Genomic DNA, 49,801 nt, shown 5'->3' with positions numbered 1-49,801 from the left:
GTCGCGAGCCCGAGCACCGCGGCGACCGTCGCCGGGCGGGCAGGCGGCTCGGCGGCGTCCGCGGCAAGCGCGGCGGCGTCGGTAGTCTCACCGTCGGCCGGCGCGGTCGATGCCGTTTCGGCCGACGCACGCGGCGCCGGCAGGCAGCGGGTGGCGGGCACCGCGCTCAGGTGCCGGTGGCCGGCCGCCGTGAACGCTTCGCAGATCGTGCGGAACCACGCGCGATCGACGACGGCCAGCACGCGGCGCCCGTCGGGCAGCGCGGCCGGATCGAGCGCGATGTGACAGCCGAGCGGATCCTGGATCAGCTGATCCTCGACGATGTTGGGCAGCGCCTGGCGCAGCTTCGGCCCCTTCAGCGGCGGCACGGTCGCGGCCAGCAGCAGCACGTCGCGCGCGGCGACGATCAACACCGTCGCATTCGCGCGCGGCAGCAGCGCGAGCGCGGCGCGGCCCGCGCGCTGCACCTGGCCGGCCTTGTCGACGAGCGTGAACGGCAGCTCGGGCCACTGCCATTCCTGCAACGGCACGGCAGGCTCGCGCGGCGGCAAAGAAACAATCAACGTGCTCACAAGAGCTCCTCTCCCGATTGGCGTCGTTATAGCTGGTCGCGGATACGCACGACCCGCGTCGAGTGCGTGGTCGGATCACGATACACGAGCGAGGTGCGGTCGACCTCCGCGCGATCGTGCTGGATCCGGCCGTGCACGATGAAATAGCTCGAATTGACATCGACGAGGCTCGAGTCGATCGTCACGTTCGGCGGCGCGCCGGCCCCGCGCAGCGCGAGCTGCACGTCGCCGACGTTCCGGAAAAACACGGTCTCGCGGCGCGACACGAGCGCCTGCGCGGACGACACGCTCATCCCCGGCACCAGCGCGGCGATCACTTCGGCCGGCGCGGTGTTCATGTTCACGGGCGTCGTGGTCGGCAGCACGGTGACGAACGGGCGCAGCCGCGCAACCATTTCGGGCGTCACGCCGTCGACGTCGAGCAGGCTGTCGACGCTCGTCATCATCAGCGGCGCGGGCCCGCGATCGCCACCGGAGAGCCCCGGATCGTCGGTGAAGCCGCTACCCTGCATGTCGCCGCTGGTCACCGGCGCGGTCGCGGCGTTCGCCGCGGTGCCGCCGCCGCCGGGCAGGTTCGGCATCTGGAAGCGCGTCGCCGAGTGCAGCAGGCCCGCGCGCACCTGCAGCGCAATGCGCTTCGCGAACGCACCGTCGTAGCCGAGCGTCGTCAGCAGGCGCTGGAACGCCTGGAGCTGCGTGACGTTCAGCTGCAGCACGCCGGGCGCCGGCGACGACACGAGGTTGCGCAGGTTGAACTTCGCCTGCGCGTCCTCGATCGAGCCGGAGATATAGGTGTCCTCGCCGCCGTTGTCGTTGGGTGCACCGATCCGGCCGAGGAAATCCGACAGCTTCGTCTTCGCGATCGGCACGCCCCAGATCCCGCCGAGATAGGTGATGCCGGGCGCCGTGTCGCCTTCGGAGCGCAGGATCATCCGCGTCCAGTCGAGCGCGCCGCGCGCGACCCACTGCGCCTGCGCGATCACGCGCTGGTTTTCGATGCGGCGGATCTGCACCTGCTGGCGCCACAGCATCCCCGACACGAGGATCGCCGACAGCGCGACGACGAGCAGCGCGGTGATGATCGCGGCGCCGCGCTGGCGGCCGCGTGCCCGCACGCGTGCGGCGGCGCGGCTGCGGGAGGATGGACGGGAAGGGCGCACGCGCATCGTCATTCCCCGACGAGGAAGATGCGCGTGACCGGCACGCGCAGCGACGTCGCGCCGATGCTGACCTGCAGCCCCGTCACCGCGCGCGTCGGCGGCGCGTTGCCGATCTGCGGCACCTTGAGCGCGTCGTTGTTCTGCGCGAGTGCTTCATCGGCCGTCTGCAGGTTGGTGGTCCAGCCCACGCGCGGCACGTACAGCTTCGCGTCGATCGCGCCGACGCCGCCCATCAACGCGACCCAGCTCCAGCCTTCGACGCTGCTGTCCTTCAGCACGGTCCGCAGCCGGTTCGCGTCGTCGATCGGCGGCGATGCGTAGCGCACGACACGCCCGCCGGCGATCCGGTAGCGGACCACCTGCAGCCGCGGCGCCGCGCCCGGCACCTCGAGCTCGCGCACGATCTGCAGCGTATTGCCGGCGACGCCGATCGCCGGCTGGCCGGCCTCGTCGTCGGTCGCGGCGAGCCGCGCGTCGATGCGCATCTGGTCGAACATCTGCGCGAACACGCGTTCGTCTTCCATCGCGGCCGCCACCTTGTCGCGGCCGCGCATGATCTGGTCGAGCCCGCGCCACGCGAGGATCGCGACCACCGCGAGGATCGCGATCGCGATCATCAGCTCGATCAGCGTGAAGCCACGGGCGGGGCGGGCGAACGGGCGTCGCATCGGCGCGTCAGAGCGGACGGCTGGTTTCATTCGCGACCACCGTCACCATTTGCGCGAGCACGCCGGAATGGCCGGGCATGCTCACCGAAATCCGGACGCGCCGGAACACCGGGTTCGGCGTGGTGCTCACGCGCTGCGTGCAGACGAGCTGCACGTTGCCTTGCGAGCAGTCGAAACTCTGTTCGCCGACCTCCGGCCATGCATGCGTGAGCCGCAACTGCGCAAGCGCGTTGTCGGCGCTCCAGCCCGCGAGCAGCCGGCGATGCAGGTCGGACGCGTTGGTCGCCATCGTGCCGACCGCACGGATCGACGCGGCGAGCGCGACCGCGATGATCGCGAGGGCGACCAGCACCTCGATCATCGTGAAGCCTCGGGATGAAGAAGCGGAACCGGGCAGGCGACGACGCATCGTCATTGCACCTCGTAGCGGCCGTTGCCGGTGCCGACGATCGTCGCGCTGCCGACAGCCGAATGCAACGTCACGCGCACCGGCGTGTCGATGCTTTCGGTGCCGAACACGACGCGATTCGCGTGCGTGTCGGACCCCGGATAGTCGATGTCGGCGCCCGTGACGCCGCCGTCCCAGTCGCGCGGGCGCAGCAGGTCGTCGCGCAGCGTGCGCCAGCCGTCGGGCGAGCTCACGTCGAACCGGAAACCGTGCTCGGTCGGCTGCCATGCGATCGGCCGCGCGCGCACCTGCGCTTCGTCGCCGGCCGTCTCGAACAGCAGCGCGACGCGCTGCGCTTCTTCACGCAGGTCGGTGCGCGGATTGCGCGTCAGCGACAGCGACGCGAGCGACACGAGCAGCCCCGCGATCACAAGCACGACCAGCATTTCGAGCAGCGTGAAGCCGCGTGCGCGGCGATGCCGCGCGCCGCGCTTCATCCGCCCGCCATCGGCACGCGCCGGTACGGACGACACCGCGCCGCGACGCACACGGCAATCGCGGCCGCAGCGGAAGGTCGTGCGAATGGCGAGCATGAAGAACGGGATTGAAACGTCGGGGCGATCAGTGCCGGCTTATTGCCACGAACCGATGTCGGTATCGTTGCCTTCGCCGCCTTCCTTGCCGTCGGCGCCGTAGCTGAACACGTCGATTTCGCCGTGCACGCCCGGGTTCAGGTACTTGTACCCGTTACCCCACGGGTCGTTCGGCAGGCGCTCGAGGTAGCCGCCGTCCTTCCAGTTGTTCGGGATCGGATCGGTGGTCGGCTTCTGGATCAGCGAATTCAGGCCCTGCTCCTGGGTCGGATAGCGGCCGTTGTCGAGACGGTACAGTTTGAGCGCCTGCATGATCGTGCCGATGTCCTGCTTCGCGGCGATGCGGCGTGCCTCGTCCGGGCGGCTCATGATCTTCGGCACGATCAGCGCCGCCAGGATCCCGAGGATCGCGACCACCACCATGATCTCGATCAGCGTGAAACCGCGCTGACGACGCACGGCCGCGTTGCGGCGAGTGATCCACGTTTGCATGAGTGACTACCTCTTTCCAAAAAATGTCGTCGATTGAGTGACGCACCCGGCGCACCGGACAATTGCCTGACAGCAAGCTTCCGAACCCGCGGGCGCGGAGCACGCATTGTAAGGCGCGCATCGCCGAGGGCTTTCACCCAACGCAAATTTCATATACATCCGTACAATAGCGCGCATGAACGCGCTCTCGATCCGGATCCTCTCCCTAGCCCTCTTCGCGGGTTTGTGCGCGACGGCCACCTACTGGGTCGTCACGCTGTCTGCCCGCGAAGCGCCGCTGCCCGCCGCCGCCGCGCGGCTGCCGATCCGCACCGAGGACGCCGCGGCGCTCTTCGGCGGTCAGCTCGACAAGAATCCCGTCCAGGACATCCACCTGTTCGGCATCCTGTCGCTCGACCGCGGCGCCGCCGCGATCGTCGGCGTCGGCGGCGAACCGCCCCGCGCCGTGTCGCTCGGCGCGGACGTCACGTCCGGCGCGAAACTCGCCGAAGTCCGCCCGCGCTCGATCGTGATCGACCGCAACGGCGCCCGCGCCGAAATCCAGCTCCCGGCGAACACGCCGTCCCCCGCGATCTACATGCGCTGAACGTCGGCGGGCCTGACACGCAGGCCGCCACGTCACTGCACCATGTTGTTCAGCTCGATGATCGGCAGCATCACCGCCAGCACGATCACGAGCACGATGCCGCCCATCGCCAGGATCAGCAGCGGCTCCAGCAGGCTCGTCAGGAACATCGTGCGGCGTTCGAGCTCGCGCGCTTCGCCTTCGGCCGCGCGATCCAGCATCGTCGTCACGTCGCCCGTCGCTTCGCCCGAACGGATCAGGTGCACGAGCACCGGCGGAAACGTCTTCACGTTGTTCAGCGCGCGCGACAGCGCGGAGCCTTCGCGCACGCGCACGATCGCATCGTCGATGTTCGCGCGCATCGCGCGGTTCGACAGCGTCTCGCCGGCCGCCTGCAATGCGCGCAGGATCGGCACGCCCGCCGCGGTGAGGATGCCGAGCGTGCTCGCGAAGCGCACCGTGTTGTAGCCGCGCACGAGCTTGCCCGCGAGCGGGGCGGTCAGCACCCAGCGGTCGAACGCGAGCCTGGGCCCGTCACGCGACAGCGTCGCCTTCACGAACCACACGACGAGCACGAACGCGATCAGGATCGCCCACCACCAGTGCCGCACGAATTCCGACAGCGCCATCATCACGACCGTGAGGATCGGCAGCTGCTGTTTCGTACTCGCGAACACGTTGACGACCTGCGGCACGACGTAGCTCAGCAGGAACGTGACGATGCCGAATGCGATCAGCGTGACGATGCCCGGATACGTGAATGCGAGCAGGATCTTCTGCTTCAGCGCGTTGCTTTGCTCGATGTAGTCGGCGAGGCGCGACAGCACGATGCCGAGCTTGCCGGTGTGTTCGCCCGCCGCGACGAGCGCGCGGTAGATTTCCGGAAAATCGCGCGGATGCTGGCCCAGCGCATTCGCGAGCGAATGGCCGCCGAGCACCTCGGCGCGGATCGCGGCCATCAGTTCGCGGATGTAGTCGCGCTCGGCCTGCTCGGTCAGCACGCCGAGCGCCTCGTCGAGCGGCAGCCCCGCGATCAGCAGGCTCGCGAGCTGGCGCGTGAGGATCGCCTGTTCGCGCTGCGACAGCTTGCGGCCGAACGCGAGCCGCTGCGAACGCGCCCCGCGCGTCGCGCTGGCGGCCGGCTCGACGACGAGCGGCGTGAGCCCCTGCGTACGCAGCTGGCCGCGCGCGGCACGCGCGCTGTCGGCATCGATGACGCCTTTCTGCGCGCGTCCCGCCGAATCGATTGCTTCGAAACGGAATGCCGGCATCGCGCTATGCGCCTCCCGTCACGCGCAGCACTTCCTCGAGCGACGTCGCGCCGGACGCGAGCCAGCGCTCGGCGTCGTCGCGCAACGTGCGCATCCCATCCGCACGGCCGGCGGCGAGAATCTCCGCGTCGGCTGCGTTGCGGTGGATCAGCGAGCGGATCGACTCGTCGACCAGCAGCAATTCGTACACCCCGCGCCGGCCCGCATAGCCCGAATGGCCGCACTTGTCGCAGCCGACCGGATGCCACACGGTGCGGCCGTCCTCGTGCCGCTCTTCCTTGCAGGCGGAGCAGAGCTGGCGCACGAGACGCTGCGCGAGCACGCCGAGCAGCGACGACGCGAGCAGGTACGGCTCGACGCCCATGTCGGTCAGACGCGTGACAGCGGAAGCCGCATCGTTCGTGTGCAGCGTCGCGAGCACGAGGTGCCCCGTCAGCGACGCCTGCACCGCGATCTGCGCGGTTTCGAGGTCGCGGATTTCGCCGATCATGATCACGTCCGGATCCTGGCGCAGGATCGAGCGCAGCGCACGGGCAAAGGTCATCCCGATCCGCTCGTTCACCTGCGTCTGGCCGATGCCGCCGAGGTCGTATTCGATCGGATCCTCGACGGTCATGATGTTGGTCGTCGCGGTTTCGAGCCGCGACATCGACGCATACAGCGTCGTCGTCTTGCCCGAACCGGTCGGGCCCGTGACGAGCACGATGCCGTGCGGACGCGCGATCAGCTTGTCGAACTGGACGAGCGTGTCGCGGCCCATCCCGAGCGCTTCGAGGTTCAGGCGCTGCGCATCCTTTTCCAGGAGACGCAGCACCGCGCGCTCGCCGTGCCCGGTCGGCAGCGTCGACACGCGCACGTCGACCGGCCGGCCGCCGACGCGCAGCGTGATGCGGCCGTCCTGTGGCAGGCGTTTCTCCGCGATGTCGAGCTGCGCCATGATCTTGATCCGCGAGATCAGCGCGCCGTGCAACGCCTTCTTCGGCCGCACGACGTCGCGCAGCGTGCCGTCGACGCGAAAGCGCACGACCGATGCATTCTCGAACGGCTCGATGTGAATGTCCGACGCCTGTTCGCGCGCCGCTTGCGTGAGCAGCGCGTTGATCATCCGGATGATCGGCGCGTCGTCTTCCGACTCGAGCAGATCCTCGACTTCGGGGATGTCCTGCATCAGCCGCGACAGGTCGACTTCGCCTTCGACCTCGCCGACCACCTGCGCGGCGCTGCCGTCCTGGCGCGCGTAGGCCTGGTTGATCGCCTGCGCGAGCTCGTCGGCCGGCACGCGATGCACGGCGATCGAACCGAAGTTGCGGGCGATTTCCGCGAGTGCAGCATCGCTCGTGCGTTCGCTGATCCACACCTCGAGCGTGTCGTCGAGCTGGTGCGCGATCAGCACCTGGCCGCTCTTCGCGAAGCCGTACGGCAACAGCCGCGCGGCGAGCGGCGACGGCGGCTGGCGTTCGCCCGGCGCGCCGTCGTGGGCGGAAGACGCGAGCACGTCGCTCACTGCGAGGCTCCCGGCGTGGCGGTCAGCGGCTGTTGCGGCACGGCCTGCTGCGGCACGCTTTGCGGCTGCGCGGGCGTCGCCTCCGGCAACGGCTGGGCCGGCACCGGCACTACCTGGCGCTGTACCTGCTGGCGACGCATCTTGTCGAGATCGAACAGGTTGCCGGCGGCCGTGCCGCCCTGGCTCGGGCCGATCGGCATCGGCGGGACGATCGGGTCGTCCTTGTCGCGCATCACGTTGTTGTCCGACTTGTACGCGCCCGTCACGCCCTGGATGTAGTCGTAACGGTTTGCCGTGACTTCCTGCGCGGTATTGCGGTCGGAGATGATCACCGGGCGCAGGAACACCATCAGATTGGTTTTCGCGCGCACCTTCGATTCCGAACGGAACAGCTGGCCGATCCACGGAATGTCGCCGAGCAGCGGCACCTTGCTGTTCGTTACCTGGTAGTTGTCCTGCATCAAGCCGCCGAGCACGATGATCTCGCCGTTGTCGGCCAGGATCGTCGACTGGATCGACCGTTTCGTGAAGGTCGGGCCGGTCTGCGCGCTGGTCGTGCCGGCGACGACCGCCGAATCCTCGGTATAGAGCTGCAGCTTCAGGATCCCGCCGTCGGTGATCTGCGGCTTCACGTGCAGCGTCAGGCCGACGTCGCGACGGTCGTAGGTATTGAATGCATTGCTCGTCGTGCCGCTCGTCAGGTTCGAATACGAGCCGGTCGCGATCGGCACGTTCTGGCCGACGACGATCTTCGCTTCCTCGTTGTCGAGCGTGATCAGGTTAGGCGTCGACAGCACGTTCGCGTCGCTCACGCCCGCGAAATACTGCAGCAGTGCGCCGAGCCCCTGCACGCCGAACATGTTGTGCAGCCAGCCGATGTTGAGCCCTTGGGACAACTGCCCGAGATTGGAGGCAAGCCCGCCGCCGGTGATCCCGCCGGCGGCGTTGGCCACACCGCCGGCCGTCAGGTTGATGATGCTGTTGCCCAGGCCGAGCCCGGGGTTCAGGTTCGTGCCGCCGAGAAACTGGCCGCTCGCCACCTGCCACTGGATGCCGAGGTTGCCCTGCGACGTCGAGTTCAGCTCGACGATCAGCGCTTCGATGTAGACCTGCGCACGCCGCGCATCGAGCTGGTCGATCACCGAGCGCAGGTTGCGGTAAACCGGATCGGACGCGGTGATGATCAGCGAGTTGGTCGCCGCGTCGGCCTGGATCATCCCGCCCGGCTGGTTGTCGTCGCCCTTGTCCTTGTCGCCGCCGAGCAGGCCGCCCGAACCGAGACCGCCGCCACTGGACGAGCCGCCGTACGACGATGAAGACGAAGACGAGCCGCCGAGGCCGCCCGACGGCAGCGGCGGGGTGCCGGACGAGCCGGTCGAGAAGTTGCCGCTCGACGACGAGCCGCCGTTCTGGTTGAAGCTGTTCGCATCGTTGGACGACGCCGACGAGCCGCTGTCGTTGCCGCCCTTGCCGAGCATCCCGCGCAGCGTCTTCGCGAGCTTCACCGCATCGGCATTGCGCAGCGGCACCACGTGCATGTTGCCGGGCACCGCGCTCGGCGCGTCGAGCTGCTGCGCGAGACGTTTCGCGGCCGCGAGGCGCGAACCGTTCGACGCGCGCAGCAGCAGCGAGTTGGTACGCGGGTCGGCCGTGACCGACACCTTCAGCGTCGCATCGCTGTTGCCGATCGCACCGGGGTCGAGCATCTTCTGCATCTGCGCGGCGAGGTCGATCGCGTTCGCGTTGCGCAGCGTCACGACCTGCACCTGCGAGCCCGCGGCACTGTCGACGCCCGAGATGATCTGCGCGATGCGGCGCACGTTGTCCGCATAGTCGGTCACGACGATCGTGTTGTTCGCCGGGTAGGCCGTCACCGTGTTGTTCGGCGAGATCAGCGGCCGCAGCACGGGCAGCAGGTTGTTCGCCGATTCATTGTGCAGCTCGAACACCTGCGTGATCACCTGGTCGCCGCGTGCCTGCGGCGCATTGCCGACATAGGTCGGCACGCCCTGCAGCTTCGCGTCGGCTTCCGGCACGACCTTCAGCACGCCGTGATCCTGCACGAGTGCGAAGCCCTGCATGCGCAGTGCCGACTGCAGCGTCTTCAACGCCTGGTCTTCCGGCACCGGCCGTTCGGCCACGAGATTGAGCTGCCCCTTCACGCGGGGGTCGACGATGATGGTCTTGCCAGTCGCGGCGCCGATCGCTTTCGCGACCTGGTCGATATCCGCATTCACGAAATTGAGCGTGACCTGAGCGTAGGCGGCCTGCGAAGCGATGATGCCGGCCACGAGCAGAGTCGTGGCAACGCGCCGCATAACGAAGCGATTTCTTGTCATGGATGAATGGGTCGATGCCGGCTCAGGCCACTTCCGGCGGTAGTGCTGGGATCCAAGTCCGAAAGAGGCGACATTAGCAGTTTTTCATGTCCGAAATATCACATTGATCCGAGGACTGTCTCACATACGACATGTGTCCGGTGAATCGTATGCAATATGTAAGGATCGGCGTGGCCCTCCGCATGCCGGCCATCGCCCCCGTTTCACGATGAACCGACACATCAATCCGGTATAACCGGGTTGCCGTATTCCTGCCTGTCGCAATCTGACGGTCTGCCGGTATGATACGGGCGACGCGTTTCTCGTCGCACTAATAACAGGCACGGGTTTTCCCGAGCTTCGCGAAATTCCTTTTCGTTTCCGCACGATGAACAGACGACGGTTCGCTTCGATCGCGTTGATCGCCGCTGGCGCGTGGTTCGCCAGCGCAAACGCTCGTGCGGATTGTTTCGACGAAGCGGCTAAATATCAGCAGGTCAATCCGCTGATCCTGCGCGCGATCGCCTGGCAGGAGTCGCGCAACCGGCCCGACGCGCTGAACAAGAATACGAACGGCTCGGTCGACTACGGCCTGATGCAGATCAATTCGATTCATCTGCCTGCACTGTCGCGCTTCGGGATCGGCCGCGACACGCTGATGGAGCCGTGCAAGAACGTGTACATCGCCGCGTGGCATCTGAAGCAGAAGATGAACCGCTACGGCAACACGTGGCAGGCCGTCGGCGCCTATCATTCGGAAACGCCGTCGCTGCGCGACAAGTACGCGCGGCAGATCGCCGGCATCCTGACGCAATGGAAGCTGCTGCCGCCCGTGCAATGACGTTGCGCCGCATCGCGGCCTGACGCCGTGCCGGCCGGCCGGCGCGCGTTTGATGCACAATGCGGATCTCACGCCGCAACTTCGCCCGTCCGCGGGCCGATCGCGCCCCGGAAGGGCGCCGCGGCCGCTTTTTCATCTTTACCGTTGGTGCATATCATCATGAATCCGGCAATGAACCAGCCGTTGCCCGTCACCGTGCTGTCGGGCTTCCTCGGCGCCGGCAAGACCACGCTGCTCAACCACGTCCTCGCGAACCGCGCGGGCCTGAAAGTCGCCGTGATCGTCAACGATCTCGCGGCGGTCAACATCGACGCGTCGCTCGTGCGCGATGCGCAGGCACTGTCGCACGTCGAGGAACGCCTCGTCGAAATGTCGAACGGCTGCATCTGCTGCACGCTGCGCGACGACCTGCTCGTCGAGATCCGCAACCTCGCATCCGAAGGCCGCTTCGACGCGATCATGATCGAATCGACCGGTATCGCGGAGCCGATGCCGATCGCCGAGACCTTCACGTTCGTCGACGACGACGGCACGTCGCTGTCGGCCGTCGCGCGGCTCGATACGCTCGTCACCGTGGTCGACGCGTACAACTTCCTGCGCGACTACGGCTCCGACGACGCGCTCGCGACGCGCGGCATCGCCGCGTCGGAAGAAGACGACCGCACGCTCGTCGAGCTGCTGATCGAGCAGATCGAATTCTGCGACGTGCTGGTGATCAACAAGGCCGACCTCGTCAGCGCCGACGATCTCGCGCGGCTGCAGCACATCCTCGCGCGGCTCAACCCGCGCGCGCACCAGGTCGTGTCGACGTTCGGCAACGTGCCGCTCGACGAAGTGCTGAACACCGGCCGCTTCGATTTCGACGAAGCCGCGAACGCACCCGGCTGGCTCGCGTCGCTCGATCACGATCACACGCATTGCGACGACCCCGATTGCCATGACGCACATCATGCGCACGTGCACGGCGAAGCCGACGAATTCGGCATCGGCAATTTTGTTTACCGCGCGCGCCGGCCGTTTCACCCGGCACGACTCTGGGCGCTGCTGCATCAGGAGTGGCCGGGCGTGCTGCGCAGCAAGGGCTTCTTCTGGCTCGCGACGCGCAACGATATCGCCGGTTCGCTGTCGCAGGCAGGCGGCGTATGCCGGCATGGCCCGGCGGGTCTGTGGTGGGCCGCGCAGGATCGTGCGGAATGGCCGGACGACGACGAGCTGCTCGACGAAATCCGCGCCGAATGGCTGGGCGATCTCGACGATCGCGCGGTGGGCGATCGCCGGCAGGAACTCGTGCTGATCGGCATCGCGCTCGACGCCGACGCGTGGCGTACGAAACTCGATGCGTGCCTGCTGACCGATGCGGAATTCGCACTCGGCGCGGCGGGATGGGCCGCGTTCGACGATCCGTTCCCGGCGTGGGATGTCGATTCGCACGACGACGACGATCACGGCGACACGCAGATCGTGCACGCGTGATCCCGTGGTAACGGCTTGTAAAAGTAACCGTTAACTTTTGCAAGAGCGGCGCGGACTGTGGCGAAAATGCCGCGCGCGCCCAACAAAAAACCCGCCGAGAGGCGGGTTTTTCTTGGAACAGGCGCTGGTTTAACGCTTGTTGACGGCGTCCTTGAACGCCTTGCCAGCCGTGAACTTGACCGTCTTGGCTGCCGGGATCTTGATGGTTTCGCCCGTCTTCGGGTTGCGGCCCGTACGTGCTGCGCGCTTGCCCGAACCGAAGCTGCCGAAGCCGATCAGCTGAACCGCATCACCCTTCGACACGGCCTTCTTGATGACTTCGAGCAGCGTGTCCAGCGTTTCGCCGGTTTGAGCCTTGCTGGCGCCCGTTTGGGCGGCGACGGCGTCGATCAGTTCCTGTTTGTTCATTAAGGTTCCTTTATCAGGTTAGGTTGACACGAACAGCGCGAACGCGCCGATTATACGTGCGCGAACCGTGCCGTCGAGAGTCAGACTCCGACGACACAGCGCCGAATCCTGGCCCGCGCGACGCGCCCTCCGGTTTGCCGGCGGCCACCCCGCGGTACGGCGTTGCTATGATAGCGCAGCGCAAACCCAATAACGACAAGGGTTTCAAAGATTTTCATCGGTATTTCGCCGAATGAATCGTCGATTGCCCATTTTTTGACCTGCGCCAACCGGACCGGATACACAGCGCGGTCCGCCCGTGCGCCGCGCCGTTGCCCATTTCCAACGGCCGCGCGGACGGCTCCGCGCAATCCCTTGCCAGGCTTGGCTGCCACGTTTTTTGTTTCGCATGCCCGACCGACTTGTTCCCGCCTCGCTCGCCCTTCGCGACGACGGCACGCTCGTCTCGCCCGAGTTCGGCGAGCTTCATCGCAGCGCGTCAGGCGCGCTCGCGCATCACGCGTTCGTCGCGGGAAACGGGCTGCCGGCGCGCTGGCAGCAGCGCCGCACGTTCACGGTCGTCGCGACGGCATTCGGCGCCGGCGCCGGCTTCCTCGCGACCTGGGCCGCTTGGCGCGACGACCCCGCGCGCTGCGAGCGGCTGCATTACGTCGCGGTCGAACCGCATCCGTTCTCGCGCGAAGACCTCCGCAGTGCGGTTGCCCATATGGTTGCTAACACAACCATTTCGGCGGATGCCGATGGATTGATCGACGCATGGCCGATGCTCGTGCCGGGCCTGCACCGGCTCGAATTCGACGAAGGGCGCGTGGTGCTCACGCTTGCGTTCGGCGATGCGCTCGACACGTTGAAGAAGCTTGTCGTGCGCGCCGATGCGTTCTATCTCGAAGGCGCCGCGGCATCGAACGACGCGGTCCGCGCACTCGCGAAGATGGCCGGTGACGATGCAACGTTTGCGGCGCATGCAAGTTCCGGCGACATGAAGCACGCCCTCGGCGAAACAGGTTTCACGTTCCGCGAAGTCGACGGTCGTCTCGTCGGCGACTATGCGCCGCGCTGGCGCGCGCGCCGGCACGAACCGCCGCGTGCGCTGCCCGTTGCGACGCGCCGCGCGATCGTGATCGGCGCGGGCCTCGCCGGTTGCGCCGTCGTCGAACGCCTGGCAGCGCGCGGCTGGGACGTGACATTGATCGAGCGGCACGAACGGATCGCGAGCGAGGCATCCGGCAATCCTGCCGGCGTATTCCATCCACTGATGACACGCGACGACAACGTCGCGAGCCGCCTCACACGCAGTGGCTTCCTGCACGCGCTCACGCGCTGGCGCACACTCGAACGCGCGGGTCATGCATTCGCACGCAGCACGCACGGGATGATTCATCTCGCCGAATCGGCCGACGACTTCGCGCGGATGCGCGATGCATTCGATGCGTTCGGCGCGCCGTCCGACTATGTGACGTTGCTCGATGCCGATGCCGCGCGTGCGCATCTGAATCTGCCGGTCGCGCATGGCGGCCTGCTGTTTCCGCACGGTGGCGCCGTCTGGCCGGCCGCGCTGTGTGCCGCGCAATGCGCGGCGGCCGGCGAGCGCGTACGCCTGCTTGCATCGACCGGCGTCGCGCGGCTCGAGCGGCGCGGCGATGGATGGCACGCGCTCGACGACACGGGTGCAACGCTCGCCGAAGCGCCCGTCGTCGTGCTCGCGAACGCGGGCGACGCTGCGCGTCTTGCCGGGTTGCAGCATGTCGCGCTGCAACCGGTACGCGGCCAGCTCACGCTGCTGCCGCCGGGCACCACGGCGACGCTGCCGTGCCCGACGATCGGCGACGGTTACGCGGTGCCGCTCGACGACGGCACGCTGCTGATCGGCGCCACGTTCGAACCCGACGACATCGATCCCGCGATGCGCGTGGCCGGCCACGTCGAAAACCTCGATCGTGTGCGGCACCTGCTGCCGGGCCTGATCGGCGACCTGCCGGAGCCTGCCACGCTGCGCGGCCGCGTCGCGTTCCGCTGGGTCGTCGGCGACCGCCTGCCGCTCTTCGGCCCGCTCGCCGACGAAGCGCAAGCCCTCGCGAACGCACGCGCGCTGGGTGGCGCGCAGGCGCGCGACTTGCCGCGCATGCCCGGCCTCTACGGCGCATTCGGCTTCGGCTCGCGCGGCCTCGTATGGGCCGCGCTCGGTGCCGAACTGATCGCGTCGCAACTCGAAGGCGAACCGTGGCCGCTCGAGCGCGAACTCGCCGACGCCGTCGACCCCGCACGCTTCCTGATCCGCGCCTTGCGCGCACGCCGCGTCGGTTCCGCCGGCTGACCGGCACGCAAATCGCTCACAGTCTCCCGATTTCTTCGCGCAAGGTTATCCACGCAACGCTGTGGATAACCGCGCGGAATCCGCGCGCACTTCGTGTGCAATCACAGTGGACGTAAACTGGGCAACTCGGCACAGCTGTGCGGCGGCCCGAAAGTTGCTCAACTCAAATGTCTGTGCACGAACAGCCTGTGCAACCGGTTATGGTTTCGCCAAGGCCTTGATCCATCAGCGTAAACCGAAGTTATCCACAGAACTGTGCGGCCTTTGTTAACTTCTACTATGTATATATACAAGTAAACCTTTGAAACCAAAGACCTGCGGTGCCGCACAGCGCCGCGAGTCGATTCAATCGGTTCCAGAGCGAAAAAGCTGTGGCACAATCGGTTTCCTTCGCGTTCGTTCGGCCAGGCGCCGGACATGCTTCAATGGAACGGTCGGCATGATTTCGAATCTGAATCTTCGAGACTGCGCTGTCCGTTCACACACCAGGCCGACAATCCAGATCGGCAACCTGAACGACGTTCCGCCCTGTGGCGGAACAGGCGGATCCCACGTACCGCCGTCGTCGACCACAACAATCACATTCGGGGCGATACCCAGCCGGCGCGCATCCATTTCTGACGCTTGACCCCGCGTCGCTGGCGGTTGCTTCCAAAGGAGAAGTCACCACGATGAAGTCGGCGTTCTCATTCCTGCCCAACTGGCCGCTCGCGCCGGATGCCGTGTTCTGGGCCGGGCTCGCGTTGTTCGCGGCCGGCCTGTGTGGCGAGCTGTGCTATCGCGCGTGGCGTCTGCCACGCATCACAGGCTATGCCGTGATCGGCCTGATCGCCGGTTCGTTCGGATTCGGCGTGATCGACGCCAGCACCGACGAAACGTCGCGGCTGCTGATGGACGTCGCGCTCGGTCTGCTGCTGTTCGAACTCGGCAGCCGCCTCGATTTGCGCTGGATCCGGCGCAATCCGTGGCTCGTCGCGTCGAGCCTCGCGGAAGCCACGCTGACGTTCGTACTCGTGCTGTTCGTGATGCTCGCGCTCGGCGTGTCGGGGATGGTCGCGCTCGTGCTGTCGGCGATCGCGATCGCGACGTCACCGTCGATGGTGATCCAGCTGAAGACCGAGCTGCGCGCGGAAGGGCAGGTGTCGCAACGCCTCATCACGCTCACCGCACTCAACAGCGTGTACGCGATCGTGCTGACCAAGCTCGTGACGAGCTGGCTTCACCAGGAAGCGTACGGCAACGTGTTCGCGACGGTCCTGCAGCCGCTCTACCTGATCGCCGGTTCGTTCATCGTCGCGTATCTCGTTGCGCGTTCGTGCAACTACCTGTTCCGCCACATGACCGCGACGATGCGCGACGAGCATTCGTTCGTCGCGCTGTTCGGGCTCGTGATGCTCGCGATCGCGGTCGCACAGGCATTGAAGCTGTCGACGCTGCTCACGCTGCTGCTCGCCGGCATCATCGTGAAGAACCTCGAAGCGCGGCCGCAGCTGTGGCCCGAGCATTTCGGCACGGCCGGCTGGCTGCTGACGGTGGTCCTGTTCGTGCTGACACTCACGTCGTTCACGTGGGGCGACATCGCGCTCGGCGGGCTGCTCGCGATCGTGCTGATCGTCACGCGGCTCGCCGCGAAGCTGGCCGGCGTCGTCGCGTTCGCGAAGCCGAGCGGCCTCGGGATGAAGCAGGGCATTGCGCTCGGCATCGCGCTGACACCGATGTCCGCGCTGTCGTACCTGCTCGTCGACGATACCTACCAGCTCTACCCGAATTTCGACCCGCACCTGCGCGCGATCGTGATGTGTTCGATCGTGATCCTGCAGCTCGTCAGCCCGTTCGTCGTCTACCGCTGCCTGTCGGCGGTCGGTGAACGCAGCGACAGCAACTGATTCCGGAACCTGCCATGGCACTCGAAACCTTCGTCAATTCCGAACCGTTCACGTTCGGCGTCGAACTGGAGATCCAGGTCGTCAACACGCACAACTACGACCTGACCAAAGCGGCATCCGACCTGATGCGCCTGATCCAGGGCGAGACTTTTCCGGGCAACATCACGCCGGAAATCACCGAGAGCATGATCGAGCTGTCGACCGGCATCTGCCATTCGCACGAGCAGGCCGTCAGCGAGCTGCATGCGATCCGCGACGTGCTCGTGAAGGCGGCCGACCAGCTCAACGTCGGGCTGGCCGGCGGCGGCACGCATGCGTTCCAGCAATGGAGCGACCGGCAGATCTACGATGCGCCGCGCTTCCAGTACATCTCCGAGCTGTACGGTTATCTCGCGAAGCAGTTCACCGTGTTCGGCCAGCACGTGCACATCGGCTGTCCCGATCCGGACAGCGCGCTGTTCCTGCTGCACTCGATGTCGCGCTTCATTCCGCACTTCATCGCGCTGTCCGCGTCGTCGCCGTTCGTGCAGAACGTCGACACGGGCTTCCATTCGGCACGCCTGAATTCGGTGTTCGCGTTCCCGCTGTCGGGCCGCGCGCCGTTCGTGCTGACCTGGGACAGCTTCGAGGAGTACTTCACGAAGATGGTGAACACGGGTGTCGTCAACTCGATGAAGGACTTCTACTGGGACATCCGCCCGAAGCCCGGCTACGGCACGATCGAGGTGCGCGTGATGGACACGCCGCTGTCGGTCGACCGCGCGGCGGCGATCGCCTGCTACATCCAGACGCTCGCGCGCTACCTGCTGACCGACCGGCCGCTGAAGCTGTCGGAGGACGACTACCTCGTCTACACGTTCAACCGTTTCGAAGCGTGCCGCTTCGGGCTCGAGGGCACCTGCGTGAATCCTCAGACGGGTGAACGCCGTACGATCGCGGAAGACATCCTCGACACGCTCGACCGGATCGCGCCGCATGCGGCCGCACTCGGTTCGCGCGCGGCGCTCGACGAGATCGGCGCGCTCGCGAAAGCACGCGTGAACGACGCATCGTGGTTGAGAACCGTTTTCAAACAGGAAAAATCGCTGAACGAGACGGTCCGGCAGCAGTGCTTACGTTGGCGCGAATGAAAAAATGTTTTGCAGATTGCAGGCTCGACCGCATCGCGATTCGCTGAACGGCGGTCGGCGCCATTTCGGGCCGAAATCGTTGCCAGTCGTCCTGAAAATCTGTGGATAACCCGATATTCCGCTGCAAAGTCAACGACCTGTGCACGGGATAACCCGGTGGATCAAATCCATCCGACCGATGGCCGATCCGAACAGGAAAATGCTGGCGCGCCCCGTTCCGCGGGCGCGCGGCATTGCAGGCACAACGAAAAATTTCAGTTATCCAGCGATTTTCCACAGAATGCAGGGGATAACTTAGCTGTGCGATTTTCCGCTCTCGCTTAGAATGTCGGCTTTGCGGACACCGGAACGACGCGTGTCTCTCCGGTCGCCGCGAACGCGACCGCCGCGTGTGCCTCGCGACGGCCGTGCTGACGCACTCGAGAGAGCGCGTCTGTTTTGAGATAGACATTCGATCTCCACACTACGGCCGCTCGGCAACCCGGGCGGCGGCAAAGCGAAAAGACTATGAGCGAAGGCGTTTACGGGAACCAGGCTTCGGGACGTGTGACCCACAGCCTGCTGCGGTTGAGTACGGCCATGCGAAGCCAGGCATGGGATTGGGCGGAAGGCGCTGGCCTCACGCCGACGCAGGGCGAGATTCTCGTGCTGCTGCTGCAGCGCAAGGGCCCGATGCGGCTCGGCGAGATCGCGCGCGAGACGCAGCTCACCGCGGCAACCACGAGCGATGCGGTCAGCACGCTCGAGACGAAGGGGCTCGTCGAGAAGCGCCGTGCGCTGGACGACGGCCGTGCACTGGCCGTGCGTCTGTCGGCGCGTGGCCGTACGGCCGCGAAGAAGGCGCTGCAATGGCCTGAATTCCTGACGAAAGCGGTCGGCAAGCTCGGCGCGGACGAGCAGGGCGCGCTGTACCGCGCGCTGCTGAAGACGCTGCGCGAGCTGCAGGTGGCCGGTGCGACGCCGCCGCAGCGCATGTGCGTGACGTGCGCCCACTTCCAGCCGGGCAAGTTGTCGAAGAAGACCGTGCATCACTGCGCGGCGCTCGACATCTCGATGTCGGACAGCGATCTGCGTCTCGACTGCTCGGTGCAGGAAGAAGCCGACGCGGCAACGCAGAAGAAGACCTGGAAGATTTTCGCAGGCTGACGTCCGTCGATCGACCGGGAGGCCGATGATGAACGCTGAAGTCGTGGCGATCCGCCATGTGCATTTCGAGGATCTCGGGAGCTTCGAGCAGGTGCTCGGCGAACGGGGGAGGCGGGTGCGCTACGTCGACGTCGGATCGTCGCGGGTCGAGGTGCTCGACGTGCTCGAGCCGTCGCTGTTCGTCGTACTCGGCGGGCCGATCAGCGTGTACGACGATGCGCAGTATCCGACGATCGCGCCGCTTCTTGCGCTCGTGCGCCAGCGTATCGACGCGGGGCTGCCGATCCTCGGCATCTGCCTTGGCTCGCAGTTCATCGCCCGTGCGCTCGGTGCGCGCGTCTATCCGGCTGCGCAGCACGAACTCGGCTGGGCGCCGCTGACGCTTACCGACGCCGGCCGTGCGTCGGCGCTGCGTCATCTCGATGGCGCGGCGACGTCGATGCTCCACTGGCACGGCGATACGTTCGACCTGCCGGGCGGGGCGATCCATCTCGCGTCGACGCCGGCCTGCCGCCACCAGGCATTCGCTTGGGGGCAGCACGTGCTGGCGCTGCAATGCCATCCGGAAATCCGCACCGACCGCTTCGAACCGTGGCTGATCGCGAACGCCGGCGAAATCGCGGCGACGCCCGGCATCGACGCCCGCCAGTTGCGCGCCGATACCGTGCAGCACGGCCCCGCACTCGAAACGGCCGCGCGGCGCATGTTCGCGGAGTGGCTCGACAGCGTCGGGTTGTAACTCAGCGGGCGGCCCCGCCCGCCGCGAAGATTTGGCCCGGCCTGCATCCGTTGCAGGCCGGCGCACTGCTGTACGCCACGCATTTTCCGCATGGCCGGCACGTTGCCGCCGGCCGCACCTGACCATCCGCTTACTGCCGGTTGCGCCGTCTGCACGCTTCAAGCCTGCGTGCTACGCTCGTCCGCTCTTTCCCTTTCCAGGCGAGCGGCCTCCATGACTGCGCTGTTTTCTCCGTTCACGCTGCGCGGCGTGACCCTTCCGAACCGGATCGTGATTTCCCCGATGTGCCAGTACTCGGCCGAACGCGGTGAGGCCACCGACTGGCACATGATTCACCTCGGCCATCTCGCGCTGTCGGGCGCGGGGCTGCTCTGCATCGAGGCGACGGCAGTGGAGCCCGACGGGCGCATCACGCACGGCGACCTCGGCCTCTGGGACGACGTGACCGAAGCAGCGCTGAAGCCCGTACTGGCCGCGATCCGCAAGCATTCGCCGGTTCGCATCGCGATGCAGCTGTCGCATGCGGGGCGCAAGGCATCGAGCGCCGCGCCGTGGGAGGGTGGTCAGCTGGTATCGGTTGCCGATGGCGGCTGGTTGCCGCACGGGCCGTCGGCCGTGCCGCACAAGGACGGCGAGACGCCGCCGCTCGCACTCGATGCCGCGGGCCTGAACCGGATCCGCGAAGCCTTTGCCGCGTCGGCGAAGCGTGCCGCGCGGCTCGGGATCGACGCGATCGAAGTGCATGCGGCGCACGGCTACCTGCTACACCAGTTCCTGTCGCCGCTCGCGAACCAGCGCACCGACGAATACGGCGGCTCGCTCGAAAACCGGATGCGTTTTCCGCTCGAGATCTTCGAGATCGTGCGCGCGGCGTTTCCGGCGGACCGGCCGGTCGGCGTGCGCGTGTCCGCGACCGACTGGGTCGAAGGCGGCTGGGAGCTCGACGATACGATCGCGTTCGCGCACGAACTGAAGCGGCGCGGCTGCGACTGGATCGACGTGTCGTCCGGCGGCGTGTCGCCGCTGCAGAAGATTCCGCTGTCGCCCGGTTACCAGGTGCCGTTCGCGCAGGCCGTGAAGCGTGCGGTCGGCATGCCGACGATGGCGGTCGGCCTGATCAACGAGCCCGAGCATGCGAACCGGCTGATCGAATCCGGCGATGCCGACTTCGTCGCGATGGCGCGCGCAATGCTGTACGACCCGCGCTGGCCGTGGCATGCGGCGGCCGCGCTCGGCGCGCAGGTGACGGCGCCGCCGCAATACTGGCGTTCGCAGCCGCGCGAGCACAAGGCGTTGTTCGGCGACATCGCATTCGGCCAGCGTTGAGCGTCCGGCGTGCAATATTGCGCGCGATGTTGAACGAAGCAATCGTGAACGTGTAGGATGCGGGTGATTCGCCGCATGCCCCGACGCGGCACCAACCGGTGCCGCGTTTTCGTTTGGTGCGACGCCGGGCCGCGATCGCGGCCGCTTCCATTCAAGTCGTCTTCACAAGGATTCGTTCGATGAGTTCACGCAGGATCGCGGTGCGCCGCTCGGGAGTACACGGCAAGGGCGTGTTCGCCGTGGCGCCGATCAAGGCCGGCGAGCGCGTAGTGGAATACAAGGGCGAGCGAATCTCGTGGAAGGAAGCGTTGCGCCGCCATCCGCACGACCCGAGCGAGCCGAACCATACGTTCTACTTCGCACTCGACGAAGGCGGCGTGATCGACGGCAAGATCGATGGCAACAGTGCGCGCTGGATCAATCATTCGTGCGCGCCGAACTGCGAAGCCGAGGAAGTCAAAGGCCGCGTGTTCATCCATGCGCTGCGCGACATCGGGCCGGAAGAGGAGCTGTTCTACGACTACGGCCTCGTGATCGACACGAAGCTGACGAAGACGCTCAAGCGCGAATACGCGTGCCATTGCGGCGCGCCGTCGTGCCGCGGCACGCTGCTCGCGACGCCGGATGAAGGCGGGAAGAAGAAAAAGAAGAAGGACAAGAAGGACGGCAAGTCCGAGCCCAGGTCGAAAGACAAGAAGAGCAAGAAGTAACGCAGACGGCGGCGCACCATGCGCCGCCGTTGTTGTTTTGGCGGACGGTTGCCGCGTCGCGATCGTCCTTCCTGCCTCCCGTATCCGGCGCGCGGCCCGCCCGGCGGACCGGCGGTTGCCCGCCGCGACTCGTTCAGCCCAAGCTCAGTGCGTCGACGCTGCGGCCGGCGTTTCGCTGGCCGGCTTTTCCGTATGAGCGGCGAGCGGCACCCGCACCACGAAGCGTGACCCTCCCTCCGACGCATCCTCGTACGACACGGTGCCGCCATGCATTGCGATGATGTCGTGCACGATCGCCAGGCCCAGCCCGGCACCCGTCTCGACGCCGTTGCCGCTTTGCGCGTCGCCGCGGAAGAAGCGCTTGAACAGGTCGGCCTGCTGGTTCGCGGGCACGCCTGGGCCGTTGTCCTCGACGACGATCTCGGCGGCCGGCTGGCCGTCTTCGAGCGCGCCGCGCGCAACGTTCACCGTGATCCGTGCGCCGTCCGGCCGTGCGAGCGGCACGTATTTCAACGCATTGTCGAGCAGGTTCGCGATCACCTCGCGCAGCAGCACGGGGTTGCCGCGCACGGTCAGCTTTTCGTCGTCGTCCGCGCCGTCGGTGCGCTGGAAGCCGAGGTCGACATGCGACGCGAGCGCGCGCGGCACCCATTCGGCACCGGTCTCGAACGCCATCGCCGCAAGGTCGACGTCGACGAAGCGTGCGGCCTGTTCGCCCGGCTCCGCACGGGCAAGCGACAGCAGCTGGTTCGACAGCCGCACCGCGCGGTCGGCGGCCGCGCGCAGCTCGCGCACCGCGGCGAAGGTCTGGTGCGGATCGCGCGCGACGGCGGCCTGTTCGGCGTGCAGCTTCACGGCCGTGAGCGGCGTGCGCAGCTGGTGCGCGGCATCGGCGATGAACTTGCGCTGCGCGTCGAGCGCGGTCTTCAGGCGGCCGAGCAGCGCGTTCATCGCGCTCGTCAGCGGCCGGATCTCCAGCGGCACGTCGGTTTCGTCGACCGGTTCCAGCGACGTGTGGGTCTGCCGGTTCAGCGAATCGGCGAGATGCGTGAGCGGGCCGAGCTGCTGGTTCACGACGCGCCACACGATGCCCCAGCCCGCGAGCAGCAACAGCAGCAGCGGCATCATGATCGCGACGAGGAATTCGGCCGCGATCCGGTAGCGGTGCCGCACCGGCTGCGCGACTTCGACGACCATCGGCTTGCCGCCCTCGACGTCGTCGACGCGCACCTGCGCGACGCGCACCGCGCGGTTGTCGTACTCGGCCTCGAACACGTACGCGTGATGCATGCGGCGGACGTTGATGCCCTGCAGCGGCAGTTTCGGATCGCCGGCGAGTTCCTGTTCGCCGTCGCTGATCCGGTAGATCAGCGCTTCGGCGGGATCGGAGAACATCGCCTGCGCGAGCGGCGGCACCGTGAACGGCGCGTCGGGGCCGGCGATCTGGATCTGTTTGGAGATGGCGGTGGCGAGATCGGCGAGCGAGCGGTCGATCACGTGCTGCGTGTATTGCCACGCGAGCCAGTAGGCGATCAGGCCGCTCATCAGCGCGAGCATCGACAGCGGGGCGGCGAGGCGCCGGAGCAGCGAGCGGCGCAGGCTGGTGGTCACAGCCGGATCAGGAGACATTTCGACGGGCAAATGGATAAGCGCCGCTCACGGGGAGCGGCGCGGTCGTACGCCGGGCGGCGAAACGGAGCGGGGCGCGCACGCCGGCGGCACGCGGCCGGCCGGCGCGTGGCCCGGCTCAGACGCTCGCGGTCTGGCGGATTTCCTGCAGCAGGTAGCCGAAGCCGCGCACCGTGACGATTTCGACACGGCACTGCTCGAGTTTCTTGCGCACCCGGTGCACGTAGACTTCGATCGCGGTGTCGCCGAGATCGCCGCCAAAGTGCGTGAGGTGATCCTGCAGCTGGGCCTTGCTGACGACGCGGCCGTGACGCAGCAGCAGCATTTCGAGCACCGCGAATTCGCGCGGCGACAGTTCGAGCGGCTTGTCGTCGTTGAAGATGCGGCGGTCGACGCCCGACAGGCGGACGCCGCCGAGCGACACTTCCGGACGCGGCATGTCGCTGTGCGGGCCGCTGCGGCGCATCACCGCGCGGATGCGTGCTTCGAGCTCGGCCGGCTCGAACGGCTTGAGCATGTAGTCGTCGGCGCCCGAGTTCAGGCCCTGGATCCGGTCGTTCAACTCGTCGCGTGCGGTCAGCACGATCACGGGCGTGTGGCGGTTGGTCTGGCGGAAGCGCGTGAGCAGCGTCATCCCGTCGATGCCCGGCAGGCCGAGGTCGAGGATCACGAGTTCGTGGCGGTTCTGTGCCAGCGCCTGTTCGGCAAAAATGCCGTCATGCACCATGTCGACGGTGAAGCCAGCCTGCTCGAGGCTGCTCTGGATACCGCGTGCGATGGGGCGGTCGTCTTCGATCAGAAGGAGTCGCATGAAGTTCGCTCAAGTACAATGGGTTGGCGGTTCAGGCACGCGGACAGCACGACGCCGTTTCCACAGGGGCGCCGCTTCGCCTGACATCAAGCATGGCGGCCAGCGAACGATTAAATCCAATCATGTCCGATATTTCGATCCACGACCTAGAAGCCGCGATCAATTTCTGGCGCGCCCGCTCGCCGTCGAGCGGCGACGAACTCAAACTCTGCGAAGAGGCCAGCGCGCTCTCCAAGCCGTATGCGCTGCTGATTGTACAGCGCGAAGGCGCGCTGCAACTGGAAGGTTTGGACCCCAAGGCGCGGAAAGCGTACGAGACTTACGTGCGCCTTAAGGATGGCTTGGAAAGCTGAAGGCTTTCGCTCACTACATCCTAGAAAACGTTCATCGAAATGAAAAGTTGACGCGCCGCGCATCGAAAGATGCGCGGCGGTAGAGGCGGGACTCAGGCGGCCGGTTGCGCGTGTGCGCCGGCGCGGTCGATGAACAGCGCGAGTTCGATGTCGCGTTCGGTCAGGCCGTCGGCGTCGTGGGTCGACAGCGTGACGTCGACGCGGTTGTACACGTTGAACCATTCCGGATGGTGGTTCATTTCCTGCGCCTTGATCGCGACGCGCGTCATGAAGCCGAAGGCTTCGTTGAAATCGGCGAACCGCAGGCTGCGCTGGATTGCGTCGCGGCCCGGCACGGCCGTCCAGAGCGGCAGGCCTTCGAGCCGGGTCTTGCGTTCTTCTGATGTGAGCTTGTGGATCATCTTGCACCTCTCGTTCGGTAACGGCACCCGCGCACGGCTGCGCCGCGCGGCGAAGCCGGCACCGTTCATTGTTTCATAGTTGCGGAAAGGGTGACCGGCGGCGGGCGGCCGGCTGCGGCACCCGGCATGTCACGCGTCGGCGTCGGCGGGCCAGCCTTCGCCCGTGCCGCGATGCAGCACGCGATCGGTATCCAGCACCGCGCCGGCCGCGAATTCGGGCAGCGCCGCGAGCCGGTCGGCCAGTGCACGGCCGTCGACGTCGGCGAGCGCGAACAGCTGCGCGAAATCGTCGATCACGAAGTAGGTCTTCTGGAACGTGTCGATCCGGTACTTCGTGCGCATCACGCGCTCGAGCTCGAAACCGAGCCGGTTCGGCGCCGCGCTTTCGAGGCTGTACAGGCTCTCGCCCTTGCTCGACACGATTCCGGCGCCATAGATCGACAGCCCGTTGGTGCCGCGCGGGTCGCGGATCAGTCCGAATTCCACCGTATACCAGTAGAGCCGTGCGAGTCGCGCCAGCGCCGCTTCGTCGTCGGCGACCGCGAGCGCGGTGCGGCCGTACGCCTGCATGTAGTCGGCGAACACCGGGTCGATCAGCAGCGGCACGTGGCCGAACAGGTCGTGGAAGCAGTCGGGTTCCTGCAGGTAGTCGAGCTGGTCGGGGCGGCGCATCCACCAGGTGACCGGGAAACGCCGGTTCGCGAGGTGCTCGAAGAACACGCGATCGGGCACAAGGCCCGGCACCGCGACGATCTCCCAGCCGGTCGCGGGTTTCAGCTGGCGGTTCACGTCGGCGAACGACGGCACGCGGTCGGCCGGCAGGTCGATCTTGCCGAGGCCCGCGACGAACGCGTCGCAGGCACGCCCGCGCAGCAGCGCCGACTGGCGCGCATAGAGCTGCTTCCACACCGCGTGGTCGACCTGGCCGTAGCGCTGCAGCGGCTGGTCGATGGTGAAATCTGCGCGGGTTTCGAGGCCCGCGTCGAACTGCTCCTGCAGTTTCGCGGTGACGACGGTGGACATGATGAGGCTCTGCACGCTGTGGTTGGGAACCATGCAAGTGTAGAGCGGGCGGCGCGCGGAATGGGCGCATAGTTGGCGCTGATTCGCCTGTTGATGCGATAATTGCGCATCAAATTACGAATCAATGCGGAGAATGCTCATGCTGGAACTCGATCATTTCGATCTCGCGCTGCTGGACGTGTTGCAGCGCTTTGGTCGCGCGACGCATCAGCAGCTCGGCGAGGAGGTGCCGCTGTCGCCGTCGCAGATCGGCCGGCGGCTGCAGCGGCTCGAGGCGGCTGGCGTGATCGAAGGCTACCGCGTGATGCTGCGCCCGGAGAAGCTCGGGCTCGGCGTCACCGCGTTCACGAGCCTGAAGCTCAAGCACCACGGCGATTCGATCATCGAGCAGTTCCAGCAGCAGATCGACGTGCTGCCCGAGGTGCTCGAATGCCATGCGGTGGTGGGCGATGCCGACTACCTGTTGCGGATCGTCGCGCCGGACCTGAACGCGCTGTCGCAGTTCGTGATGAAGAAGCTGATGCGCGTGCCGGGCGTCGACAGCGTGCGCTCGAACATCGTGCTGACGACCTTCAAGCGCAACGGCGCGCTGCCGCTCGCGCATCTGGCGCCCGGCGCCGCATAAAGCAGTGACGGGGCGGCGGCCGCGCTGAAGGCGGCACGCGCTGCGCGGCCGCCGCCGGTGGGGCCGGATCAGGCCGCTTCGTGTTGCGTGTCGGCGTTCAGCAGGTCGACATACGCGACCGCGACGAGATCGTCCTGCGCCACGCCGAGCTTCGCGAACACGTCGTGCGCTTCGGCTTCGCCGCCGGCTTCGTCGTCGTCAGGGCCGAGCACGACTTCCAGTTCGATGAAGTCGCCGAGGCCGTCGACGCGGTCGAGATGGATGCGCGTGCGGCCCGCGAGGTACACGTGCCGTTCCTTCGTCACGATCCCGCGCGTGGTCAGCGCGGTCGCGAGCAGCGCGTGCATCGCGTCGGCGTTCGTCACGGGGCTGCGCGTGTAGTACGAAGCCTTCGGGCCGTCGCGGTCGTCACGCTGATAGAAGATCAGTTCGGCCGGCGTGCCGTCCTCGAAGCGGCGCAGCTTCAGCCGGCCGCGCGGCACGTCGTAGAAGAAATCCTGCTGGCGGTAGAACAGCGGCGCTTCGGTCGCGAGCTTGGCAGCCTGTTCGCGCAGCCGGTCGAATTCACGGGCGCGGGCTTTGATCTCGATGTTGCGGGCCATGCGGGTCTCCTTCAATCGGGGTCTCGCGGTGTGCGAACGCACAATCTAGCAAAAACGCGGAGACGGTGGCGTGACGGCCGGTGTGGCGCGATGACGCGTCCGCATGCGAACGCCGCGTCATCAGCGCCGCTCATATCGCCCACTGCGTCTCGATCAGCCGCAGCGCGGCCGCGATCGCCGGCTCGTCGCGGCGCTCGGCGAGCGTCACGAACGTCAGTTCGGTCGGCACCGTCACACGTTCGACGATCGTCAGTGCATGCGCGTGCGCTTCGGCCAGCGCGGTCGAGTCGCGCGCGAGCGTCAATCCGATCCCCGATTTGACGAGGTCGAGCATCGACTGCTCCTGGTCGACCTCGGCGACCTTCACGGGTTGCGCGCCGGCGTCCGCGAAACGCCGCGACAGCAGCCGGTGGTGTGCGGACGCGGGCGGCGTCCAGATCCACGGCAGCGCGGCGAGCGCGCGCCAGTCGTGCGCGCGCTGCACGCGCTCCTTCCAGCCGGCCGGCGCGAGCACGCGGTACTGGAAATGCGTGAGCGTGACGGTGTGGAACAGCGCGCCGTCGAGCGGATCGTCCTCACCCGGCCGGCCGATGTAGTAGCCGACGTCGAGCGCCTGCGCGCGCACCTGTTCGATCACCCAGCCCGACATTCCGTGCCGCAGCGCCGTCTCGATCTGCGGGTGGGTTTCGACCAGCGCGCGCAGGAAGCCGCCGAGCCGCAGGAAGCCCGGATCGAGGATCGTGCCGATCCGCAGCCGGCCGCGCACCTCGTGCCGCAGCGCAGCAGCGGCGCGCTGCACGTCGGCAGCCGCGGCGAGCGCGCGCTCCGCATGCGGCAGCAGCGTCTGGCCGTCGCGCGTGAGCGCGAGCCCGCGCGACGTGCGCGTGAACAGCGTGACGCCGAGCGTTTCCTGCAGATGCTTGATCTGCAGGCTGACGGCCGGCTGCGTCAGGTGCAGCTGCGCGGCGGCGCGCGTCAGGTTGCCTTCGCGCGCGACCGTCGCGAAGGCGCGGAGCAGGGTGAGATCCATCGTCGTGATATGAGCGCAGCTTATAACGCAGTTCAGCATAACTCATTGGATCGGCGGCCGGCTGCGGGAGTACGCTTCCTCGGGTCGTGGCGCGCGCGGCCGCCAGCGCGGCCCGCGACGCACTATGCTGAAAATGCGCGCGGCATCGCGCCGCGCGGCGCACAACAAGGAAGAAGGGGACACGCCGTGAGTACTCAACGTACGCTCGAAGGCGAATTCGATTACGTGATCGTCGGCGCGGGCACCGCGGGCTGCGTGCTCGCGAACCGCCTGACCGAGGATCCCGACATCCGCGTCCTGCTGCTCGAAGCGGGCGGCAAGGACGACTATCACTGGATCCATATCCCGGTCGGCTATCTGTATTGCATCGGCAACCCGCGCACCGACTGGCTGTACAAGACGCAACCCGAAGCGGCGCTCAACGGCCGCGCGCTGTCGTATCCGCGCGGCCGCGTGCTCGGCGGCTGCTCGTCGATCAACGGGATGATCTACATGCGCGGCCAGCGGGAGGATTACGACAGCTGGGCGGATGCCACCGGCGACGCCGGCTGGTCGTGGGACAGCGTGCTGCCGATCTTCAAGCGCAGCGAGGATCACCATGCGGGCGCGAGCGACGCGCACGGCGCGGGCGGCTACTGGCGCGTCGAGAAGCAGCGGCTGCGCTGGGAGATCCTCGAATCGTTCGCGCAGGCAGCGCAGCAGACAGGCATCCCCGCCACCGACGATTTCAACCGCGGCGACAATACCGGGGTCGGCTATTTCGAGGTGAACCAGAAGCGTGGCGTGCGCTGGAATACGTCGAAGGCGTTCCTGCGGCCCGCGATGGCGCGGCCGAACCTGACCGTGATCACCGGCGCGCAGGCGCAGCGCGTGATCTTCGAAGGGCGCCGTGCCGTCGGCGTCGAGTATCACGGCGGCGGCACCGATTACGTCGCGCGGGCGCGCTCGGAAGTGCTGCTGACGTCCGGCGCGGTGAATTCGCCGCAGCTGCTCGAACTGTCGGGAATCGGCGACGGCCGGCGGCTGCAGGCGCTCGGCATCGACGTCGTGCAGGATCTGCCGGGCGTCGGCGAAAACCTGCAGGATCACCTGCAGTTGCGGATGGCGTATCGCGTCGAAGGCGTGCGCACGCTCAACACGCTGTCCGCGCACTGGTGGGGCAAGCTGATGATCGGCGCCGAATATGCGTTGCTGCAACGCGGGCCGATGTCGATGGCGCCGTCGCAGCTCGGCGCATTCGCGAAATCCGATCCGGACGATCCCGCGCTCACGCGCCCCGATCTCGAATACCACGTGCAGCCGCTGTCGCTCGAACGCTTCGGCGAGCCGCTGCACAGCTTCAATGCATTTACGGCGTCGGTGTGCCATCTGCGGCCGACATCGCGCGGCAGCGTGCACGTCACGAGCGCCGATCCGGGCGTCGCGCCGGCGATCGCGCCGAACTATCTGTCGACCGACCACGATCGGCATGTCGCCGCGAACGCGCTGCGCCTGACGCGCCGGATCGCGTCCGCGCCGGCGCTCGCGCGCTATCGTCCCGCGGAAATCCTGCCGGGTACGCAATATCGCAGCGAGGCCGAGCTGATCGAGGCGGCCGGCGCGGTCGGCACGACGATCTTCCACCCGGTCGGCACCTGCCGGATGGGGCGTGCCGACGACGAACGCGCGGTGGTCGACAGCCGGTTGCGCGTGCGCGGCATCGCCGGGCTGCGGATCGTCGATGCATCGGTGATGCCGTTCATTACATCGGGCAACACCAATTCGCCGACGCTGATGATTGCCGAGCGCGCGAGCGACATGATCCGCGCCGATCGCCGCGCGGCGCGCGAAGCGACCCCGGTGCGAACCGACGCCGCGGTGACGGTTGCGTGACGGCACGCTGACACGCGCGACAGCGGGCCGTCATGAAAGCGCCCGCTGATTCGCTATGCGAAACAAGCTGTCGTCGCGTTTGTTCGAACGGCACGATCCATGCAGGCCGCGCAGTCGCGCGGCTTTTTTCATCGCGTGCGTGCCGGGCATGCAGGAAGGTCAACGCGCGATGATGCACGTGTCAAAAAAACAGCGCGAAAAATCGTGCTCAGCCGCGTGCGATATAGCGGTCGGCCCTATAAGTGCAAATCCCGATGATTGCACTGCACCAACGGCGCGACAATGTTGCGCAATGTGCATACGCGTCGGCGCGGGAGACCAACCCTCGAGGCGTAACACGGCGCCCGGGGGCAGCCCGCTGATCCGCTGACCTGTTCGCGGTCGCTCGCGCCAGGCTTCCCGGTGCTTCGCCTGACTTCGTACGGAAGGGAACATGATTTTCGGCGACACGATTCTGGAAACACGCGGACTGACAAAAGAATTCAGGGGCTTCACCGCCGTGAACGGCGTCAACCTGCGTGTGCGCCGCGGCGCGATTCATGCGCTGATCGGGCCGAACGGCGCGGGCAAGACCACCTGCTTCAACCTCCTCACCAAGTTCCTGACGCCGACGGCCGGCCAGATCGTCTTCAACGGCATCGACATCACCGACGAGCGGCCCGCGCAGGTTGCGCGGCGCGGCATCATCCGTTCGTTCCAGATCTCGGCCGTGTTCCCGCACCTGACCGCGCTGCAGAACGTGCGCATCGGCCTGCAGCGCGCGCTCGGCACGGAATTCCATTTCTGGCGCAGCGAACGCACGCTGAAACGGCTCGACGATCGCGCGATGGACCTGCTCACGCAGGTCGGCCTCACCGATTTCGCGCACGTGCCGACCGTCGAACTGGCATACGGCCGCAAGCGCGCGCTCGAGATCGCGACGACGCTCGCGATGGAACCCGAACTGATGCTGCTCGACGAGCCCACGCAGGGGATGGGCCACGAGGACGTCGACCGTGTGACCGCGCTGATCAAGAAGGTCGCGAGCGGCCGCACGATCCTGATGGTGGAGCACAACATGAACGTGATCGCGGGCATCTCCGACACGATCACCGTCCTGCAACGCGGCGAGGTGCTGGCCGAAGGCTCGTATGCGGAGGTGTCGAAGAATCCGCTCGTCATCGAGGCCTACATGGGCAGTGCCGACGCGGCGCTCGCGGGGGCGCACGCATGAAGCACAGCGAACGGGAGGAACGCGAATTGAGCGGCGTCGAGAGCGGTACGCCCGCGCTGGAGATCACGGGCCTGGAGGCCTGGTACGGGGAATCCCACATATTGCACGGTGTCGACCTGACGGTGCATCGCGGCGAGGTCGTCACGCTGCTCGGCCGCAACGGCGCGGGCCGCACGACGACGCTGCGCGCGATCATGGGCCTCACGGGCCGCCGCAGCGGGTCGATCAAGGTCGCGGGCAACGAGACGATCGGCCTCGCGACGCACCGCATCGCACATTTCGGCCTCGGTTACTGCCCGGAGGAGCGCGGGATCTTCTCGAGCCTGTCGTGCGAGGAGAACCTGATGCTGCCGCCGCTGATCGGGCCGCGCGAGCATGCGATGTCGCTCGACGAGATCTACGCGATGTTCCCGAACCTCGCGTCGCGCCGGCAGAGCCAGGGCACGCGGCTGTCCGGCGGCGAGCAGCAAATGCTCGCGGTCGCGCGGATTTTGCGCACCGGCGCGAACCTGCTGCTGCTCGACGAGATTTCCGAAGGCCTCGCACCGGTGATCGTGCAGTCGCTCGCACGGATGATCGTCGCGCTGAAGGCGCGCGGCTACACGATCGTGATGGTCGAACAGAATTTCCGCTTCGCCGCGCCGCTCGCCGACCGCTTCTACGTGATGGAGCACGGCAGCATCGTCGAGCATTTTCAGGCGGCCGAACTGGAAAGCAAGATGCCGACCCTGCACGACCTGCTTGGGGTGTGACGCCGCCCCGTTTCCCTAGCCGCTAGCCGTGGCGGCCCTCGAACAACCACAACGCATCAGAACAACAGGAGACGTCAATGAAAATGAAGACCCTCGCACAGGCCTGTCTCGCGCTCGCGACCGCCGCGCTCACCGCCGGCGCCGCACACGCGGCGGATACCGTGAAGATCGGCTTCATCACCGACATGTCGGGGCTTTACGCGGACATCGACGGGCAGGGCGGTCTCGAGGCGATCCGCATGGCGGTCGCCGATTTCGGCGGCAAGGTGCTCGGCAAGCCGATCGAGGTCGTCTACGCCGATCACCAGAACAAGGCCGACATCGCCGCATCGAAGGCGCGCGAATGGATGGACCGCGGCGGGCTCGACCTGCTGGTCGGCGGCACGAATTCGGCCACCGCGCTGTCGATGAACCAGGTTGCGGCCGAGAAGAAGAAGGTCTACATCAACATCGGCGCGGGCGCCGACACGCTGACCAACGAGCAGTGCACGCCGTACACGGTCCACTACGCGTACGACACGATGGCGCTCGCGAAGGGCACCGGTTCGGCGGTGGTCAAGCAGGGCGGCAAGTCGTGGTTCTTCCTGACGGCCGACTACGCGTTCGGCAAGGCGCTCGAGAAGAACACGTCGGATGTCGTGAAGGCGAACGGCGGCCAGGTGCTCGGCGCGGTGCGCCACCCGCTGTCCGCGTCGGATTTCTCGTCGTTCCTGCTGCAGGCGCAGGCGTCGAAGGCGCAGATCCTCGGCCTCGCGAACGCGGGCGGCGACACGATCAACTCGATCAAGGCCGCGAAGGAATTCGGCATCACGAAGACGATGAAGCTCGCCGCGCTGCTGATGTTCATCGACGACGTGCACAGCCTCGGCCTCGAGACGACGCAGGGCCTCGTGCTGACCGACAGCTGGTACTGGAACCGCGACGCCGCATCGCGCCAGTGGGCGCAGCGCTACTTCGGCAAGATGAAGAAGATGCCGTCGAGCCTGCAGGCGGCCGACTACTCGTCGGTGACGACCTACCTGAAGGCCGTGCAGGCCGCCGGGACGACCGACTCCGACAAGGTGATGGCCGAGCTGAAGAAGATCAAGATCAACGACTTCTACGCGAAGGGCTACATCCGCCAGGACGGCAGCATGATCCACGACATGTACCTGATGGAAGTGAAGAAGCCGTCGGAATCGAAGGAGCCGTGGGACTACTACAAGGTGCTCGCGACGATTCCGGGCGAACAGGCGTTCGGGACCAAGCAGGAATCGCGCTGCGCGGCCTGGAAGTAAGCAGGGCGTAGCGGCGCGCACGGGCGCGCCGCTCGGTGGCGGCTGCAGCGATGTGCCCGCTGCGCCGCCCGCGCGTGCAACGTGAAAAAGTTGCGCGCGCAACGAAACTCATTCTGACGGCTAAGTCGATGGAAATCTTTGGCATTCCGTTGCCGGCGATGCTGAGCCAGTTGCTGCTCGGGCTCGTCAACGGCTCGTTCTACGCGATCCTGAGTCTCGGGCTCGCGGTGATCTTCGGGCTGCTCAACGTGATCAACTTCGCGCACGGCGCGCTGTTCATGCTGGGTGCGATGCTCGCGTGGATGGGCCTGTCGTACTTCGGGCTCCCGTACTGGGCGATGCTCGTGCTGGCGCCGCTGGTGGTCGGCGCGTTCGGGATCGCGATCGAGCGCTCGATGCTGCGCTGGCTGTACAAGCTCGATCACCTGTACGGGCTGCTGCTCACGTTCGGCCTCACGCTGGTCGTCGAAGGCGTGTTCCGGTCGATCTACGGATCGTCGGGCCAGCCGTACGACGTGCCGTCGCAGCTGTCCGGCGCGACCAACCTCGGCTTCATGTTCCTGCCGAACTATCGCGCGTGGGTCGTCGTCGCATCGCTCGCGGTGTGTCTCGTGACGTGGTTCGTGATCGAGAAGACGCGCCTCGGCGCGTACCTGCGGGCGGGCACCGAGAATCCGAAGCTCGTCGAGGCGTTCGGCGTGAACGTGCCGATGATGATCACGCTCACCTATGGCTTCGGTGTCGCGCTCGCCGCGTTCGCGGGCGTGCTGGCCGCGCCGGTGATCCAGGTGTCGCCGCTGATGGGCCAGCCGATGATCATCACCGTGTTCGCGGTGGTCGTGATCGGCGGGATGGGCTCGATCCTCGGCTCGATCGTCACGGGCCTGCTGCTCGGCGTGATCGAGGGCTTCACGCGCGTGTTCTATCCCGAAGCGTCGGCGACCGTCGTGTTCGTGATCATGGCGATCGTGCTGCTGTTCCGCCCGGCGGGCCTCTTCGGCAAGGAAAAATGATGCAGAGAAAAGTGCTCTACGGCGTGCTGCTCGCCGCACTGCTCGCCGCGCCGTTCATCGGTGCGTATCCGGTGTTCGTGATGAAGGTGCTGACGTTCGCGCTGTTCGCAGCTGCGTTCAACCTGCTGATCGGCTATACGGGGCTGCTGTCGTTCGGCCATGCGATGTTCCTCGCGACGGCCGGTTATGCGACCGGCTATTCGATGCAGACGCTCGGTTTCACGCCGGAACTCGGCGTGCTGGCCGGCACCGTCGCCGCGACGCTGCTCGGGCTCGTCGTCGGGCTGTTCGCGATCCGCCGGCAGGGCATCTACTTCGCGATGATCACGCTCGCGTTCGCGCAGATGGTCTACTTCATCTATCTGCAGGCACCGTTCACGCACGGCGAGGACGGCTTGCAGGGCGTGCCGCGCGGCCACCTGTTCGGGCTGCTGGACCTGTCGAACGACGTCGCGCTGTACTACGTCGTGCTCGCCGTGGTCGTCGCCGCATGCGCGTTCATCGTGCGGGTCGTCCATTCGCCGTTCGGCCAGGTGCTCGTCGCGATCAAGGAGAACGAAGCGCGCGCCATTTCGCTCGGCTACGACACCGACCGCTTCAAGCTGCTCGCGTTCATCCTGTCGGCCGGGCTCGCGGGGCTGGCCGGCTCGCTGAAGGTGCTCGTGCTCGGCTTCGAGACGCTGTCGGATGCGTACTGGACGATGTCGGGCCTCGTCGTGCTGATGACGCTGGTCGGCGGGATGGGCACGCTGTTCGGGCCGCTGCTGGGCGCGGCGCTGATCGTCGCGCTGGAAGACCGGCTCGGCGACATCGGCGAATGGCTCGCGTCGACGACGGGCGTCGCGTGGTTCCATTCGCTCGGCGAATCGGCGACGATCGTCACCGGGCTGATCTTCATCGCCTGCGTGCTTGCGTTCCGGCGCGGCATAGTCGGCGAGATGGTTGCGCGGATCAAGCCGCTCAGGGCGTCCTGAATGCGTGCAGCGCGCGTCACCGGGCGTTGATGCGAAGCACCATCCGGCATGCTCCGGAAGGGCGTCGCAGCGGGCTCGGGCCGGCGCCGCGCGGCCGGCTGGTGCCCCATTTTCGTGCGGCGATGCACCATAGGGGTAAATGCTAAGTTGTCGCAGTATGAAAGGTCCTTTAATCTTCGTCCTAGTTCTGATGCACCGCGAAACGAATTTGCAGGTGGAGAACGAGGAGACAATCGAGGCACAAAGTGCCCGGACCCCAAAGCGCTGTTGGACGGAATCCAACAGCGCTTTTTCATTTGCGTGCACGGATTGCCACCGATGGTGCATCGGCCGGCGCGATCATCCTGTCGCGCCTGCATTCGCACCGCCTCTCTTCCGCGCTTCGCGTCGTCCCTCCGCTTTTCCTGTTCCCGTGATTCGTTTGCAGACGGCGCGCCATTGCGCACGCGCTGTCCGGGCTTACCCGGTTGGCGTGCGCGAAACGCGTCCGTTACACTCAGCTTTCGCCGACCGCGCGGTCGGGAAAACGGTCGGCAGTTCTCCTACAAGCAGAATGCAGAAGAGGGAGTGCGGTTGGATGAGCAGCGCAGGACGATGGTTCGGGGCAGGAGGGGCGGCTGGCGCCGCTCGTTCGTCGCGAGGTGCGGGACAGGTCTTCGCGGCTTTCCCGAGCCGTTCTGCGGCCTGTATGCGCGTTGCGACGCCATCGCGGGTCGTTGCGCTTGCATCCGTATCCGCATCCTCATGACCCGCCGGTTTTCCGACGTTTCACCGTTCGCCGGCCCGGCCCCGTCCGGCCGGATCGGCATGCCTTCCCGCCATCGTTGCGCCCGCATCGATCTCCCGCACGATCCTGCATTTCTTCGCCTGCTTCATCCTGACGACACCGCTGTTGCGCATCGTGACGGTCGAACGACCGTTTCGGCCGGCATGCGGCGCATGGGTGCGGCGTTTCACGGGAAAACGAGCATGGGCGCGGCTGGGCGAGATAATTAAGATATTAACTTGTTTGGAGACCGGGAGCCGCCCGAGCGACCCGTGGCTTTTTCGAGCAGCGTTTGGAGACAACGTAAATGAAGATGAATCGATGGATGGAGGCCGTGCTCGCCGCGGGCCTCGTGTGCGCGGCGGCAACGGCGTCGGCGCAGGTGAAGATCGGCGTGACGCTATCGGCCACCGGGCCGGCCGCGTCGCTCGGGATTCCGGAAAAGAACACGATCGCGCTGCTGCCGAAGGAAATCGCGGGCAAGAGCGTCCAGTACATCGTGCTGGATGACGCCTCCGACACGAGCCGCGCGGTGCAGAACGTGCGCAAGCTGATCGACGAGGACCACGTCGACGCGATCATCGGCTCGTCCGTCACGCCGAACTCGCTCGCGATGCTCGACCCGGTATCGCAGGGCAAGACGCCGACGATCTCGCTCGCGGCGAGCGCGCAGATCATCGCGCCGATGGACGCGAAGCGTGCGTGGATGTTCAAGGTGCCGCAGAACGACCAGCTGATGGCCGACGCGATCGCCGGCTACATGGCGAAGCACGGCGTGAAGACGGTCGGCTTCATCGGGTTCGCGGATGCGTACGGCGACAGCTGGTACAACACGTTCAACGCGGCGGCCGCGAAGAACGGCCTGAAGGTCGTGTCGAACGAGCGTTTCAACCGCACCGACGCGTCGGTGATGGGGCAGGTGCTGAAGCTGATGGGCTCGAACCCGGATGCGGTGCTGATCGCGGGCTCCGGCACGCCGGCGGCGCTGCCGGCGAAGACGCTGAAGGAGCGCGGCTACAAGGGCAAGGTGTACCAGACGCACGGCGTCGCGAACAACGACTTCCTGCGCGTGTGCGGCAAGGATTGCGAAGGCGAGATCCTGCCGGCCGGCCCGGTGCTCGTGACCGACCAGCTGCCCGATTCGAACCCGGTGAAGAAGCCGGCGCTCGGCTACAAGGCTGCGTACGAGAAGGCCTACGGCGCGGGTTCGCTGGCGACGTTCGGCGGCCATGCGTGGGATGCGGGGCTGTTGCTGCAGCGCGCGATTCCGGAAGCGCTGAAGAAGGGCCAGCCGGGCACCGAGGCGTTCCGCGAGGCGCTGCGCGCGTCGATCGAAAGCGTGAAGGACCTGCCCGTGTCGCACGGCGTGATCAACATGACGGCGACCGATCACAACGGCTTCGATACGCGTGCACGCGTGATGGTGCAGATCGTCGACGGCAAGTGGAAGCTGCAGGCCGAGTAAGCACCACGTGAAACCGGCGTGCGCGGCGCGAACGGTGCCGTGCCCGCCGGCGGCAGGGCGCCGGGCCTGACAGGCCGCGCCCGTGCCGCCTGGAACCAGCGGGGCCCGCCGCGTGGCGCCTGACGCGCCTGTCGTGTCGTCCGCGCCCCGGCCGTTCCCGTCTTTCGTTTCTCCGCAGCATTCTCGATACACGAAACGTATGGATCTCTCGATTGCGGCGATCCTCGCGCAAGACGGCATCACGACCGGCGCCATTTATGCATTGCTGTCTCTGGCGCTCGTGCTGGTGTTTTCCGTCACGCGGGTGATCTTCATTCCCCAGGGCGAATTCGTCGCCTACGGTGCGCTGACGCTTGCCGCGTTACAGGCGCAGAAATTTCCCGCCACCTGCTGGCTGCTGTTCGTGATGGGCATCGCGTGTTTCCTGCTCGAAGTCGGCGGCCTGATCCGGCATCGCGAACGCCGCCATCAGCTCGGCCGCACGCTCGCGACGCTCGGCAGCCGCTACATCCTGCTGCCGCTCGCGGTGTTCGCGATCACGCGCAGCTTTGCCGCGCAGCCGATGCCGATGCTCGCACAGATCGCGCTGACGCTCGCGATCGTCGTGCCGATGGGGCCGTTCGTTTACCGGCTCGTGTACCAGCCGATCGCCGAAGGCACGACGCTGCTGCTGCTGATCGTGTCGGTCGCCGTCCACTTCGCAATGGTCGGCCTCGGGCTCGTGATGTTCGGCGCGGAAGGCTCGCGCACCAACGGCTTCTCGGATGCGTCGATCGCGATCGGCAGCATGACGGTGTCGGTGCAGAGCATCCTGGTCGTCGTCACGGCGCTCGTGCTGATCGGTGCGCTCTACGTGTACTTCGGCCGCACGATCGCCGGCAAGGCGCTGCGCGCGACGTCGGTGAACCGGCTCGGCGCGCGGCTCGTGGGCATCGGCACGACGGAAGCGGGGCGGCTCGCGTTCACGTTCGCGGCGGGGCTCGGCGTGCTGTCCGGGATCCTCGTCGGCCCGCTGACGACGATCTACTACGACTCGGGTTTCCTGATCGGCCTGAAGGGCTTCGTCGGCGCGATCATCGGCGGGCTCGTCAGCTATCCGCTCGCGGCCGCCGGCTCGCTGCTGGTCGGTGTGCTCGAATCGTATTCGTCGTTCTGGGCGAGTGCCTACAAGGAGGTGATCGTGTTCACGCTGATCATTCCGGTGCTGCTGTGGCGGAGCTTCGTGACGCCGCATGCGGAAGAGGAAGAGGAGTGACGCGATGAAGACGATGGTACGCAACAAGACCTTCTGGGTGTTTCTCGTGGTGCTGTTCGCGTTGCCGGTACTGCCCGGCGCGCTGCAGGTGCCCGAGTACTGGATTACGCTGCTGAACTACATCGGCCTCTATGCGATCGTCGCGATCGGGCTCGTGCTGCTGACGGGCGTCGGCGGGATGACGAGCTTCGGGCAGGCCGCGTTCGTCGGTATCGGCGCGTATGCAACCGCGTTCCTGACGACGCGCTATGGCGTGTCGCCGTGGCTCGCGCTGATCGTCGGCGTCGTGCTGACGGCGCTCGTCGCGCTCGTGCTGGGCGCGGTCACGATGCGGCTGTCCGGGCACTTCCTGCCGCTCGGCACGATCGCGTGGGGCCTCGCGTTGTTCTACCTGTTCGGCAACCTCGAACTGCTCGGCAAGTACGACGGGATCAACGGGATTCCGGCGCTGAACCTGTTCGGCATCACGCTCGAAAGCGGCCGCAGCCTGTACTTCCTGATCTGGGCCGTGGTGCTGGCCGCGATCGTGTCGGTGCAGAACCTGCTGAACAGCCGCCCGGGGCGCGCGATCCGCGCACTGCGCGGCGGCGGCGTGATGGCCGAGGCGATGGGCGTGAACACCGCGTGGATGCGCGTGGTGATCTTCGTCTACGCAGCGGTGCTGGCCGCCGTGTCGGGCTTCCTGTACGCGCACTTGCAGCGTGCGGTGAACCCGACCCCGTTCGGCCTGAACCACGGGATCGAATTCCTGTTCATGGCCGTGGTGGGTGGCGTGTCGCACGTGTGGGGCGCGGTGCTCGGTGCGGCGATTCTCACCGTGCTGCAGGACTACCTGCAGACGCTGCTGCCGAAGCTGCTCGGTTCGGAAGGCAACTTCGAGATCATCGTGTTCGGCGTGCTGATGGTGCTGCTGCTGCAGTACGCGCGCCAGGGCGTGTGGCCGTTCGTTGCGAGGCTGTTCCCGCGCGGGCCGCGTGCCCACGTGCCCGAGCAGGCCGATCCGCTGCCGCAGCGTGCGAAGCCGGCGGCCGGCGAGCCGCTGCTCGTCGTCGACAACGCACGCAAGCAGTTCGGCGGGCTCGTCGCCGTCAACGACGTCAGCTTCGACGTGAAAGCGGGGCAGATCATCGGACTGATCGGCCCTAACGGCGCTGGCAAGTCGACCACGTTCAACCTCGTGACGGGCGTGCTGAAGCCGACGGGCGGCACGATCACGTTCCGTGGCGAGCGTATCGACGGGCTCACGTCGCGCCAGATCGTTCGCCGCGGCATCGGCCGTACGTTCCAGCACGTGAAGTTGCTGCCGGCGATGACGGTGCTCGAGAACGTCGCGATCGGTGCGCATCTGCGCGGCCATACGGGCGTGTGGCGCAGCATCGCGCGGCTCAATGCGCATGAGGAAGCGCAACTGCTGGCTGAAGCCGCACGCCAGATCCGCCGCGTGGGGCTCGAGAAGCACATGTACGACGAAGCGGGCAGCCTCGCGCTCGGCCAGCAGCGGATTCTCGAAATCGCACGCGCGCTGTGCTGCGATCCGACGCTGCTGCTGCTCGACGAACCGGCGGCCGGGCTGCGCTACCAGGAGAAGCAGCAACTCGCCGACCTGCTGCGACGGTTGAAGGCCGAAGGCATGAGCGTGTTGCTCGTGGAACATGACATGGATTTCGTGATGAATCTCACCGACCGGCTGGTGGTGATGGAGTTCGGCACGCGGATCGCGGAAGGGCTGCCGCAGGATGTGCAGCAGGACCCGGCGGTGCTCGAAGCGTATCTGGGCGGGGTGGAGTGATGACGGACACGACGATGCCGATTCTCGAAGTGCGCGGGCTGGCGGTCCGGTACGGGAAGGTGGAGGCGCTGCACGGCGCGGCGATCAAGGTCGGTGCGGGGCAGATTGTCAGCGTGATCGGCCCGAACGGTGCCGGCAAGTCGACGCTGCTGAACGCGATCATGGGTGCATTGCCGGTAACAGGGCATGCGTCGGGCGCGGTCGTGTATCGCGGCAACGACGTCGGCGCGTTGCCGGTCGAGCAGCGTGTCGCGCGCGGGATGTGCCTCGTGCCGGAAAAGCGTGAGCTGTTCAGCACGATGACGGTCGAGGACAACCTCGTGCTGGGTGCGTATCGCCGCAAGCAGGCTGGCGAATCGAACTTCCTCGACCAGCTCGATCACGTGTTCGCGCTGTTCCCGCGGCTGAAGGAGCGCCGCAAGCAGGCAGCCGGCACGCTGTCCGGCGGCGAGCGGCAGATGCTCGCGGTCGGCCGTGCGCTGATGGGTAAGCCCGATCTGCTGATGCTCGACGAACCGAGCCTCGGGCTGGCGCCGCTGATCGTGAAGGAGATTTTTCATATCATCAGCGCGTTGCGCGGGACGGGCGTGGCGACGCTGCTGATCGAGCAGAACGCGCGGGCGGCATTGCAGATCTCGGACTACGGTTATGTGCTGGAGACCGGTGAGTTTGCGCTGGAAGGGCCGGCTGCCGAGCTTGCGCAGAACCCGCGTGTGATCGAAACGTACCTGGGGTTGGCGAAGAAGACGGCTTGATGGCTTGGGTAGTTGGCGGGAAACGGGCGGCGTGTTTCACGTGAAACACGCCGTTTTTGTTTGTGGGCGAGGTTTCGATGGCACGCGGTCTGGGGATAAGTGGCGGGGGAATAGTCTCAAGTTCTGTGCAGGGGCGGTTCGCTCCACAGACCGGCGATGCGTGGAACCGCAGTGGACAAGTATTGGGGCAACCGGCAGAAATGCCGTGAGGAGGAGGGTGGGCACAGCGTGCCGCGTCTGTTTTGTCTCGCGGGTCACAGATATCGATCGGGTTATGTGCTCGTCGTGGCCAAGTTTTTGCACGGACACAACGATGTACGGTGTACCGTCCACAGCCATTGCCAGAGCGGGTCCGACACCCTGGATTCACCTGTTCACAGCCAAAAATCGACGAAATGCACAGACCCTACCATTCGGACGGCATTCGGGTGAAAAGCGAACCCGCTATAATTCGGCCCATACATTTCTCTGATAGGTTCGTGCGCAGCTCTGCGTGCGGAATCCACCATGCTTTTTCCCACAGAATTTGACGTCATCGTCGTCGGTGGCGGTCATGCCGGCACGGAAGCCGCGCTGGCGTCCGCCCGTATGGGCGCGAAGACGCTGCTGCTGACCCACAACATCGAAACGCTCGGACAGATGAGCTGCAATCCGTCGATCGGCGGCATTGGCAAGGGCCATCTGGTCAAGGAAGTCGACGCGCTGGGCGGCGCAATGGCCGCCGCGACGGACGAGAGCGGCATTCAGTTCCGGATCCTCAATTCGTCGAAGGGCCCGGCCGTGCGGGCGACGCGCGCGCAGGCTGACCGCATCCTGTACAAGGCGGCGATCCGCCACCGGCTCGAGAACCAGCCGAACCTGTGGCTGTTCCAGCAGGCCGTCGACGACCTGATGGTCGAAGGCGACCGCGTAGTGGGCGCCGTCACGCAGATCGGCATCCGTTTCCGCTCCCGTGCAGTCGTGCTGACCGCCGGCACGTTCCTCGACGGCAAGATCCACGTGGGCCTGAACAACTACACGGGCGGCCGTGCGGGCGATCCGGCGGCCGTGTCGCTGTCGTCGCGCCTGAAGGAGCTGAAGCTGCCGCAGGGCCGCCTGAAGACCGGTACGCCGCCGCGTATCGACGGCCGGACGATCGATTTCTCGAAGCTCGACGAGCAGCCGGGCGACCTCGATCCGATCCCCGTGTTCTCGTTCCTGGGCCGCGCGGAGCAGCATCCGCAGCAACTGCCGTGCTGGGTCACGCACACGAACGAGCGCACGCACGACATCATTCGCGGCGGTCTCGACCGTTCGCCTATGTATACAGGCGTGATCGAAGGCGTTGGCCCGCGCTATTGCCCGTCGATCGAGGACAAGATCCACCGGTTCGCATCGAAGGAATCGCACCAGATCTTCCTCGAGCCGGAAGGGCTGACGACCAACGAGTTCTACCCGAACGGAATCTCGACGAGCCTGCCGTTCGACGTCCAGCTCGAGCTCGTGCACTCGATGCGCGGCCTCGAGAACGCACACATCCTTCGCCCCGGCTACGCGATCGAGTACGACTACTTCGACCCGCGCGCGCTGAAGGCGTCGCTCGAGACGAAGGCGATCAACGGGCTGTTCTTTGCGGGCCAGATCAACGGCACGACCGGCTACGAAGAGGCGGCCGCACAGGGCCTGCTGGCCGGCCTGAATGCAGGCCGCTACGTGCAGGAGAAGGACGCATGGTGCCCGCGCCGTGACCAGGCTTACCTGGGCGTGCTGGTCGACGATCTCGTGACGCGCGGTGTGGCCGAGCCGTACCGGATGTTCACGAGCCGCGCCGAATATCGGCTGAGCCTGCGTGAAGATAATGCCGACATGCGTCTGACCGAGGTCGGCCGCGAACTGGGTCTCGTCGACGACGCACGCTGGGATGCATTCAGCCGGAAGCGCGACGCTGTTTCACGTGAAACCGAACGCCTGAAGTCGACGTGGGTCACGCCGAAGACGCTGCCGCCGGAAGAGGCGACTGCGCTGCTGGGCAAGGCGATCGATCACGAATACAGCCTCGCCGAACTGCTGCGCCGCCCGGGCATCAGCTACGACGGCGTGTGCGGCCTGAAGGGTGGCGAATGCGGCCCTGCGGAGCCGCTGGCCGACGATCCGGTGCTGCTCGAGCAGATCAAGGAGCAGGTCGAGATCGGCATCAAGTATCAGGGCTATATCGAGCGCCAGGCATCCGAGATCGAACGCAACGACGCGAACGAAAACACGCGTTTGCCGGATGGCATCGATTACCGCGAAGTGCGTGGGCTGTCGTTCGAAGTGAGCCAGAAGCTGAACGAGTTCCGGCCGGAAACGATCGGGCAGGCGTCGCGCATCTCGGGCGTCACGCCGGCGGCGATCTCGCTGTTGATGGTGCACCTGAAGCGCCGCGGCCTCGGCCGTCGTAACGGCACGGCCGCCGAGGCAACGGAGCAGGGGGACGGTACCGTCCCGACGCAACAATGACGGCGCGTCGCGCGCCGGCGGTTAATCGGGACGTACTGGAACAGATGCTCGTCGAAGGTACGACGGCGCTTGGCCTCACGCTGACGGATGCACAACGCAACCAGCTGCTCGACTACGTCGCGCTGCTCGGCAAGTGGAACGCAGTCTACAACCTGACCGCGATCCGCGACCCGAAGCAGATGTTGATCCAGCACATCCTCGATTCGCTTTCGATCGTCCCGCATCTGCGCGGCCGTGCATCGGCACGCGTGCTCGACGTCGGCTCGGGCGGCGGGCTGCCCGGTATCGTGCTGGCAATCGTCGAGCCGGACTGGCAGGTCACGCTGAACGATATCGTGCAGAAGAAGTCTGCATTCCAGACGCAGATGCGTGCGGAGCTGAAGCTGGCGAACCTGTCGGTGGTCACCGGCCGAGTCGAATCGCTGCAGCCGGGTGTCGAAGTGCCGGAAAAATTCGACATGATCGTATCCCGCGCTTTCGCGGATCTATCCGACTTCGTTAAACTTGCTCGACATCTGGTTGCGCCGGGCGGATCGATCTGGGCAATGAAGGGCGTCCATCCGGATGACGAAATTGCGCGCTTGCCGGAAGGCAGCCGCGTGAAGCAGACGATACGGCTGGCGGTGCCGCTGCTCGATGCCGAACGGCATCTGTTCGAAGTGGCCGTCGACGACGCGATTTGAAGGCACGCGGTAGCGTGCCGTTTGTTTGAAGGTAAAGGGAACACACCAACGATGGCAAAGATCTTCTGCGTTGCGAACCAGAAGGGGGGCGTCGGCAAGACGACGACATCGGTCAATCTCGCCGCAAGCCTTGCAGCGCAGGAGCAACGAGTCCTGCTGATCGATCTCGACCCGCAGGGCAATGCGACGATGGGCAGCGGGATCGACAAGGCCTCCTGCGAAGCGACCGTGTACGAAGTGCTGGTGGACGGTGTGTCGGTGACCGACGCGCGCATCCGCCCGGACGGCGTCACCTATGACGTGCTGCCTGCGAACCGCGAGCTGTCCGGTGCCGAGATCGAACTGATCAGCATCGACAACCGCGAACGCCGGCTGAAGGCCGCGCTCGAGCACGTGGCCGACGACTACGATTTCGTGCTGATCGATTGCCCGCCGACGCTGTCGCTGCTGACGCTGAACGGGCTGTGCGCGGCGCATGGTGTCGTGATCCCGATGCAGTGCGAGTACTTCGCGCTGGAAGGGTTGTCGGACCTCGTCAACACGATCAAGCAGGTTCACGCGAACATGAACCGCGACCTGAAGATCATCGGCTTGCTGCGCGTGATGTTCGATCCGCGCATCACGCTGCAGCAGCAAGTTTCCGATCAACTGAAAGCGCACTTCGGCGACAAGGTGTTCGACGCGGTGATTCCGCGCAACGTGCGCCTGGCGGAAGCGCCGAGTTACGGGTTGCCGGGCGTCGTGTTCGACCGCAGCTCGCGCGGTGCGCAGGCCTATCTCCAGTTCGGTGCCGAGATGATCGAACGCGTGCGCGCGTTCGAGGTGTCGTGAGCCGGACATGAGCGAAGCGAGGAAGAAAGACATGAACGCGGTACCAAAGAAGAAGGGCTTGGGACGTGGCCTCGAAGCGCTGCTCGGCGGCAGTGCCGATATCACCGAAGCGGTGAAGATCGAAGGGGCGCCGAACACGCTCGCGCTCGGCAAACTGCAGGCCGGCAAGTACCAGCCGCGGACGCGGATGGACGAGGGCAGCCTGCAGGAGCTCGCGGCAAGCATCCGCGCACAGGGCGTGATGCAGCCGATCCTGGTACGGCCCATTTCGCCAGACAAATACGAAATCATCGCAGGTGAGCGGCGTTTCCGCGCGGCGCGCCTGGCCGGCCTCGATGAAGTGCCGGTACTCGTGAAGGACGTGTCCGATCAGGCTGCCGCCGCAATGGCGCTGATCGAGAACATCCAGCGCGAGGATCTGAATCCGCTTGAAGAAGCACACGGTATCCAGCGTCTGCTCGACGAGTTCGGTTTCACGCACGAACAGGCGGCTGAATCGGTCGGCCGTTCGCGCAGTGCGGTGTCGAACCTGCTGCGTCTGCTGAACCTCGCGTCGCCGGTGCAGACGATGCTGCTGGCCGGTGATCTCGACATGGGGCACGCGCGCGCGCTGCTCGCCGTCGATGCAGCGACGCAGATCACGCTCGCGCATCAGGTCGTCAACAAGCGCATGTCGGTACGCGAGACCGAGAAGCTGGTGTCGCATACGACGAAGGAAGCGCCGGCCGTGAAGGCGCGCGCGAAAGACGATGGCGGCCGCGATACGCGCCGTCTCGAGGAGGAGTTGTCCGACCTGCTCGCGTCGACGGTGAAGATCAAGCTCGGCCGCCGTGGGCGCGGGCAGGTGTTGATCGACTTCGGCAACCTCGACGCGCTCGAGGGCATCCTCGTGCGGCTGCGCGGCAACGTCGCGACCGAAGAGTAACAGGCTGCCGATGGAGGAGACGGGCGCACCTGCGCCGCGCCGTTGGCTCGGATGGCTTGCGCGGGAACCGGTTCTGTCGGTGCTTGCGCTTGGCCTGATCGTACTGCAGTGGGTGCGTCCGCAACCATTTGCGATACTCGCCGGTCGCGTCGACTGGCAGACCGTCGCGACGCTCGCGGGCCTGCTGATGCTGACCAAGGCGCTCGAGTTGTCCGGCTGCCTGATGTGGCTCGCCCACCGTATCGTCCATCACGTGCATTCCGAACGCGGGCTCGCGATGCTGCTGGTCGGGTTCGCCGCGGTGCTGTCGATGTGGCTCACCAACGACGTCGCGCTGTTCGTCGTCGTGCCGTTGATGGTGTCGCTGCGTGCTCTGACACCGTTGCCGTTCCGGCGCCTCGTGATCGTCGTCGCGCTGGCCGTCAACGCGGGGTCCGTCGCGACACCGCTCGGCAATCCCCAGAATCTTTTCCTGTGGCAATTGAGCGGCGTGTCGTTCGGCCGCTTCGTGGTCACGCTCGGGCCGCTCGCGCTTGCGCTGATGGCGTTGCTGCTCGTGCTGACCGCATGCCTGTTTCGCGCGAAGCCGCTCGACCTGTCCGGCGATGCCGTCGCATTGCCCGTACAGCGCATGCATGCGCTGATCGCGGCGGTACTGTTCGCCGCGTTCGTGCTGCTCGCGGATGCGCACCATCCGCTGCCGGGCCTCGTCGGCGTCGCCATCGTGCTGCTCGCCGTCAAACGTAACGCAGTCCTAAAGATCGACTGGCTGCTGTTGCTGATCTTCGTACTGATGTTCGTCGTGCTGCGCACCGCGGCTGCGCTGCCCGTCGTGCACGACACGATTGCGAATGCGCAACTCGATTCGCCGCTGCGCGTCTATGCCGCCGGCGCGCTACTGTCACAGGCGATCAGCAATGTGCCGGCCGCGATCCTGCTGTCGGAATTCACGCACGACTGGCGTGCGCTGGCATTCGGCGTATCGGTCGGCGGCTTCGGTTTCGCGATCGGCTCGCTCGCGAACCTGATCGCGGTGCGTCTCGCGAAGGAGCCGCGCATGTGGCTGCCGTTTCATCTGGTGTCGATTCCGTTCGCGCTCGCGAGCGCGGCGCTCGGCGCGTGGCTGCTCGCGCGCAGTTGAGCGAGGCCGGTGCGTGCGGCACAGGCGTACCGCCGGATTGGCGGGCAGGGCGGACAGCGTTCGGGGTGATTAGAGGTTGTTGATAAGTCCCGCAACCCACAGTCGAACTTCTGTGGCGGCGCGACAACTGATTGGACGTATCGATGCACGAGCATCCGGTCGAAATTCGCGCGTGGCGCGCGGTCGACCGGCCACAGCGTTTCGTGTGTTCCAGGCCGTCGCGCCGAGTCATTCCGGGCGACTGTTTCACTGCACGTTCCCCGCAGCGATCGTGCCACCTCTTGCGGGCCCGTATCGGGCATCGTTTCCCCGCCATTTCCCCATCGCCGGACTTTTTTCGTGCAAGAAATACCGGTGCAAGAAACCGACCTTACAACTGTCGTCGTACGTCGTCGAATCGGGCGTTTTTTCACATGATGAGGCGTCGTTTTACGCAGGTTTTTGTCGCGTCTAAAGCCTTGAATCACTTGCAACTATCGCTTACAATCGCCCGGATTTGTTAGCTAGGCACCCCTGAAAGCTTTCAGAAAGCTTGGGGTCGGGTTCAAGGACTTTGCGGAAGATTGCGATGGCGGGTCAGGCGCCGGACGACAGGCACGATGATCAGCGCACGCAACGCCCCGCTTCGGCGGCCGGCGAGTGGCGCGAATCCGACGACTGGGATGTCGAGCAGCAAGATAACAACATCGTTCCGCTTACACGGACGGAAGCCGAGAGGCTGTTCGGTCCGAACGTGAGCAAGCCCTCGCGCGTGACCCCCTACAAGGTGGTGTTCGCGCAAGTGGCCCTGTCCCTGGTTGCAACGCTGGCGTGGTGGCTGTTTTCGAAGTCGCCGGGCGCCGCTGCGCAATCCGCGTTTCTGGGCGGAGCGATTGGCTGGGTGCCCAGTGCGGTATTCGTGGCACGACTGAAGGCAGGTGGCTCGGCCACCGTGATGAGCTGGGTGATGGGCGAAGCCCTGAAACTCGCTCTGACGATCGGGATGTTCACCGCAGTGGCGTTCGGCTGGGCCGGCGTGCACTGGGTGCCGTTCCTCGTCACGTACCTCGTCGTGCTGAAGACGTACTGGATCGCGCTGGCCTGGCGGTAAAGAACAAGCAGCGTGCGGTTTCGACAACGAACCGCACCGGCCCGTTCCCGCAATAGCGTGTTGCGGAACAGGCAAAACGATTTTCGACAATTTGGGTGGCATTAACGATATGGCAGCTAGCGAAGGCACGCGCGGTCCGGATCCGTCCGAGTACATTGCGCACCACTTGCAGAATTTCTCCACCTCGCATCAGACGTCGATTTTCGACATCCACGTCTGGAATCTCGACACGCTGTTCTGGTCGATCGTATGCGGCATCGTGACGATCCTCGTGCTGCGTCTGGCCGCCCGCAAGGCGACGTCGGGCGTGCCGGGCCGTTTCCAGTGCGCAATCGAGATGCTCGTCGAAATGGTCGAAGACCAGTCGAAGGCCATCGTCCACGGCAATCGTACCTTCATCGCGCCGCTCGCCCTCACGGTGTTCGTGTGGGTTGCGCTGATGAACTCCCTCGACTTTCTCCCGGTCGACCTGCCGGGCCGCGTGATCGGCCTGCTCGGTCTGTCGGACGTGATTTCCCACCATCGCATCGTTCCGACGGCCGACCTGAACGGCACGCTCGGCATCGCGCTCGGCGTGTTCGTCCTGATGATCTACTACAGCATCAAGATCAAGGGTGCGGGCGGCTTCGTGCACGAGCTGCTGTCGGCACCGTTCGGCGCACACCCGCTGCTGTGGATCCCGAACCTCGCGCTCAACATTGTCGAATATCTCGCGAAGACCGTCTCTCTCGGTATGCGGCTGTTCGGCAACATGTACGCGGGTGAGCTGTTGTTCCTGTTGATCGCCCTGCTCGGCAGCATGTGGAGCTTCGGTGGCGACGCAACGTTCCTCGGCTTCGTTGGTCACGTGATCGCGGGTAGCGTCTGGGCAATCTTCCACATCCTGATTGTTCTGTTGCAGGCATTCATTTTCATGATGCTGACGCTGGTGTATCTCGGCCAAGCGCACGACAAGCACTAAGCGCGGCGTGCAAGAAAGAGTTTCCGTTTTAGTTTTTTAAATCTCAGTTCCAAGTCTTTTCACAAAGGAGTGATCATGCAAGCTTACATCGCCAACATCCAGGGTCTGACCGCCATCGGTATCGGCATCATCATCGGCCTGGGTGCAATCGGCGCCTGTATCGGTATCGCGCTGATGGGTGGCAAGTACATCGAAGCCTGCGCACGTCAGCCGGAACTCATCAACCCGCTGCAAACGAAGATGTTCCTGCTGGCTGGTCTGATCGACGCTGCATTCCTGATCGGCGTTGGTGTCGCAATGCTGTTCGCGTTCGCGAACCCGCTCCTGTCGAAGCTCGCAGGCTAAGGTTCCTCGGAAATTTGCGTCCGGCGCAAGCCGGCGCAGGGCGGAACGGAGACTTGGGGCGCTGATCGAATGCAACTCGATGAGCGCCTTACCGTTTCATTTTTCCGGAATAGCAGATAAGGAAACACCGTGAATCTCAACGCAACTCTGTTTGCGCAAATGGTCGTGTTCCTGGTCCTCGCGTGGTTCACGATGAAATTCGTGTGGCCGCCGTTGATCAACGCCCTCGACGAACGTT

Annotated in this window: 47 protein-coding genes (1 of these 47 only partly in view); 31 read left to right on the top strand and 16 right to left on the bottom strand. The window is 66.0% G+C overall.

Annotated features, from left to right (window positions below):
- The 6 genes from gspL to gspG all read right to left on the bottom strand — a co-directional run.
- Positions 1-572 (bottom strand): type II secretion system protein GspL (gene gspL, locus BLA15945_RS23010; protein ID WP_233464279.1); only part of this gene is annotated, 572 nt, incomplete at its 3' end.
- Positions 573-598: 26 nt separating this feature from the next.
- Complete coding sequence (gene gspK / locus BLA15945_RS23005) at positions 599-1,738, bottom strand: type II secretion system minor pseudopilin GspK (RefSeq protein WP_174993446.1); 1,140 nt, start codon at positions 1,736-1,738, stop codon at positions 599-601.
- Between the two features lie 2 nt (positions 1,739-1,740).
- Positions 1,741-2,430, bottom strand: a complete 690-nt coding sequence (locus tag BLA15945_RS23000; RefSeq protein ID WP_081051773.1) for a PulJ/GspJ family protein — start codon at positions 2,428-2,430, stop codon at positions 1,741-1,743.
- Positions 2,408-2,815 (bottom strand): type II secretion system minor pseudopilin GspI, encoded by a 408-nt coding sequence (gene gspI, locus BLA15945_RS22995; protein WP_081051772.1) that lies wholly within the window; start codon positions 2,813-2,815, stop codon positions 2,408-2,410. The genes BLA15945_RS23000 and gspI overlap by 23 nt, the downstream gene beginning before the upstream one ends.
- On the bottom strand, positions 2,812-3,381 hold the full coding sequence (locus tag BLA15945_RS22990) for a GspH/FimT family pseudopilin (RefSeq protein WP_174993445.1): 570 nt from the start codon (positions 3,379-3,381) through the stop codon (positions 2,812-2,814). Before BLA15945_RS22990 ends, gspI begins: the two co-directional genes overlap by 4 nt.
- A 39-nt stretch (positions 3,382-3,420) precedes the next feature.
- Entirely contained in the window at positions 3,421-3,873 is a 453-nt protein-coding gene (gene gspG, locus BLA15945_RS22985) for a type II secretion system major pseudopilin GspG (protein ID WP_034188200.1), read from the bottom strand.
- A gap of 175 nt (positions 3,874-4,048) precedes the next feature.
- Here gspG and BLA15945_RS22980 point away from each other — a divergent pair, with 175 nt between their 5' ends.
- Positions 4,049-4,459 (top strand): type II secretion system protein N, encoded by a 411-nt coding sequence (locus BLA15945_RS22980; RefSeq protein ID WP_059232820.1) that lies wholly within the window; start codon positions 4,049-4,051, stop codon positions 4,457-4,459.
- Between the two features lie 32 nt (positions 4,460-4,491).
- Here BLA15945_RS22980 and gspF read toward each other — a convergent pair whose 3' ends face one another.
- The 3 genes from gspF to gspD are packed head-to-tail and all read right to left on the bottom strand — an operon-like array spanning position 4,492 to position 9,552.
- The gene (gene gspF, locus BLA15945_RS22975) at positions 4,492-5,709 is read right to left on the bottom strand and encodes a type II secretion system inner membrane protein GspF (RefSeq protein WP_059232819.1); all 1,218 of its coding nucleotides are present in this window, start codon (positions 5,707-5,709) and stop codon (positions 4,492-4,494) included.
- A 4-nt stretch (positions 5,710-5,713) separates the two neighbouring features.
- Positions 5,714-7,213: a type II secretion system ATPase GspE gene (gene gspE, locus BLA15945_RS22970; protein ID WP_174993444.1), complete on the bottom strand. Its 1,500-nt coding sequence runs from the start codon at positions 7,211-7,213 to the stop codon at positions 5,714-5,716.
- Positions 7,210-9,552: a type II secretion system secretin GspD gene (gene gspD / locus BLA15945_RS22965; RefSeq protein WP_059232817.1), complete on the bottom strand. Its 2,343-nt coding sequence runs from the start codon at positions 9,550-9,552 to the stop codon at positions 7,210-7,212. The genes gspE and gspD overlap by 4 nt, the downstream gene beginning before the upstream one ends.
- Before the next feature lie 367 nt (positions 9,553-9,919).
- Here gspD and BLA15945_RS22960 point away from each other — a divergent pair, with 367 nt between their 5' ends.
- Together BLA15945_RS22960 and BLA15945_RS22955 are read left to right on the top strand one after the other, a co-directional pair.
- The gene (locus tag BLA15945_RS22960) at positions 9,920-10,372 is read left to right on the top strand and encodes a lytic transglycosylase domain-containing protein (protein ID WP_059232816.1); all 453 of its coding nucleotides are present in this window, start codon (positions 9,920-9,922) and stop codon (positions 10,370-10,372) included.
- A 159-nt stretch (positions 10,373-10,531) separates the two neighbouring features.
- Positions 10,532-11,845, top strand: a complete 1,314-nt coding sequence (locus tag BLA15945_RS22955; RefSeq protein ID WP_059236545.1) for a GTP-binding protein — start codon at positions 10,532-10,534, stop codon at positions 11,843-11,845.
- A 129-nt stretch (positions 11,846-11,974) separates the two neighbouring features.
- Here the strand turns inward: BLA15945_RS22955 and BLA15945_RS22950 are convergent, their stop codons facing one another.
- Positions 11,975-12,253, bottom strand: a complete 279-nt coding sequence (locus tag BLA15945_RS22950; protein ID WP_006401505.1) for an HU family DNA-binding protein — start codon at positions 12,251-12,253, stop codon at positions 11,975-11,977.
- A gap of 388 nt (positions 12,254-12,641) precedes the next feature.
- Between BLA15945_RS22950 and mnmC the strand changes: the two genes are divergently transcribed.
- The 7 genes from mnmC (at position 12,642) to BLA15945_RS22915 (ending at position 21,504) form a co-directional block, all read left to right on the top strand.
- Positions 12,642-14,567 (top strand): bifunctional tRNA (5-methylaminomethyl-2-thiouridine)(34)-methyltransferase MnmD/FAD-dependent 5-carboxymethylaminomethyl-2-thiouridine(34) oxidoreductase MnmC, encoded by a 1,926-nt coding sequence (gene mnmC / locus BLA15945_RS22945; RefSeq protein WP_174993443.1) that lies wholly within the window; start codon positions 12,642-12,644, stop codon positions 14,565-14,567.
- Positions 14,568-15,238: 671 nt separating this feature from the next.
- Positions 15,239-16,453, top strand: coding sequence for a cation:proton antiporter (locus BLA15945_RS22940; protein ID WP_059232814.1), 1,215 nt, complete (start codon positions 15,239-15,241; stop codon positions 16,451-16,453).
- Positions 16,454-16,467: 14 nt separating this feature from the next.
- The gene (locus tag BLA15945_RS22935; RefSeq protein WP_006490006.1) at positions 16,468-17,583 is read left to right on the top strand and encodes a YbdK family carboxylate-amine ligase; all 1,116 of its coding nucleotides are present in this window, start codon (positions 16,468-16,470) and stop codon (positions 17,581-17,583) included.
- A gap of 507 nt (positions 17,584-18,090) precedes the next feature.
- Complete coding sequence (locus BLA15945_RS22930) at positions 18,091-18,729, top strand: MarR family winged helix-turn-helix transcriptional regulator (RefSeq protein ID WP_043184842.1); 639 nt, start codon at positions 18,091-18,093, stop codon at positions 18,727-18,729.
- A 28-nt stretch (positions 18,730-18,757) separates the two neighbouring features.
- Entirely contained in the window at positions 18,758-19,468 is a 711-nt protein-coding gene (locus tag BLA15945_RS22925) for a glutamine amidotransferase (protein WP_059236543.1), read from the top strand.
- 213 nt (positions 19,469-19,681) lie between these two features.
- Positions 19,682-20,794 (top strand): NADH:flavin oxidoreductase/NADH oxidase, encoded by a 1,113-nt coding sequence (locus tag BLA15945_RS22920; RefSeq protein WP_059232813.1) that lies wholly within the window; start codon positions 19,682-19,684, stop codon positions 20,792-20,794.
- Between the two features lie 179 nt (positions 20,795-20,973).
- Positions 20,974-21,504 (top strand): SET domain-containing protein, encoded by a 531-nt coding sequence (locus BLA15945_RS22915; protein WP_059232812.1) that lies wholly within the window; start codon positions 20,974-20,976, stop codon positions 21,502-21,504.
- A 144-nt stretch (positions 21,505-21,648) separates the two neighbouring features.
- Here BLA15945_RS22915 and BLA15945_RS22910 read toward each other — a convergent pair whose 3' ends face one another.
- Both BLA15945_RS22910 and BLA15945_RS22905 read right to left on the bottom strand, forming a co-directional pair.
- On the bottom strand, positions 21,649-23,133 hold the full coding sequence (locus BLA15945_RS22910) for a sensor histidine kinase (protein WP_059232811.1): 1,485 nt from the start codon (positions 23,131-23,133) through the stop codon (positions 21,649-21,651).
- A 118-nt stretch (positions 23,134-23,251) separates the two neighbouring features.
- The gene (locus BLA15945_RS22905) at positions 23,252-23,944 is read right to left on the bottom strand and encodes a response regulator (protein WP_006401494.1); all 693 of its coding nucleotides are present in this window, start codon (positions 23,942-23,944) and stop codon (positions 23,252-23,254) included.
- Between the two features lie 122 nt (positions 23,945-24,066).
- Here BLA15945_RS22905 and BLA15945_RS22900 point away from each other — a divergent pair, with 122 nt between their 5' ends.
- Entirely contained in the window at positions 24,067-24,297 is a 231-nt protein-coding gene (locus BLA15945_RS22900) for a DUF3717 domain-containing protein (protein WP_006756491.1), read from the top strand.
- Positions 24,298-24,389: 92 nt separating this feature from the next.
- Here BLA15945_RS22900 and BLA15945_RS22895 read toward each other — a convergent pair whose 3' ends face one another.
- Both BLA15945_RS22895 and phhA read right to left on the bottom strand, forming a co-directional pair.
- Positions 24,390-24,767 (bottom strand): 4a-hydroxytetrahydrobiopterin dehydratase, encoded by a 378-nt coding sequence (locus BLA15945_RS22895; RefSeq protein WP_265095824.1) that lies wholly within the window; start codon positions 24,765-24,767, stop codon positions 24,390-24,392.
- 60 nt (positions 24,768-24,827) lie between these two features.
- A complete protein-coding gene (gene phhA / locus BLA15945_RS22890) occupies positions 24,828-25,754 on the bottom strand; it encodes a phenylalanine 4-monooxygenase (protein WP_174993442.1) in 927 nt (308 codons plus the stop codon).
- A gap of 106 nt (positions 25,755-25,860) precedes the next feature.
- Here phhA and BLA15945_RS22885 point away from each other — a divergent pair, with 106 nt between their 5' ends.
- A complete protein-coding gene (locus BLA15945_RS22885; RefSeq protein ID WP_006408082.1) occupies positions 25,861-26,346 on the top strand; it encodes an Lrp/AsnC family transcriptional regulator in 486 nt (161 codons plus the stop codon).
- A gap of 68 nt (positions 26,347-26,414) precedes the next feature.
- Here the strand turns inward: BLA15945_RS22885 and BLA15945_RS22880 are convergent, their stop codons facing one another.
- Positions 26,415-26,948, bottom strand: coding sequence for a class IV adenylate cyclase (locus BLA15945_RS22880; RefSeq protein ID WP_174993441.1), 534 nt, complete (start codon positions 26,946-26,948; stop codon positions 26,415-26,417).
- 130 nt (positions 26,949-27,078) lie between these two features.
- The gene (locus BLA15945_RS22875) at positions 27,079-27,978 is read right to left on the bottom strand and encodes a LysR family transcriptional regulator (RefSeq protein ID WP_059232809.1); all 900 of its coding nucleotides are present in this window, start codon (positions 27,976-27,978) and stop codon (positions 27,079-27,081) included.
- 186 nt (positions 27,979-28,164) lie between these two features.
- On the opposite strand from BLA15945_RS22875, the gene BLA15945_RS22870 reads away from it, so the two are divergent.
- The 19 genes from BLA15945_RS22870 to BLA15945_RS22780 form a co-directional block, all read left to right on the top strand.
- Entirely contained in the window at positions 28,165-29,850 is a 1,686-nt protein-coding gene (locus BLA15945_RS22870) for a GMC family oxidoreductase (RefSeq protein ID WP_174993440.1), read from the top strand.
- 433 nt (positions 29,851-30,283) lie between these two features.
- Positions 30,284-31,063 carry an ABC transporter ATP-binding protein gene (locus BLA15945_RS22865; RefSeq protein ID WP_174993439.1) on the top strand — a complete coding sequence of 260 codons (780 nt, stop codon included), beginning with the start codon at positions 30,284-30,286 and terminating at the stop codon, positions 31,061-31,063.
- Entirely contained in the window at positions 31,060-31,815 is a 756-nt protein-coding gene (locus BLA15945_RS22860; protein ID WP_174993438.1) for an ABC transporter ATP-binding protein, read from the top strand. The genes BLA15945_RS22865 and BLA15945_RS22860 overlap by 4 nt, the downstream gene beginning before the upstream one ends.
- 77 nt (positions 31,816-31,892) lie before the next feature.
- On the top strand, positions 31,893-33,092 hold the full coding sequence (locus BLA15945_RS22855; RefSeq protein ID WP_059232806.1) for an ABC transporter substrate-binding protein: 1,200 nt from the start codon (positions 31,893-31,895) through the stop codon (positions 33,090-33,092).
- A 128-nt stretch (positions 33,093-33,220) separates the two neighbouring features.
- Positions 33,221-34,105, top strand: a complete 885-nt coding sequence (locus tag BLA15945_RS22850) for a branched-chain amino acid ABC transporter permease (protein ID WP_059232805.1) — start codon at positions 33,221-33,223, stop codon at positions 34,103-34,105.
- Positions 34,105-35,079, top strand: coding sequence for a branched-chain amino acid ABC transporter permease (locus BLA15945_RS22845; protein WP_059236539.1), 975 nt, complete (start codon positions 34,105-34,107; stop codon positions 35,077-35,079). Before BLA15945_RS22850 ends, BLA15945_RS22845 begins: the two co-directional genes overlap by 1 nt.
- A gap of 1,073 nt (positions 35,080-36,152) precedes the next feature.
- Entirely contained in the window at positions 36,153-37,310 is a 1,158-nt protein-coding gene (locus BLA15945_RS22840; protein WP_059232804.1) for an ABC transporter substrate-binding protein, read from the top strand.
- 199 nt (positions 37,311-37,509) lie between these two features.
- Positions 37,510-38,565 carry a branched-chain amino acid ABC transporter permease gene (locus tag BLA15945_RS22835; protein WP_059232803.1) on the top strand — a complete coding sequence of 352 codons (1,056 nt, stop codon included), beginning with the start codon at positions 37,510-37,512 and terminating at the stop codon, positions 38,563-38,565.
- A 4-nt stretch (positions 38,566-38,569) separates the two neighbouring features.
- A complete protein-coding gene (locus tag BLA15945_RS22830) occupies positions 38,570-40,354 on the top strand; it encodes a branched-chain amino acid ABC transporter ATP-binding protein/permease (RefSeq protein ID WP_174993437.1) in 1,785 nt (594 codons plus the stop codon).
- On the top strand, positions 40,354-41,109 hold the full coding sequence (locus tag BLA15945_RS22825) for an ABC transporter ATP-binding protein (RefSeq protein WP_096472134.1): 756 nt from the start codon (positions 40,354-40,356) through the stop codon (positions 41,107-41,109). Before BLA15945_RS22830 ends, BLA15945_RS22825 begins: the two co-directional genes overlap by 1 nt.
- 507 nt (positions 41,110-41,616) lie before the next feature.
- Positions 41,617-43,587, top strand: coding sequence for a tRNA uridine-5-carboxymethylaminomethyl(34) synthesis enzyme MnmG (gene mnmG / locus BLA15945_RS22820; protein ID WP_174993436.1), 1,971 nt, complete (start codon positions 41,617-41,619; stop codon positions 43,585-43,587).
- Positions 43,584-44,270 (top strand): 16S rRNA (guanine(527)-N(7))-methyltransferase RsmG, encoded by a 687-nt coding sequence (rsmG, locus tag BLA15945_RS22815; RefSeq protein ID WP_059232799.1) that lies wholly within the window; start codon positions 43,584-43,586, stop codon positions 44,268-44,270. The genes mnmG and rsmG overlap by 4 nt, the downstream gene beginning before the upstream one ends.
- Before the next feature lie 51 nt (positions 44,271-44,321).
- Positions 44,322-45,101, top strand: coding sequence for a ParA family protein (locus BLA15945_RS22810; RefSeq protein ID WP_059232798.1), 780 nt, complete (start codon positions 44,322-44,324; stop codon positions 45,099-45,101).
- A 31-nt stretch (positions 45,102-45,132) separates the two neighbouring features.
- Entirely contained in the window at positions 45,133-46,026 is an 894-nt protein-coding gene (locus BLA15945_RS22805) for a ParB/RepB/Spo0J family partition protein (RefSeq protein ID WP_174993435.1), read from the top strand.
- Between the two features lie 10 nt (positions 46,027-46,036).
- On the top strand, positions 46,037-47,167 hold the full coding sequence (locus BLA15945_RS22800) for an SLC13 family permease (RefSeq protein ID WP_174993434.1): 1,131 nt from the start codon (positions 46,037-46,039) through the stop codon (positions 47,165-47,167).
- A gap of 568 nt (positions 47,168-47,735) precedes the next feature.
- The gene (locus BLA15945_RS22795; RefSeq protein ID WP_059236535.1) at positions 47,736-48,257 is read left to right on the top strand and encodes an ATP synthase subunit I; all 522 of its coding nucleotides are present in this window, start codon (positions 47,736-47,738) and stop codon (positions 48,255-48,257) included.
- Between the two features lie 109 nt (positions 48,258-48,366).
- Positions 48,367-49,218, top strand: coding sequence for a F0F1 ATP synthase subunit A (atpB, locus tag BLA15945_RS22790; RefSeq protein WP_011350522.1), 852 nt, complete (start codon positions 48,367-48,369; stop codon positions 49,216-49,218).
- Positions 49,219-49,293: 75 nt separating this feature from the next.
- Positions 49,294-49,563 carry a F0F1 ATP synthase subunit C gene (gene atpE / locus BLA15945_RS22785; protein WP_006482730.1) on the top strand — a complete coding sequence of 90 codons (270 nt, stop codon included), beginning with the start codon at positions 49,294-49,296 and terminating at the stop codon, positions 49,561-49,563.
- Positions 49,564-49,692: 129 nt separating this feature from the next.
- Positions 49,693-49,801: the 5' portion of a F0F1 ATP synthase subunit B gene (locus tag BLA15945_RS22780; protein WP_006751767.1), read on the top strand. 362 nt of this gene lie beyond the right edge of the window; 109 of the gene's 471 nt are visible here — the first part of the coding sequence; its start codon is at positions 49,693-49,695; the stop codon falls past the right edge of the window.

It is taken from the genome of Burkholderia arboris (assembly GCF_902499125.1).
GTDB lineage: Bacteria > Pseudomonadota > Gammaproteobacteria > Burkholderiales > Burkholderiaceae > Burkholderia > Burkholderia arboris.
The sequence above is the reverse complement of the archived record's forward strand: the minus strand, read 5'-3'. Positions and strand labels throughout refer to the sequence as shown.

Bases quoted from the DNA above. Each gene is read 5' to 3' on its own strand.
- BLA15945_RS22905 (WP_006401494.1), bottom strand. From the start codon at position 23,944: ATGCGACTCCTTCTGATCGAAGACGACCGCCCCATCGCACGCGGTATC.
- BLA15945_RS22960 (WP_059232816.1), top strand. From the start codon at position 9,920: ATGAACAGACGACGGTTCGCTTCGATCGCGTTGATCGCCGCTGGCGCG.
- BLA15945_RS22920 (WP_059232813.1), top strand. From the start codon at position 19,682: ATGACTGCGCTGTTTTCTCCGTTCACGCTGCGCGGCGTGACCCTTCCG.
- BLA15945_RS22840 (WP_059232804.1), top strand. From the start codon at position 36,153: ATGAAGATGAATCGATGGATGGAGGCCGTGCTCGCCGCGGGCCTCGTG.
- gspD (WP_059232817.1), bottom strand. From the start codon at position 9,552: ATGACAAGAAATCGCTTCGTTATGCGGCGCGTTGCCACGACTCTGCTC.
- gspI (WP_081051772.1), bottom strand. From the start codon at position 2,815: ATGACGATGCGTCGTCGCCTGCCCGGTTCCGCTTCTTCATCCCGAGGC.
- gspG (WP_034188200.1), bottom strand. From the start codon at position 3,873: ATGCAAACGTGGATCACTCGCCGCAACGCGGCCGTGCGTCGTCAGCGC.
- BLA15945_RS22845 (WP_059236539.1), top strand. From the start codon at position 34,105: ATGCAGAGAAAAGTGCTCTACGGCGTGCTGCTCGCCGCACTGCTCGCC.
- BLA15945_RS22835 (WP_059232803.1), top strand. From the start codon at position 37,510: ATGGATCTCTCGATTGCGGCGATCCTCGCGCAAGACGGCATCACGACC.
- BLA15945_RS22895 (WP_265095824.1), bottom strand. From the start codon at position 24,767: ATGAACGGTGCCGGCTTCGCCGCGCGGCGCAGCCGTGCGCGGGTGCCG.
- BLA15945_RS22830 (WP_174993437.1), top strand. From the start codon at position 38,570: ATGAAGACGATGGTACGCAACAAGACCTTCTGGGTGTTTCTCGTGGTG.
- BLA15945_RS22955 (WP_059236545.1), top strand. From the start codon at position 10,532: ATGAATCCGGCAATGAACCAGCCGTTGCCCGTCACCGTGCTGTCGGGC.
- gspK (WP_174993446.1), bottom strand. From the start codon at position 1,738: ATGCGCGTGCGCCCTTCCCGTCCATCCTCCCGCAGCCGCGCCGCCGCA.
- BLA15945_RS22810 (WP_059232798.1), top strand. From the start codon at position 44,322: ATGGCAAAGATCTTCTGCGTTGCGAACCAGAAGGGGGGCGTCGGCAAG.
- BLA15945_RS22875 (WP_059232809.1), bottom strand. From the start codon at position 27,978: ATGGATCTCACCCTGCTCCGCGCCTTCGCGACGGTCGCGCGCGAAGGC.
- BLA15945_RS22980 (WP_059232820.1), top strand. From the start codon at position 4,049: ATGAACGCGCTCTCGATCCGGATCCTCTCCCTAGCCCTCTTCGCGGGT.
- BLA15945_RS22860 (WP_174993438.1), top strand. From the start codon at position 31,060: ATGAAGCACAGCGAACGGGAGGAACGCGAATTGAGCGGCGTCGAGAGC.
- mnmC (WP_174993443.1), top strand. From the start codon at position 12,642: ATGCCCGACCGACTTGTTCCCGCCTCGCTCGCCCTTCGCGACGACGGC.
- atpB (WP_011350522.1), top strand. From the start codon at position 48,367: ATGGCAGCTAGCGAAGGCACGCGCGGTCCGGATCCGTCCGAGTACATT.
- BLA15945_RS22915 (WP_059232812.1), top strand. From the start codon at position 20,974: ATGAGTTCACGCAGGATCGCGGTGCGCCGCTCGGGAGTACACGGCAAG.
- BLA15945_RS22800 (WP_174993434.1), top strand. From the start codon at position 46,037: ATGGAGGAGACGGGCGCACCTGCGCCGCGCCGTTGGCTCGGATGGCTT.
- BLA15945_RS22935 (WP_006490006.1), top strand. From the start codon at position 16,468: ATGGCACTCGAAACCTTCGTCAATTCCGAACCGTTCACGTTCGGCGTC.
- BLA15945_RS22925 (WP_059236543.1), top strand. From the start codon at position 18,758: ATGAACGCTGAAGTCGTGGCGATCCGCCATGTGCATTTCGAGGATCTC.
- BLA15945_RS22880 (WP_174993441.1), bottom strand. From the start codon at position 26,948: ATGGCCCGCAACATCGAGATCAAAGCCCGCGCCCGTGAATTCGACCGG.
- mnmG (WP_174993436.1), top strand. From the start codon at position 41,617: ATGCTTTTTCCCACAGAATTTGACGTCATCGTCGTCGGTGGCGGTCAT.
- BLA15945_RS22865 (WP_174993439.1), top strand. From the start codon at position 30,284: ATGATTTTCGGCGACACGATTCTGGAAACACGCGGACTGACAAAAGAA.
- BLA15945_RS22910 (WP_059232811.1), bottom strand. From the start codon at position 23,133: ATGTCTCCTGATCCGGCTGTGACCACCAGCCTGCGCCGCTCGCTGCTC.
- rsmG (WP_059232799.1), top strand. From the start codon at position 43,584: ATGACGGCGCGTCGCGCGCCGGCGGTTAATCGGGACGTACTGGAACAG.
- BLA15945_RS22900 (WP_006756491.1), top strand. From the start codon at position 24,067: ATGTCCGATATTTCGATCCACGACCTAGAAGCCGCGATCAATTTCTGG.
- BLA15945_RS22990 (WP_174993445.1), bottom strand. From the start codon at position 3,381: ATGCTCGCCATTCGCACGACCTTCCGCTGCGGCCGCGATTGCCGTGTG.
- BLA15945_RS22940 (WP_059232814.1), top strand. From the start codon at position 15,239: ATGAAGTCGGCGTTCTCATTCCTGCCCAACTGGCCGCTCGCGCCGGAT.
- BLA15945_RS23000 (WP_081051773.1), bottom strand. From the start codon at position 2,430: ATGAAACCAGCCGTCCGCTCTGACGCGCCGATGCGACGCCCGTTCGCC.
- BLA15945_RS22805 (WP_174993435.1), top strand. From the start codon at position 45,133: ATGAACGCGGTACCAAAGAAGAAGGGCTTGGGACGTGGCCTCGAAGCG.
- gspF (WP_059232819.1), bottom strand. From the start codon at position 5,709: ATGCCGGCATTCCGTTTCGAAGCAATCGATTCGGCGGGACGCGCGCAG.
- BLA15945_RS22795 (WP_059236535.1), top strand. From the start codon at position 47,736: ATGGCGGGTCAGGCGCCGGACGACAGGCACGATGATCAGCGCACGCAA.
- phhA (WP_174993442.1), bottom strand. From the start codon at position 25,754: ATGGTTCCCAACCACAGCGTGCAGAGCCTCATCATGTCCACCGTCGTC.
- BLA15945_RS22930 (WP_043184842.1), top strand. From the start codon at position 18,091: ATGAGCGAAGGCGTTTACGGGAACCAGGCTTCGGGACGTGTGACCCAC.
- BLA15945_RS22850 (WP_059232805.1), top strand. From the start codon at position 33,221: ATGGAAATCTTTGGCATTCCGTTGCCGGCGATGCTGAGCCAGTTGCTG.
- BLA15945_RS22825 (WP_096472134.1), top strand. From the start codon at position 40,354: ATGACGGACACGACGATGCCGATTCTCGAAGTGCGCGGGCTGGCGGTC.
- BLA15945_RS22855 (WP_059232806.1), top strand. From the start codon at position 31,893: ATGAAAATGAAGACCCTCGCACAGGCCTGTCTCGCGCTCGCGACCGCC.
- atpE (WP_006482730.1), top strand. From the start codon at position 49,294: ATGCAAGCTTACATCGCCAACATCCAGGGTCTGACCGCCATCGGTATC.
- BLA15945_RS22885 (WP_006408082.1), top strand. From the start codon at position 25,861: ATGCTGGAACTCGATCATTTCGATCTCGCGCTGCTGGACGTGTTGCAG.
- BLA15945_RS22950 (WP_006401505.1), bottom strand. From the start codon at position 12,253: ATGAACAAACAGGAACTGATCGACGCCGTCGCCGCCCAAACGGGCGCC.